The sequence below is a fragment of the Pseudomonas sp. NBRC 111143 genome (genome assembly GCF_001320965.1).
Lineage (GTDB): Bacteria > Pseudomonadota > Gammaproteobacteria > Pseudomonadales > Pseudomonadaceae > Aquipseudomonas > Aquipseudomonas machongensis.
The window spans coordinates 1-57,671 of sequence record NZ_BCBT01000014.1; the positions used below are offsets into that span (position 1 = coordinate 1).

Genomic DNA, 57,671 nt, shown 5'->3' on the forward strand with positions numbered 1-57,671 from the left:
TTGGCTGTCAAGCGTTTATTTTGAAGTTTTTCGCGAGAAACTCGTTTAGCTTCAAACACTTGACTCGCTGCGATCTCTCGTAGCGGGAGGCGAATCATACAGCACTCGAAGATGCTGTCAACTGCCTTTTTCACCGCTGCCGATCAGGTGACCGAAGCCCTTCACACCTCACCGAACTCGCTTAACTTGTTGATTAACAAGAAGTTTTGCGTTCCGTTTGCTGCGGAAGTGGGGCGCATTATAAGGGGATCTGAGAGGGCGTCAACCTTTTATTTCAAAAAAACGATAAGAATGAAAAGCTTAAGCGCGCCGGCCTATCAGACGGGGCACCCGCCGCCATACCGGTGGGACCCGCATCACCATCAGCAGCGCACCTACACCGGCATAGATAGCCCACTCCTGCAGGTCCGAACGCACAATCCACAGGAAATGCAGCAAGCCCAGGCCAAGGATCACATAGACCAGCTTGTGCAGCTTTTTCCAGCGCGCACCGAGCCGCCTCTGGCTATACCGGTTGGAGGTCACCGCTAAGGCCAGCAGCCCCAGGAAGGCGATAACCCCGACGATGATATAAGGCCGCTTGCGCAACTCGACGCCAAGCTGCCCCCAGTCGAGCCCAAGGATGAAGACCATATAGGCCGTCATGTGCAGGACGATATAGGCAAAACACCACAATCCGAGCTGTCGCCGCGCGACGATCCAACCACCCCACCCCGTCAGACGCTGCAGAGGACTCATGCCCAAGGTCACCAGCAGGAACACCAGCGCACCGAGCCCCAGCCTGTCTACCAGGATTTTCCCCGGATCCGGCCCAAGCAGGTTCGTAGCCGCCTGATACAACCACCAGGCCGGAAACAGACAGCCAACGATGAAAATCGCCAAGCGAAACCAGGGATAACGCATCAGTAGTTCTTCCGAAGGTCGAGACCGCTATAAAGAGAGGCAACCTCCTCCTCATAGCCATTGAACATCTGAGTGGTACGCACATTGGGGCTGAACAGGCCGCTGGGCAGCCGCCGCTCACGCGCCTGGCTCCAACGCGGGTGATCGACCTGCGGATTGACGTTGGCATAGAAGCCATACTCGTTCGGCGCCAGCCCCTGCCAAGTGGTCTTCGGTTGCTCGGCCACCAGACTGATGCGCACGATCGACTTGATGCTCTTGAACCCGTACTTCCATGGCACCACCAGACGCAGTGGTGCACCATTCTGGTTGGGCAGTTCGCGCCCATACATGCCAACCGCCAGGATCGCGAGCGGGTTCATTGCCTCATCCAGGCGCAACCCTTCCACGTAAGGCCAGTCGATCAGGGCAAAGCCCGAGCGCTGGCCCGGCATGCTCTTGGGGTCCTGCAGCGTTTCGAAACGCACATAGCGAGCCTTGGAAGTTGGCTCGACCTGCTTGAGCACCTCGGACAGCGGAAAGCCCAACCAGGGGATGACCATCGACCAGGCCTCGACGCAACGCAGCCTATAGATGCGCTCTTCAAGCTGCAGGGGTTTGACGAAATCCTCCAGCGCGTAACGCCCAGGCTTGCCGACCTCGCCATCGACAACCACGCTCCAGGGTTCGGTCTTGAGGCTACCGGCATTGGCCGCCGGATCGCCCTTGTCGGGCCCGAACTCATAGAAGTTGTTGTAGTGGGTAGCATCCTTGAACGGCGTGATTGTCTCATCCTTGACCGTCACGGCCTGCCAGCACGTCGCACCGAGCTTGTCCTTGAACCAGCCAGGTGTCGAACCCGCGTCCACGTCAGCATAGCGTGAAGCCTCGGCGGCCTGGCCGAGCACGGGCAAAGCGCCCAACGCAAACCCGGCTAGAGAGGCACCCAATACAGAGCGGCGAGAGAGATAGACACTTTCAGGGGTAACGTCCGATTCGTTGCAATCGGACGACTTGGGAAGCTTGATGAGCATGGCGGCTCCACAGCACTGGTGGCGGATGTACCAGTAAGACTATGGAGCCGGAGAGTTATTCCAGCATTAAATCTTTTTTCAGACTTTGCGACGACGACCGCGCAGCAAGTACTGCACTGGGCCTGAAACCGCATAGCCGAGGAAGATCAGCAGCAGAATCCGTGGTGGATCGCTGAACACCACGGCGAACACCAGCACCACGGCCAGGATCGCAACAAAGGGTACGCGCCCCTTGAGATCCAGCTCCTTGAAGCTGTTGTACTTGATATTGCTGACCATCAGCATGCCTGCAGCCGCCACCAGCAGCGCCACCAGGAACGACAGTTTCGAGCCCTGGATACCGTAGTCGCTGAAGGCCCAGACGGTACCCGCCACCACACCTGCGGCAGCCGGGCTGGCCAGACCGATGAAGTAGCGTTTGTCGGCGGTGCCGACCTGGGTGTTGAAACGCGCCAGACGCAACGCTGCGCCGGCCACATAGATGAAGGCGACCATCCAGCCGACCTTGCCCATGTCACCCAATGCCCAACCAAAGGCCAGCAGTGCCGGCGCCACACCGAAGGCAACCATGTCCGACAACGAGTCGTACTCGGCACCGAAGGCGCTCTGCGTGTTGGTCATCCGCGCCACACGGCCGTCGAGGCTGTCCAGGACCATGGCGACGAAGATGGCGATAGCGGCGAAGGCGAAGTACTTGCTCGCCTCTCGCGGGTCGCCTGCGCTCAGGGCGCTCTGCGCACTGATGGAGTTGATGATCGAGTAGAAACCGGCGAACAGGTTGGCGGTGGTGAAGAGGTTGGGCAACAAGTAGATGCCGCGATGCCGGACCTTGCGCCCTTCGGCGTCGTGACCTTCCTCAACATGCTCATCGACAGGTAGCAGGCTTTCGGCGTCGGAGGGCTTGTTCGGCTCTTCGGGACGTTCGCTCATGAAATGCACCTTGCAACTGGGTGGAATAAGTTCGACAGAGGCCGGCGAAACAGGTTCTAACGGCAGGCCTCTGGTCGCTTTATACCAGAAGCTGGCTGCCTAAACGAAAAAACGCGGCCGAAGCCGCGTTTTTAATCTATCGAGGCAAGACTCAGTTCTTGGTCTTGTCGACGATCTTGTTGGCCGAGATCCAAGGCATCATCGAGCGCAGTTGCTCGCCGATGATTTCGATGCCGTGGGCGGCGTTGTTACGACGCTTGGCGGTCATCGAAGGGTAGTTGGTCGCACCTTCGCTGATGAACATCTTCGCGTATTCGCCGTCCTGGATGCGCTTCAGAGCGTTGCGCATGGCCTTGCGGGATTCTTCGTTGATGACCTCAGGGCCGGTGACGTACTCACCGTACTCGGCGTTGTTGGAGATCGAGTAGTTCATGTTGGCGATACCGCCTTCGTACATGAGGTCAACGATCAGCTTCAGCTCGTGCAGGCACTCGAAGTAGGCCATTTCAGGCGCATAGCCTGCTTCGACCAGGGTTTCGAAACCGGCCTTGACCAGCTCGACGGTACCGCCGCACAGAACGGCCTGCTCACCGAACAGGTCGGTTTCGGTCTCGTCCTTGAAGGTGGTTTCGATGATGCCGGTACGGCCACCACCGACGCCAGCGGCGTACGACAGTGCGACGTTCTTGGCGTTGCCCGAAGCGTCCTGGTAGACCGCGATCAGGTCAGGAATACCGCCGCCCTTGACGAACTCGGAGCGCACGGTGTGGCCCGGAGCCTTCGGCGCGATCATGATCACGTCGAGGTCGCCACGTGGAACGACTTGGTTGTAGTGGATCGAGAAGCCGTGGGAGAAGGCCAGGGTCGCGCCTTTCTTGATGTTCGGTTCGATCTCGTTCTTGTACAGGGTGCCCTGGAATTCGTCCGGGGTCAGGATCATGACCAGGTCGGCAGCAGCGACGGCGGTGGCGACGTCAGCGACTTTCAGGCCGTGGGCTTCTGCCTTGGCAACGGTAGCCGAACCTTTACGCAGACCGACGGTAACGTCTACACCGGAGTCTTTCAGGTTGCACGCCTGGGCGTGACCCTGGGAACCGTAACCGATGATGGCGACTTTCTTGCCCTGGATGATGGAGAGGTCGCAGTCTTTGTCGTAGAACACTTTCATGGAAATACCCCTGGTTATATCTCGGCCCCGCAGGACCATCGCTAATTGGTGAAGTTAGATGCTGAGTACTTTGTCGCCACGGGCAATGCCGGTGACGCCGCTGCGCACGGTTTCGAGAATCGAAGCGGTGCCGATCGCCTGGATGAAGCTGTCCAGCTTATCGCTGGTGCCGCTCAGTTGCACGGTATACACACTGGCGGTGACATCGACGATCTGCCCACGGAAAATATCCGTGGTGCGCTTGATTTCGGCGCGCTGGGCGCCAGTAGCCTTGACCTTTACCAGCATCAGTTCGCGCTCGATATGAGCGCTCTCCGACAGGTCGACCAGCTTGACCACCTCTACCAGCTTGTTCAGGTTCTTGGTGATCTGCTCGATCACTTCGTCATGACCCACGGTGGTGAGGGTGAGACGCGACAGGGTCGGGTCCTCGGTCGGTGCAACCGTCAGGCTTTCGATGTTGTAGTTGCGCTGGGAGAACAGACCGACCACGCGCGACAAGGCACCAGGTTCGTTTTCCAGCAGCAGGGAAATGATGTGCCGCATATCAGGTACGCTCCGTCTTGCTCAGCCACATGTCACGCATCGAGCCGTCCTTGATCTGCATCGGGTAGACGTGCTCGGTCCGGTCGACCGCGATGTCGATGAACACCAGGCGGTCCTTCATCGCAAAGGCCTCTTCCAGTTTCGGCTTGAGGTCTTTGAGGCTGGTGATGCGGATACCCACATGGCCATAGGCCTCGGCCAGCTTGATGAAGTCAGGCAGCGACTCGACGTAGGAATGCGAGTGACGACCGTTGTAGGACATGTCCTGCCATTGGCGAACCATGCCCAGCACCCCGTTGTTCAGGTTGACGATCTTCACCGGCAGGCCGTACTGCATGCAGGTGGACAGCTCCTGGATGTTCATCTGGATGCTGCCTTCGCCAGTGACACAGGCCACGTCCTGGTCCGGGAAGTTGAGCTTGACGCCCATGGCTGCCGGGAAACCGAAGCCCATGGTGCCCAGGCCGCCGGAGTTGATCCAGCGGTTGGGTTTGTTGAAGCGGTAGTACTGCGCCGCGAACATCTGGTGCTGACCTACGTCGGAGGTGACGAAGGCATCGCCATGGGTCACTTCGCACAGCGTCTCGATGACCTGCTGAGGCTTGATGACACTGCCGTCGCCCTTGTCGTAAGGGAACAGGCCGCGGTCACCGCGCCACTCATCAATCTGCTTCCACCAGGCATCGAGGGCCGCCTTTTCAGGCTTCTCGCCGATTTCCTTGAGGATGGCCAGCATCTCGCTGAGCACGCTCTCGACCGGCCCCACGATCGGCACGTCGGCCTTGATCATCTTCGAGATCGACGCAGGGTCGATGTCGATGTGGATGATCTTGGCGTTCGGGCAGAACTTGGCCGGGCCGTTGACCACACGGTCATCGAAGCGCGCACCCACGGCGAGGATCACGTCGGCATTGTGCATCGCCAGGTTAGCGGTGTAGCTGCCGTGCATGCCCAGCATGCCGAGGAACTGGCGATCGGTACCCGGGAAGCCACCCAGCCCCATCAGGGTGTTGGTGACCGGCAGATTCAGGGACTTGGCGATTTCGGTCAGGGCTTCGGAGCCGCCACCGAGAATCACGCCGCCGCCGGAATAGACGATCGGACGCTTGGCGGCCAGGAGCATCTCGGCGGCCTTGCGGATTTGGCCGGAGTGGCCACGGACCGCAGGGCTGTAGGAGCGCAGCTTGACCTTTTTCGGGTAGACGTATTCGAACTTCTCGGCCGGGTTGGTCATGTCTTTTGGAATGTCGACCACGACCGGACCTGGGCGACCGGATTGCGCCAGGTAGAACGCTTTTTTCAGAACTTCCGGAATCTCGATGGGGTTCTTGATCATGAAGCTGTGCTTCACGATCGGCCGGGAGATCCCGATCATGTCGGTTTCCTGGAAGGCATCGGTGCCGACCATGGTGCTGGGCACCTGGCCAGACAGGATGACCATCGGGATGGAATCCATGTAGGCGGTGGCGATACCGGTAATAGCGTTGGTCGCACCGGGACCGGAGGTCACCAGGACCACGCCAGCCTTGCCGGTGGCACGGGCGTAACCGTCTGCCATGTGAGTGGCAGCCTGCTCATGACGCACCAGGATGTGCTGGACTTCCGGTTCCTTGAACAGGGCATCGTAAACATGAAGGAGAGCACCGCCAGGGTACCCGTAGATGTGCTTAACGCCTTCGTCACGCAAGAAGCGGACGACCATCTCAGCGCCAGATAAAAGCTCCACGTTGTTCACCTCTAAAACGCCAGAATACCGCCCCATCCGGGCGGGTCTTAATAGGTTTACTGCCAAGCAGAGCATGAGCGAACGTCAGCACTGACTGAGCAAGTATTGGGATCGCCCCAGAGTGTTGCGGGGTTTTCCCACCCAGCGCGAGGTAACGCGTTGCGGGGTGTAGCGAGTCGGCGCGGGTGTGCGCCTCATGATCTGCCTAGCGGGTCTGCTTCTGGCAGTCCCCCTACAGCGGAAACTGGATTCTTCTGATTCGCCGCCCTCAAGTCAAGAAAAATTATTGCCAATTTTTCCCTGAGATGAATTCCCACCACCACGAAAAAGGACACCAGCAGCAGGAAAGTAAAGATTTCCATAAAAAAGGGCCACAATCTGCGGCCCTTGAAGGAAAAAGAGAAGAAATCAGGCTCAAGCGGCGATCAATCGATCGAATGCTGCCAGCAGGCGGCGAAGTTCGCGGCTTTCTTCCGGACGGTCGGTGAAGACCGTCTCGGCCATGATCAGGATCCCAGATGCACTGGGCAGAGGATGGCCATGCTCAAGAATAAGCTTCATCCGCGGCAGGAAAATCCACTGCAGCCACTGCTCGAACGCCAGCGTGTCGACTGCGAACGGTACGGTGCTGGCCAGGGCGCTTTCGCCAGGAGACACCTCGTCCCACCAGCCACGGACCTGAAGCTCGCGCTCGATCAGCAGCAGGTGGTCGGCTATATCGAGAATGCGCTGTTCCATCACGAAGCGGTCCGCGCCTTCTGCCGTGCCAGGGCGGCGCCGGCACTGTCACCCTGCTTCTCGCGAACCTGGGCGATGATGTTCCACAGCTCGGCCTGCAGATCAGGACGACCGTTGGCATACGTCAGTGCCCGGCGAGCGAGTTGCTCGGATTGTGCAGCGTCACCTTGCGACAGACGCACCTGAGCCAGGCGGAACAGCACCTGAGGCTCACGCGGTGCGATGCGCTGGGCACGCTCCAGGCTGGACGAAGCACCGTTGAGGTCTCCGCTGCCCTGCTGCTGTTGGGCGGTTGTCAGCAATGCCAGTACTGGACCGTCCAGCTGCTCATCGGCGGACAACCCGCCCCCATTGCTGCGCGGAATACCGGTAGGCGCACGAGTGGCAGCGGCCGGGGCGCTGTTCATCGACGCGATGTCGAAAGGTTCGTCACCTGCCGGATTAGGGTTGGTGGTGATCGGCCCGCCACTGACCGGTCCCGGGGTGATCGGGCCGGTGCTCAGCGGTGCAGAGCCGGTCTGGGCCGGGAAGGTCTGGATCGGCGATGCGCCCGCGCCCTGCGGGATCATCACCGTGACCCCGGAATCCTCAGGCAGGGACTGGGCCTGGGACGTACCATTGCTGCCGGAGGAGACCGGCGCGCCACGGTTGGCCGAGACACGCTCGCTGTTCGAGACCCGCGTACTCGAATCGACCACCGGAATGGCGCCACGCGGGACGCTGGCGCAGCCGTGCAGCACGGCCAGCGCCGTCAAGGCAGGAAACCACCACTTGTTCACTTCACACCCTCTTCAATACAGGCCGCTCAATTCATCCAGCCCTTGACCCAGTCCATGACCGACTCGGCAGGATTCTGTTCGCCACCGCAAGTCGTACCGGCAGGTGGTTCGCTCCCACGAATATACGGCATCTGCACCGCTCCCGGACAGCTACCGTCGGAGCCCTGGGCGCTGTGCGGATCGATCCAGGCCTTCACCACGTTATCCGGCTGCGGCATGTCCAGCGGCAGCGGGTCGGCCTTGCGCATGAAGCTGGTCCAGACCTGCAACGCGCCGGTGGCGCCGGTGAACGGGGTCTTGCCATTGTCGTCGCGGCCAAGCCAGACCACTGCCAGCAGGTCCTGGCTGAAGCCTGAGAACCAGCTGTCGCGCGAGTCGTTGCTGGTACCGGTCTTGCCCGCCAGCGTCAGATTGTTCGGCAGCACGTTGTACACCGAGCGGCCGGTACCCTCGCGCATCACCCGCTGCATGGCGTTCTGCACCAGGTAGATCGCACCCGGATCGAAGGTCTGCTGGATCTGGAACGGGTAGCGCTTGAGCGGCTCGCCTTCGGCGGTCAGCACGCTGCGAATCCCGCGCATCGGTGTATTGAAGCCGCCGTTGGCGATGGTCTGGTACATGGTCGCGACCTGCATCGGCGACATGCCGCCAGCGCCCAGCAGCATCGACGGGAACGCCGGCCAGTCGACCTTGACACCCAGTCGGCCGATGGTCTTGATGACGTTGGGCACGCCCACCTCAAGGCCCAGCTTGGCGGTGGACAGGTTGTAGGAGTTGGCCAGCCCCTGATACAGGTAGATAGTGCCGTGGGAGCGTCGGTCGTAGTTCTGCGGGCGCCATACCTGGCCATCGGCGCCCTTGACCGAAAACGGTTCGTCCTGCACCCAGCTGGTCAGGGTGTACTTGCTCGGCTGCTCCAGCGCAGTCAGATAGACCGCTGGCTTGACCAGCGAACCGATCGGCCTGACCGCGTCGATGGCGCGGTTGAAGCCGGCGAAGCCCGACTGACGGCTGCCGATCAGCGCCTGCACTTCGCCGGTTTCCGGGTTGGTCACCACCATCGCCGACTCGACCTCGTCGGCGCCTTTGCGGCCGGCCAGGCGCTTGAAGGTTTCACTCATCGCGGTTTCGGCCTTCATCTGCAGGATCGGGTCGAAACTGGTGAAGATACGCAAGCCTTCTTCGGTCAGGTCTTCGTCGCGATAGTCCTGGCGTAGCTGACGCTTGACCAGGTCGAGGAAAGCCGGGAAAGAACTATCGGCCAGGCTGCCGCGCTTGGTCACGCCCAGCGGCATCTTCTTCGCCGCATCGACCACTTCCTGGCTGGCCACGCCCTGCTCGGCGAGCAGGTCGAGCACCAGGTTACGCCGTTGCAGAGCGCGCTCAGGGTAGCGACGCGGGTTGTAGTAGGACGGCCCCTTGACCATACCTACCAGCAGGGCAATCTGGTGCAGCTTGAGCTCCGACAGCGGCTGGCTGAAGAAGAACTGGCTGGCCAGGCCGAAACCGTGCACCGCGCGCTGGCCGTCCTGACCGACGAACACCTCGTTCAGGTAGGCTTCGAGGATCTCGCGCTTGTCGTAGTGCATTTCGAGCAGCACGGCCATCATCGCCTCGGTCAGCTTGCGGCTGAGGCTGCGTTCGTTGGTCAGGAAGAAGTTCTTCACCAACTGCTGCGTGAGCGTGCTGCCGCCCTGGCGCATGGCCCCGGACGAGGTGTTGACCCACACCGCCCGCGCGATCGACTTGGGCGAAACACCGAAGTGGCTGTAGAAGTCGCGGTCTTCGGTGGCGATCAAGGTCTCGAGCAGATATGGCGGCACCTGGTCGATATTGATCAGGATGCGGTCTTCGAGATTCTTCGGGTAGATACCACCGATCATCAACGGTTCCAGGCGCACCACGTCGAGCTTGCCACCGTTGGCCCCTGCCAGCCCCGCGACATAGTCGCCGGAGAAACGTACACGCACGAACTGCGCAGGCTCCATGCCCTCGTAGAACTGGAAGCCTCGGGTATTGAGATCGACGTTGCCGCCGTTGACCGAGGCCTCGCCGGGGCCATTGGCCGTTGCCTCGCGGCGGTAACCCAGGGCATCGAGTTCGGTGAGGAAGTCGTCCTTGCTCAGCTTCTGGCCGACGAACAGCTCCAGCGGCCGGGCATACACCTTGGCCGGGATGGTCCAGCGCTTGCCGGAGAACTTCTCCTGGACGACGGCATCGAGGTAGACCGCAAAGCCGGCGATCACCACCAGGCCGACCAGGCTGAGCTTGAGAGCCCAGCCCAGCCAGGCGCGGGAGCGGCTGGGCGGAAGTTTCTTGGGGGTTCGGGAATTTCGGGTACGAGTCATGGCGGCGGATTATACGCACTTTGCAAAGGCAGGGGACGCCCTCCAGCGGTAGGCAGGGGCGGCTCCATTGACCATAATGTCGCCTTCGAATTCCCTGACCCCGGAAGGATCTCCGTGAGCCAAGCCCTGATCAGCGCGCTGCAGAACCCCGCCCTCTACCCCCACGCCGTAGAAGGCTTCCAGCTCATCGAGACGCACATCTCCTGGGTTCTACTCACTGGCGAATACGCCTACAAGATCAAGAAGCCGATGAACTTCGGCTTCCTCGATTTCACCGGCCTGGACCAGCGCCAGCATTTCTGTAACGAAGAATTGCGCCTGAACCAGCGCCTGACCGAAGGCCTGTACCTGGAAGTGCTGCCGATCACCGGCAGCGCCGAAGCACCGCAGCTCGGCGGCGAAGGTGAGCCGATCGAGTTCGCCCTGAAGATGCGCCAGTTCCCCCAGGGTCAGATGCTCAGCACCCTGCAAGCCAACGGCGAGCTGAACGCCGGCCACATTGACCAGATGGCCCGGCAGATCGCCGAATTCCACCTGCAAGCGCCGAAAGTGCCGGTCGATCACCCGCTGGGCACGCCGGAAGCAGTAATGGCGCCGGTCGAGCAGAACTTCGAGCAGATCCGCCCGTTCCTTACTGACAAGGCCGACCTGCAGCAACTCGACGCCCTGCAAGCCTGGGCCCGCAGCAGCTTCGAACGCCTGCATGGCCTGCTCGAGGCGCGCAAGGCCAATGGTTTCATCCGCGAGTGCCACGGCGACATCCACCTGGGTAACGCCACCCTGATCGACGGCAAGGTGGTGATCTTCGACTGCATCGAATTCAACGAGCCGTTCCGCCTGACCGATGTGTACGCCGACACCGCTTTCCTGGCCATGGACCTGGAAGACCGCGGCCTGAAATGCCTGGCCCGGCGCTTCGTCAGCCAGTACCTGGAACTGACCGGCGACTACGAAGGCCTGGAACTGCTGAATTTCTACAAGGCCTACCGTGCCCTGGTACGCGCCAAGGTCGCTCTGTTCAGCCTGTCGCCCGATGCCGATGGCGTGCAGCGCGCCACGACCCTGCGCACCTATCGCAACTACGCCAACCTGGCAGAGAGCTACAGCGCCATCCCTTCGCGCCTGCTGGCCATCACCCATGGCGTATCCGCCGTCGGCAAGAGCCATGTGGCGATGCGCCTGGTCGAGTCGCTGGGGGCGATCCGCGTACGTTCGGATGTCGAGCGCAAGCGTCTTTACGGCGAGCAGCAGGCGCAGAACTCCGGCCAACTGCAAGCAGGCATCTATGACCAGGATGCCAGCATCGGCACCTACCAGCGCCTGAATGAGTTGGCCGCGACCATCCTGCGCGCCGGCTTCCCGGTCGTGCTCGATGCCACCTACCTCAAGCGCGAGCAGCGCAAGGCGGCAGCTGAAGTTGCCAACAGCACCGGCGTCCCTTTCCTGATCCTCGACTGCCAGGCGCCCGAAGCGGTCATCACCAGTTGGCTGGAGCAGCGTCAGACAGAAAATGTCGATCCGTCCGACGCCACCCTGGAGGTGGTCAAGGCCCAGCAAGCCAGCCGCGACCCATTGGACGAAGAGGAGGCCGTGCACGGCAAGCGGGTCGACACCCATGAAAGTGCCAGCATGAACCAACTCATCGAGCAGATCCGCCAGCGCCTGCCTGGTCTCTGACCTGCAAGGCGTGAAGCAGTCCACAGTTCGCGCCTGAACTTCGGCGCCACCTCAGTGATGGCATTACAATATCATCACAACCCTGAGGAGGCGCCGTCATGAACCAGCCCCGGCAACTGGACAACGCCCTGTACACTCTGGTGCGCGAGGAACAGATCGCCACCTTCAACCGCGAGAAGCCTGACGACGGCCCCATCGATTTTCGCGGTGGTGATTTCCGAGGCCTTGACCTGCGCAACCTCGACGTACGCGGTATCGATTTCACCGACGCCTACTTCCATGCAGCCGACCTGCGCGGGCTGGATCTGCGCGAAACGGGCATGGAAGGTGCCAGCATTTCCCACGCGCAGATCTCCGGGACCTACTTCCCGGGCGACCTGAGCGCCGATGAAATCCTCATGTCCCTGAAGTTCGGTACGCGCATGCGTTATCGTCCGAAGGGCTGAGCCTGACATTTCTGAACACAGCATCCCGTCGCCCTCACATGGCAAAAGGCCGCGTATTCGCCCAGCCCCGCTACACTCCTCTCTGACCTGCTCGCGATTTATCCACAGACCCGTTCGGCCATCGCAAGGAGGCTCGATGAACGATGAGTTGCAGCATCTGAAGAATCTAGGCAAGACCTCTGCGCAATGGTTGCATGCCGCCGGTATCCACAGCGCTTCGGATTTGCGCCGCCTGGGCGCGGTCGGCGCTTACCAGGCCGTGAAAACACGGGGCTTCCGTGCCTCGAAAGTGTTGTTGTACGCCATTGAGGGCGCACTGCTGGATATGCATTGGAACGATCTGCCCGCCGAACGCAAGCAGGCACTGAACCAGCAACTGGACGCCAAGACCCCCCCGCAAAAAAAAGCAGAATAATCGAAGAAAGGGTATTGACCTCTAAATGAGAATCGTTATGATTATCACAACTGGTCGCGAGACTGGTTGGATAAACTGAAAGCCCCTGGTTCGGACTCTCAGATTATCTCCTCATCAGGCTAATCACGGTTATTGACCCGGCAATTTGCCGGGTCTTTTTTTGCCTGCAGGTTTGCAGGCAAATATCCTGAGCGGCGCGTGATGACTACCCGCCGCGCAACTGAGCACAGTAATCCTGTTCAGGCAGTGCCGCGGTGTACCACACGTAGTCCGCCATCCCTGCCTCGACCTTCTGCCCGACTTCGGCCAACAACAGCACACGGGTATCGCCTTGCGCCTGCAGATCGATCAAATGCAACGGCACACCCAAGTCCTTGCGCGCGTGGTAGGCGCCGGCCAGCAAGAGTGCAGGCTGCGGTGCCGCGAGCAGACGCTCGGCCATGTGTCGGTCCCTTTGCTGCTGGATGACCAGCATGGCCGGCAACTGGCTTTCCGGCAGCAATCCGCAATGGCCCTCGCGCACTTGCTCCAGCAAGGCAGCCTTCACCTGCGGGGCATTCGACCGCTCGCCGCTCAGCACGGGCTGTCGGCGATAGGCCCCACGCATTGCCTCGGGGCTCAGGTCGCCAGCCAACAAAACCCCAGGGCCTTTCAGGGCCTCGCGCACGATCGGCGCGTACATCTGCCAATCCCAACCCTGCTGCCAGTCCAGTGCTGCGGGCAAATCGCTCGGAAGCTGCGCCTGACGCTGCACCTTGTCGATCAGCGGCTGCTGGGCAGGCTGGAGCATCTCCAGCACCACGCTGCCTTGCGGCCTGGCGGTCTGCAAAGCCTGCAGCAGCCATCGCTGCAGCGCATGGTGATCGGGGTTGTCGTGTTTTTCCCCGACCAGTATTCGCGGCACATCGCTCAATGCCTGAACCAGCTCATCGGGCGTCAGGACACGCCCACTGGGCAATGCCTGTATCTGACCGAGCGCTGGCTCTTCCAGCCCTTGGCTACTCTGCCAGGCTGGCAACTCTGGCAATGCAGGTCGATGTACCTGGCAACCCGAAATCGTCAAGAACACGCTCATCGACAGGCCGAACAGCAAGGCATAGCGCATCGAGGGCTCCTAGCGGGTGATGATCAGCGGGTGGCCACGCTCCGGATGGGGCTGCACGAGCACATCGATACCGAAGACCGCCTTGAGCGCCTGCGGAGTCAGCACCCGGGCCGGTGTATCGAGCGCGTGGCTGCGCCCCTGTTCCAGCAGCAGAATAGCGTCACAGTAGCGCGCGGCAAGGTTCAGGTCGTGCAGGATCACCAGCACTGCCGCACCGCGGTCGGCAAAACTGCGCACCGCCTGCAACGTGGTGTGCTGGTGCAACGGATCGAGGGCCGAGGTCGGCTCATCCAGCAGCAGCGTCGCCCCCTCCTCCCCTGGCCACAGCTGCGCCAGCACCCGGGCCAGGTGAACACGCTGACGCTCGCCGCCGGACAACGCGAGGTAACTGCGTTCGACCAGGTGCCAGGCATCGGCCGCCTTAAGTGCCGCCTCAACGATCTCCCGGTCGCGCTGTTGGCCACTACCGTGGGGCAACCGGCCCAGGCCCACCACTTCTTCGACATTGAAGGCAAAACCCAGGCTGGACACCTGCGGCAACACCGCCAGACGTCGCGCGCGCTCCTGCCCCGGCCAGTGTGCCAACGCCCGCCCTTGCAGCAGGACTTGCCCCTGGCTCGGCGCCAGCTCGCCACACAATGCCCCCAGCAAGCTGCTCTTGCCCGCCCCGTTGGGGCCGAGCACACCCAGGACCTGCCCAGGTCTGAGATGCAGGTCGATACCGTGCAGCACCTCGGTGCTGCCGCGTTTGAGCGACAAGCCTTTGACTTCGAGCATCAGCGCCCCCTCCTGACCAGCAGGAACAGGAAGAACGGAGCACCAATGAAGGCCGTCACGATCCCGATCGGCAGCTCCGCGGGTGCCAACGCCAAGCGTGCCACCAGATCAGCGAACAGCAGCAGAGTGCCCCCCGCCAGCAACGACGCGGGCAACAGCACGCGATGATCAGGCCCCGCAACCAGACGCACCAGGTGCGGAACCACCAGGCCAATGAAGCCGATCAGGCCCGCTGCCGCCACTGCCGCGCCAACACCCAGGGCAGTGCAGAACACCAGTTCGCGCTTGAGCCCTTCTACATCGATGCCCAGGTGACGCGCCTCGGACTCACCTAGCAACAACGCGTTCAACGCCTGCGCCCGCCGCGGCAGCCACAAGGTTACCCCCAGAGCCACCAGCAGCAGTGGCCACAGGCGCTGATAGCTGGCGCCGTTGAGGCTGCCCAGGTTCCAGAACGTCAGAGTGCGCAAGGTGGCGTCGTCGGCCAGGTAGGTGAACAACCCGACCGCCGAGCCGCCGAGGGCGGTCATGGCGATACCGGCCAGCAGCATGGTAGCCACGTCGGTTTGCCCATTGCGCCGCCCCAGGCGATAGACCAATGCCGTAACACCAAGCCCGCCGATGAAGGCACAAAGCGACAGCAGGTAGGGTGCGAACCACTCCGGTATGCCCCCCAGCCAGGCACCGCCGACAATGGCCACGGCGGCGCCGAGCGCCGCGCCGCTGGCAACCCCAACCAGGCCAGGATCGGCCAGCGGGTTGCGAAACAGCCCTTGCATGGCCACCCCGGACAGCGCCAGCACCGCACCGACGGCCAGCCCCAGGAGCGTGCGCGGCAAGCGAATCTGCCCGAGAATCAGCTCAGCTTGCTCAAGACCCTCTCGCTCGACGGGCATCCCCAGCAGCCGCAATCCGGCGCGCAGGATATCGCCCAGCGGCAGGCTGACCGGCCCCAGCGCCAGCGACAGCCACACCGCCAGCAGGCACAGGAATGTCAGACCGATGAACAGCGTACGCGGCTGGACCCGCTGCTTCATTGGCTGAGGCTGGCCTTGGCTGCGGGATAGAAGGCACCAGCCAGCTCATGCAAGGTAGCCGGCAGCCGCGGGCCGAGGCCACCGACCAACAGCGTCGGATCGAGTGACACCAGGCGCTTGTCGCGCACCGCACGCGAAGCGGCCAACGCCGGGTTTTCCTTGAGCAGGGCCTTGAGCGCCTGCTCGCCGTCCAGTGCCCGATCGGAAAACACCACGACATCCGGGTCCAACGCTGCCAGCGCTTCGACGGAGAAGTTCTTGTAACCCCGGTGATCCGCCAGGTTGCGCGCACCAGCCTGGCGCAACAGCCAGTCGCCTGAAGTGCCCTGCCCCGCGATCAACGGCTTGGCCCCGGCATGTCCGACCAGCAGCAACACGCCTGGAGCCTTCTGACCGGCCTGGGCCTGCTTGATCTTTGCCTGCAGCGCATCGAGCTGCTGGTGGTAGCGGGTGCTCAACTCACTGGCTTTGCGCTGCGCACCGAGCAGCTCGCCCAGGTGCTTGAGATTCTCGTCCACTGCCGCCAAGTCAGCCTCGCTGGAGAACAACTCGACACGCACACCAGCCCCGCGCACCTGCGCCAGCACCGGCGGCGGCCCCATCTCCTCGGTGCCGACCAGCACATCCGGACGCAGGCTGAGGATACCCTCGGCCGACAGTTGACGTTGGTAGCCGATGCTCGGCAGGGCCTTGAGCGACTGCGGATGCTGGCTGGTTGTGTCGACGCCGACCAGACGCGCCTCGCCGCCCAGGGCGCTGATCCATTCGCTCAGCGCGCCCCCGGCGCTGACCCAGCGCTGCGGTAAGTCGGCGGCCAGCAACGGGGAAGAAAGGACAAGACCAGCGCACAAAGCGATCAGGGCAACAGGACGGCGCATCATCGGGTTCCTTTGCAGAAGGCGGCCAGACACCTTGTGGCACCTGACGGAACTGCGCACCATGGACGGGCTGGCGCAGTGGATGCGGGCAATTTGATAATTATTCGCATTGAAGCGTCAAGCCACCATTGGTTTCAAGAGTCTTATCTGCAATGCATTTCCTCTGCTCCTCCCAAGCCCTCGCCGAAGGCGGTAGCCGCGCCTTCAGCGTAGCCGGTGAAACGCTGTTCGGCGTGCGCCGCCAGGGCCAGGTGTACCTGTACCGCAACTACTGCCCACACCGCGGCATCACCTTGAACTGGGCGCCGGACGGTTTTCTCGATGACAGCGCCAGCCTGATTCATTGCGCCCACCATGGCGCGCTGTTCCTGATCGAGTCCGGCGAATGCGTGTCGGGCCCCTGCGAGGGCGAATCGTTGCAGGCCCTGGACTGCCACGAAGACAGCCAGGGCATCTGGCTCAAGGATTGAGCAATACCGGCAGGCGGCGATCGATGACGATCTGCTCGGCGTCAAGGCGTGCCCCATAGGCCAGCACCTCGACACCATCGGCCACCGCATCGCGCAGTGCCTGGGCATAGCCGGGGTCGATCTCTTCGGCCGGACGTACCGCCTCGATGCCGGTGAGGTTGACGCAGTACAACTGCACGGCGCGAACACCCTGGCGGGCCAGTGCGGCGAGCTCGCGCAGGTGCTTGGCGCCGCGTTGGGTCACCGCGTCAGGAAAGGCCGCCACCGCCGTATCGGGATAGCCCAGGGTCACACTCTTGACCTCGACATAAGCCGGGCCATCGGCGAACTCCAGGCGAAAATCCACGCGACTGCGCTCTTCGCCATAGGCCACCTCACGCTTGAGCGCGGTGAACCCGGCCAACTCGGTGATCACGCCCGCGCGCAGGGCTTCCTCGACCAAGGCATTGGCCCTGCCGGTATTGACGCAGGCCATGCGCCCCTGGGGCGTTTCGCTGATCTCCCAGGTGCCCGGCAGCTTGCGCTTGGGGTCGTTGGAACGACTGAACCAGACCTGCCCGCCGTCGCGCATGCAATTGAGCATCGAGCCGGTATTCGGGCAGTGGATGGTCATCTGTTCGCCATTGGCCAGCTCGATGTCGGCCAGGAAGCGCTTGTAGCGGCGCAGCAGACGCGCCTGTTCGAGTTCGGGAAAAAACAGCATCAGGGTTGCCAGCTCCGCAGGCCACGGGCGATGCGCTGCACCGCTTCTTCCAGGCGCGCCAGGCTCTGGGTGTAGGCAAAGCGTACGTGATGCCCAGCCTGGTGACGGCCGAAGTCCAGCCCTGGCGTAAAGGCCAGGTGCTCGGTTTCCAGGAAATGGCGGCAGAAGGCGAAGGCATCGCCGCCGAAAGCACTGATGTCGGCATATAGATAGAAGGCGCCCTGCGGCTCCACGGCGATGCCGAAACCGAGCTCGCGCAAGGCGGGCAGCAGGTAGTCGCGGCGCCGGGCGAACTCGGCGCGGCGTTCTTCGAAAATGGCCAGGGTGCCGGGCTCGAAGCACGCCAGCGCAGCATGCTGGGCCATGCTCGGCGCGCTGATGTAGAGGTTCTGCGCCAGCTTTTCCAGATCAGCCACGGCCGAAGGCGGCGCCACCAGCCAGCCGAGACGCCAGCCGGTCATGCCGAAATACTTGGAAAAACTATTCAGGACGAAGGCGTCGTCATCCACCTCCAGTACGCTCGGCGCGTCCATGCCGTAGGTCAGGCCATGGTAGATCTCGTCCACCACCAGGTGCCCATGATGCTCACGGGTGGCCCGGGACAAGCTGGCCAGGGCCTCACGGTCGAGCACGGTGCCGGTCGGGTTGGCGGGCGAAGCCACCAGCGCACCCACGGTATCCTTGTCCCAGTGCCGCTCGACCAGGTCGGCGGTGAGCTGGTAATTCACCTCCGGCCCCACCGGCACCAGTTGCGCGCCACCTTCGACCAGGCGCAGGAAATGGCGGTTGCACGGGTAGCCTGGGTCGGCCAGCAGCCAGTGCTTGCCCGGATCCACCAGCAGGCTGCTGGCCAGCAGCAGCGCGCCGGAACCTCCAGGCGTCACGAGGATTCGCTCGGGATCCACCGCCAGGCCATAACGCTGGCCGTAGAAACCTGCGATCGCCTCGCGCAACGCAGGCAGGCCACGGGCGGCAGTGTAGCGGGTGTGCCCTGCCGCGAGCGCGGCCTGCCCGGCTTCGACGATCGGCGCGGCCGTGGTGAAGTCCGGCTCGCCGATCTCCAGGTGGATCACATCATGGCCAGCCGCCTGCAGCTCGTTGGCACGCGCCAGCAGCGCCATGACATGGAAGGGTTCGATGGCGCGGCTGCGCGCACTGTAGGAGTGGGCCATGACCTTCTCTCAATTGAGTCTAAACTGGTGATTCTACTGTCGAGAAACACCGAACGGGCGACGCGGGCTGCTGTCAATACCTCGGATCGGGCGGGGTAGCGCACCCCCGATCTATCTGGTAAGTTCGGCGGCTCGCAGTCGCAGGGCCGGCGGTCGCCGGAGATGGAGCATCCTGCGCATTGGATCAGATGAGTGAGAGGCGGTCTATTCATGTCCACCGTAGAAAAGCAGAAAACCAATCAGACCATGTACGGTGTCGAGCCCTATAAGGAAACCAAGGGTGAAGAGTACATGGGCGAACCCATGCGCAAGCACTTCACCAAGCTACTGGGCGCATGGAAGCTCGAGCTGATGACCAGTGTCGATCAGACCGTGACCCATATGAAGGACGAAGCCGCCAACTTCCCGGACCCTGCGGACCGCGCGAGCCAGGAAGAAGAGTTCGCTCTGGAGCTGCGTAACCGCGACCGTGAACGCAAGCTGATCAAGAAGATCGACAAGACCTTGCAGAAGATCCAGGACGAAGAATACGGCTGGTGCGACTCCTGTGGCATCGAGATCGGCCTGCGCCGACTGGAAGCCCGTCCCACCGCAGACCTGTGCTTCGACTGCAAGGAAATTGCCGAGAAAAAGGAAAAGACGGTCGGCAAAGGCTGATCCTTCTTCCCTTCGAACGGGGCGCATCGAGCGCCCCGTTTCATTTATATGCCCAGCACATCCATGAACGACTCCCGCTATATCGGGCGATTCGCCCCCACCCCCAGTGGCTTCCTGCATTTCGGCTCGCTGGTCGCCGCCCTCGCCTCCTGGCTCGATGCCCGCGCCGTCGACGGGCGCTGGCTGCTGCGCATGGAGGACACCGATCCGCCCCGGGAAATGCCCGGTGCCCGTGACGCCATCCTGCAGACCCTCGAACGCTACGGCCTGGAGTGGGATGGCGAAGTGGTGTTCCAGAGCCAGCGTCATGAGGCCTACGCCACGGTGGTCGATCGCCTGTTCAGCATGGGCCTGGCCTACGCCTGCACCTGTTCGCGCAAGCAGTTGGAAGGGTATGGCGGCATCTATCCCGGTTTCTGCCGCAACGCTGGCCATGCCCGCGAAAATGCCGCCATCCGAATTCGGGTGCCCGAACTGCTCTACCGCTTCAACGACCGCGTACAGGGGGAATACCAGCAGCACCTTGGACGCGAGGTGGGGGATTTCGTCATCCAGCGCCGCGACGGGCTGTATGCCTATCAACTGGCAGTGGTGCTGGACGATGCCTGGCAAGGCGTGACCGACATCGTGCGCGGCGCCGATCTGCTCGACAACACCCCGCGCCAGCTGTACCTGCAGGAACTACTGGGGTTCTCGCAACCGCGCTACCTGCACATTCCGCTGATCGTGCAGCCTGATGGACACAAGCTGGGCAAATCGTACCGTTCACCACCGCTGCAGGCGGACCAGGCCACACCGTTGCTGCTGCGCGCGTTACGGGCACTGGGGCAGGCGAGTGACCCGGCGCTGGAAGGCGCCAGTGCGGCAGAGGTACTGGCGGTGGCGCGCAGGCAGTGGAAACCTGAGGCGATTGCGCGGCGATTGACGGTGCCGGAAGCAGATCTGCGCTGACGCGGCCGGCCCTCTCGCGAGGCAAACTCTGCACGATTCAAAACCCCAAGAAATTCAAACTCTTGGCGAACACCCCAGAATCCCGCTAGCATCGCCCCGGCCATTTGCGCCAATAATAAGAAGCTCAAATCCGCAGCGCCCTGCCATCGAGGCCCGCATGTATATCTATCGCTTGGTCCTGCTTCTGGTCGTGGGGATCTATCTGTTCTCCCCGGCCATCATGGACTGGTGGATCGAACCGACCGGAGCCTGGTACCGCCCGTATCTGCTCTGGCTGATCCTGATCGTCGTCACCTTCATCCTGCAGAGCCAACGAGATGCCGATGAGCTTTAGCCTGACCCAGATGATCCTGATCAGCGCCGCCTACCTGCTGGTGCTGTTCGGCGTGGCCTGGGTCAGCGAACGCGGGTTGATCCCGCGCTCGGTCATCCGCCACCCCCTGACCTACACCCTGTCGCTGGGCGTCTATGCCAGTGCCTGGGCGTTCTATGGTTCGGTAGGCCTGGCCTACCAGTACGGCTACGGCTTCCTCGCCTGTTACCTGGGCGTGTCCGGCGCCTTCCTGCTGGCACCGGTACTGCTCTACCCGATTCTCAAGATCACCCGCACCTACCAGCTCTCCTCACTGGCCGACCTGCTGGCGTTCCGTTTCCGCAGCACCTGGGCCGGTGCCCTGACCACGGTGATCATGCTGATCGGCGTATTGCCGTTGCTGGCCCTGCAGATCCAGGCGGTGGCCGATTCCATCAGCATCCTGACCGGCGAGCCGGTCAAGGCGCGCGTGGCCTTCGCCTTCTGCGTACTGATCATCCTCTTCACCATTTTCTTCGGCTCACGCCATATCGCCACCCGCGAGAAGCACGAAGGCCTTGTGTTCGCCATCGCCTTCGAGTCGGTGATCAAGCTGCTGGCCCTGGGCGGCATCGGCCTGTACGCCTTGTACGGGGTGTTCGGTGGTCCGCACGAGCTGGAAGTCTGGCTGCTGCAGAACCAGACGGCACTGGCCGCGCTGCACACGCCGTTGCAGGAGGGACCATGGCGCACGCTGCTGCTGGTGTTCTTCGCCTCGGCGATTGTCATGCCGCACATGTACCACATGGCCTTCACCGAGAACCTCAGCCCGCGCTCGCTGGTCAGTGCCAGCTGGGGCCTGCCGCTGTTCCTGCTGCTGATGAGCCTGGCGGTGCCGCTGGTGCTATGGGCTGGCCTGCGCCTGGGTGCGAGCACCAACCCGGAATACTTCACCCTGGGCCTGGGCATCGCCGCCAACAACGAGGCCCTGGCCTTGCTCGCCTATGTCGGCGGTCTGTCAGCGGCCAGCGGCCTGATCATCGTCACCACCCTGGCACTCTCGGGCATGGCCCTCAACCACCTGGTGCTGCCGCTCTACCAGCCCCCTGCCGAGGGCAACATCTACCGCTGGCTGAAATGGACGCGCCGCGCGCTGATCGTCGCGATCATCACTGCAGGCTTCGTCTTCTACCTAACCCAGAATACCCACCAGAGCCTGGCCAACCTGGGCATCGTCGCCTTCGTCGCCACGCTGCAGTTCCTGCCGGGCGTACTTTCGGTACTGTACTGGCCAACCGCCAATCGACGCGGCTTCATCGCCGGCCTGCTGGCCGGCACACTGGTGTGGATGGTCACCATGCTCCTGCCGCTGCTGGGCAATGTGCAGGGCTTCTACATCCCGCTGCTGAACATGATCTACGTACTGGACGACACCAGCTGGCACATGGCGGCCATCGCCTCGCTGGCGGCCAACGTGCTGCTGTTCACCCTGATCTCGCTGTTCACCAACGCCAGCAGCGAGGAGGTCAGCGCCGCCGAGGCCTGCGCAGTGGACAATGTGCGCCGCCCGCAACGTCGCGAACTGCATGCGGCCTCCCCCCAGGAGTTCGCTACCCAACTGGCCAAGCCACTGGGCGCCAAGGCCGCGCAAAAAGAAGTCGAGCAGGCCCTGCGTGACCTCTACCTGCCCTTCGACGAACGCCGCCCCTACGCCCTGCGTCGCCTGCGTGACCGCATCGAGGCCAACCTCTCGGGACTGATGGGTCCCAGCGTAGCCCAGGACATGGTCGAAACTTTCCTGCCCTACAAGTCCGGTAACGAGAACTACGTCACCGAAGACATTCACTTCATCGAAAGTCGTCTCGAGGACTACCACTCGCGCCTGACCGGCCTTGCCGCCGAGCTCGATGCCCTGCGCCGCTACCACCGGCAGACATTGCAGGAACTGCCCATGGGTGTCTGCTCGCTGGCCAAGGACCAGGAAATCCTGATGTGGAACAGGGCCATGGAGGAGCTGACCGGCATCGCCGCCAAGCACGTGGTCGGTTCGCGTCTGGTGACCATCGCCGAACCTTGGCGCGGGTTGCTGCAAGGCTTCATCGACCTTCCCGACGAGCACCTGCACAAGCAACGCCTGGCCCTCGATGGCCAGCCGCGCTGGCTCAACCTGCACAAGGCGGCCATCGACGAGCCGCTGGCCCCGGGTAACAGCGGCCTGGTGCTGCTTGTCGAAGACCTCACCGAGACCCAGGCCCTGGAAGAGAAGCTGGTGCACTCCGAGCGTCTGGCCAGTATCGGCCGCCTGGCTGCGGGCGTGGCCCACGAGATCGGCAACCCGATCACGGGCATCGCTTGCCTGGCGCAGAACCTGCGCGAGGAACGCGAAGGCGACGGCGAGATCATCGAACTGTCGAGCCAGATCCTCGAACAGACCAAGCGTGTCTCGCGCATCGTCCAGTCGCTGATGAGCTTCGCCCACGCAGGTGGCAGCCACCAGAATACCGAAGAGCCCGTGTCGCTGGCCGAGGTCGCGCAGGATGCCATCGGTCTGCTGGCGTTGAATCGGCGCAATTTCGAAGTACAGTTCTTCAATCTTTGCGACCCGGACCACTGGGCCGAAGGTGACCCGCAACGCCTGGCCCAGGTGCTGATCAACCTGCTGTCCAACGCCCGCGACGCCTCGCCACCCGGCAGCGCCGTGCGTGTGCGCAGCGAAGCGAGCGAGCATACCGTCGACCTTATCGTCGAAGACGAGGGCAGCGGTATTCCGAAGAACATCATGGATCGCCTGTTCGAGCCCTTCTTCACCACCAAGGACCCTGGCGAGGGAACCGGACTGGGGCTCGCTCTGGTCTATTCCATCGTGGAAGAGCATTATGGGCAAATCACCATCGACAGCCCGGCCGATCTCGATCGGCAACGTGGCACACGGATCCGCGTGACCCTGCCCCGGCATGTCGTAGCGACGTCCCCTGAAATTCGAGACCGTCGAGAGAATTGAATCAATGCCGCACATTCTGATCGTCGAAGACGAAACCATCATCCGTTCGGCCCTGCGTCGTCTGCTCGAGCGAAACCAGTACCAGGTCAGCGAAGCCGGCTCGGTGCAGGAAGCCCAGGAACGCTTCAGCATTGCCACCTTCGACCTGATCGTCAGTGACCTGCGCCTGCCCGGGGCACCGGGCACCGAGCTGATCAAGCTCGGCCAGGGCACGCCGGTGCTGATCATGACCAGCTACGCCAGCCTGCGCTCGGCGGTCGACTCGATGAAAATGGGTGCGGTGGACTACATCGCCAAGCCTTTCGACCATGACGAGATGCTCCAGGCTGTCGCGCGCATCCTGCGCGACCGGCAGAATGCCCCGGTCGCCACTGCGGCCACGGCCGACGTGCGCAGCAACGGCAAAGCACCAGGGGCTGAAAAGCAGACCGGCGCCTCGGCCAACGGCGAGATCGGCATCATCGGTTCCTGCCCCCCTATGCAGGACCTGTACAGCAAGATCCGCAAGGTCGCCCCTACCGACTCCAATGTCCTGATCCAGGGCGAGTCCGGTACCGGCAAGGAGCTGGTCGCCCGTGCCCTGCATAACCTCTCGCGACGCGCCAAGGCACCGATGATCTCGGTGAACTGCGCGGCCATCCCGGAAACGCTGATCGAATCCGAGCTGTTCGGCCATGAGAAAGGCGCCTTCACCGGCGCCAGCGCTGGCCGTGCCGGCCTGGTCGAGGCAGCGGACGGCGGCACCCTGTTCCTGGACGAGATCGGTGAACTGCCGCTGGAGGCCCAGGCTCGACTGCTGCGTGTACTGCAGGAAGGCGAGATCCGCCGAGTCGGCTCGGTACAGTCGCAAAAGGTCGATGTGCGCCTGATTGCCGCGACCCACCGTGACCTGAAGAACCTGGCCAAGTCCGGCCAGTTCCGCGAAGACCTTTATTACCGCCTGCACGTCATCGCCCTGAAACTGCCCGCCTTGCGCGAGCGCGGCAGCGACGTCAACGAGATTGCCAATGCCTTCCTCGCCCGACAGAGCGCACGCATCGGCCGTGACGACCTGCATTTCTCCAGCGATGCCGAGCAAGCCATCCGCCATTACAGCTGGCCGGGTAACGTCCGTGAGCTGGAGAATGCCGTCGAGCGCGCGGTCATTCTCAGCGAAAGCCCGGAAATATCCGCCGACCTGCTGGGCATCGACATCGAACTGAGCGGCCTGGAAGACGACGACCTGCTCGACAGCCTGCCGGTGGTCGCCGGTGTCGGTGGTAACAACGCCAGCCACGAGCCGACAGAAGACCTGTCGCTGGAGGATTACTTCCAGCACTTCGTCCTCGAACACCAGGACCACATGACCGAGACGGAGCTGGCCCGCAAGCTGGGTGTGAGCCGCAAGTGCCTGTGGGAGCGTCGCCAGCGCCTGGGGATTCCGCGGCGAAAGAGCAACGTCGCCAGCGAAAACTGATACCTCCACAGCTCTATAGCGCCGACCCTGGGTCGGCGCTTTGCATTCAGGGGCCAGCCCCCGATGACACCTGCCCCCTCATCAGGCGGTAACACCGGTTACCATGAAAAATCTGTTACCTCAGCCGCCCGCGACGTAACAAACCGAGGCATACGGTAACGAAATTTCTACATTCCCCCGCCTTTCGGACTGAACGAAATTCCGCAAACCCTTGATTTCATTGGATTTGAAAAAGTTGGCACGCCACCTGCTATATCTTTCGTACAAGAACAATAACAAGCACTGCTACTCAGAATAAGAACAAGACGAAACGGCTCACGCATAACAAGAACAAGACGGCGGAGGCGCAGCTAACTGATTCTTTTGGAGAGGAGTTGTGTTTGGGGCTTGCCCCACAACCAGGCAGAGAACAACAAAAACTGCACTAAAGCAGCGCCTGAACTGGTTGGATCGATTGATCAGCATAGCATCAGCGACCAAAGCAATCCGTTTGCTCTTCACCCCTGGATTTGGGGTCGTCCACACGCTTCAAGCTGTGTGGACAGGGCACTCAACAAAAACAAGAAGCCCGATAAAAAAACAATAAGAGCACGCAACGACTTGATGGGGAGCTTAGGCTCCCCATGTCGTTTCTCCCCGCCTTAATCGCCTTTCGGCACCGCCTACACCATTCCGCCAGTAAATGCTAGAATCCCCCGCCATCATGCGGCCATTCTCCTAGTCTTGGCCGAACATTCCTTCAAACAGTGCATCCCATGCTGAAGAAGCTGTTCCAGTCGTTCCGTCCTCCCATCAGTGGTCAGCACCACAGGCGCACCACGCCTGAAGTGATCAACAAGAGCCAGCACTCGCTGCAGCGCAGCCAGTTCAGCCGCCACGCCGTGAGCATCGTCGAGCGCCTGCAGGGCGCCGGCTACCAGGCCTACCTGGTCGGCGGCTGCGTGCGCGACCTCCTGCTGGGCATCACCCCCAAGGATTTTGACGTCGCCACCAGCGCCACGCCCGAACAGGTGCGTGCCGAATTTCGCAATGCCAGGATCATTGGCCGGCGCTTCAAGCTGGTCCACATCCATTTCGGCCGCGAAATCATCGAAGTCGCCACCTTCCGCGCCCACCACAGCGAAGATGACCAGGGTAACAGCCACCGTTCGTCGCACAACGCCAGCGGGCGAATCCTGCGCGACAACGTCTACGGCACCCTCGAAGACGACGCCCAGCGTCGCGACTTCACCATCAACGCCCTGTACTACGATCCGGTCAGCGAGCGCATCCTGGACTATGCCAATGGCGTCCACGACATTCGCAATCGCCTGCTGCGCCTGATCGGCAACCCGACCCACCGCTACCAGGAAGACCCGGTGCGCATGCTGCGCGCGGTGCGTTTCGCCGCCAAGCTCGACTTCGGCATCGAGAAACATACCGTCCAGCCAATCCGCGAACTGGCCAAGCTGCTGCGCGAAATCCCGCCGGCCCGCCTGTTCGAGGAAGTGCTCAAGCTGTTCCTGTCGGGCCAGGGGGCAATCGCCTTCGAGATGCTGGTCGACCTGGACCTGTTCGAGCCCCTGTTCCCGGCCAGCGCCCATGCCCTGGATGAACGCCCGACCTACACACACACCCTGATCAGCCAGGCTCTGGCCAACACCGACCTGCGCGTCAAGCAGGGCAAACCGGTGACCCCGGCCTTCCTGTTCGCCGCACTGCTGTGGCCTGCCCTGCCGGCACGCGCCCTGTACCTGCAAAGCCAGGGCGTACCGCCGATCCCGGCGATGAACGAAGCCGCCCACGACCTGATCGCCGAACAGTGCCAGCGCATTGCTATTCCCAAGCGCTTTACCCTGCCGATCCGCGAAATCTGGGACATGCAGGAACGCCTGCCACGGCGCAGCGGCAAACGTGCCGACATGCTGCTGGACAACCCGCGCTTCCGCGCCGGCTACGACTTCCTGCTGCTGCGCGAAAGTGCCGGCGAAGAAACCGATGATCTGGGCCAATGGTGGACCGACTACCAGGACGCCCACGACAGCGAACGCCGCGACATGATCCGCGAGCTGGGTAGCCGTGACGAAGGCTCGGGGCCAGCCCCGCGCAAACGCAAGCGCAGCAACAGCAAGCGCAAGAGCGGCGGTGGCGACGAGGCCTTCGACTGAATATGCCGGTACGCGCCTATATTGGCCTGGGCAGCAATCTCGACGCCCCCGCCGAGCAACTGCGCAGCGCCCTCCAGGCGCTGGATCAGATCGCCGGGACGCGCCTGGTGGCCACTTCGGCGTTGTACACCAGTGACTCCCTGCTGCCCGGCCAGCCGCGCTACACCAATGCGGTCGCTGCCCTCGACACCGACCTGGCACCGTTGGCGTTGCTCGATGCCCTGCAGGGTATCGAGAACGACCAGGGTCGGGTGCGCAAGGAGCGCTGGGGCCCGCGCACACTCGACCTGGATGTACTGCTGTTCGGCGATCAGCTCATCGATGTGCCACGCCTGAAAGTGCCGCATTACCACCTGCATGCCCGCCCCTTCGTGCTTTATCCACTGGCCGAACTGGTCTCTGACGACTTCCATCTGGCAGACGGCCGCAGCCTCGCGCAACTGCTCCAGGACTGCCCGTTCGTCGGGCTGGAACGCTTGTAATCCGGGCGTTTCAGCCATCGGTAACGCCAGTAACACCCTGATCGTAACAATGCGGTAACAGGGTGATTGACTTCCCCCCCATCGCTCACGACTATAGGCGTCCCGCGGCGCCCATATGCCGCATCACACCCATTTAGGCCCGGACAGCCCTGTGACCGAACATCACGCACGATGATGTGCCGCTCCGGAAGATGAATACACGCGTTGTACGCAGTCGTTTTTCACAGCGCCTGAACGAGGATTTCGCTACATGCCTGAAGTAACCCTGACCACCCTGCATGGCCTGAAGGCCAAGGGTGAGAAAATCACCATGCTGACCTGCTACGACGCTACCTTCGCCAAGGCCGCCAGCCAGGCCGGCGTCGAGGTGCTGCTGGTTGGCGATTCGCTCGGCATGGTCCTGCAGGGCCATGACAGCACCCTGCCCGTCACCACCGACGACATGGCCTACCACACCGCCTGCGTCAAACGCGGCAACGACGGTGCGCTGATCCTGGCCGACCTGCCCTTCATGGCCCATGCCACGCTCGAGCAGTCGTTCGCCAACTGCGCCAAGCTGATGCGCGCCGGTGCGCACATGATCAAGGTCGAAGGTGCCGCCTGGCTGGCCGAAACCATCCGTCTGCTGGCCGACCGCGGCGTGCCGGTGTGCGCGCACATGGGCCTGACCCCGCAGACCGTCAACGTGCTCGGTGGTTACAAGGTCCAGGGGCGCCAGGAAGGCCAGGCGCAACAGATGCGCGCCGATGCCATCGCCCTCGAGCAGGCTGGCGCCGCCATGCTGCTGCTCGAATGCGTGCCCGGCGAGCTGGCCACGGAGATTTCCCAGGCGGTGAGCATTCCAGTAATCGGTATCGGTGCCGGCAGTGGTACCGACGGTCAGGTACTGGTGCTGCACGACATGCTGGGCCTGTCGCTCAGCGGTCGCGTGCCGAAATTCGTGAAGAACTTCATGGCTGGCCAGCCCGATATCCAGAGCGCCCTGGCGGCCTACGTCAAGCAGGTCAAGGACGTGAGTTTCCCAGCACCTGAGCACGGGTTCAGCGCATGAATACCGTCAAGACTGTCCGCGAACTGCGCGCCGCCGTAGCGCGCGCCCGCGGCGAAGGCAAGCGTATCGCCTTCGTCCCGACCATGGGCAACCTGCACAGCGGCCATGCCGCGCTGGTGACCAAGGCCGCCCAGCGCGCCGACTTCGTGGTGGCCAGCATTTTCGTCAACCCGCTGCAGTTCGGCGCAGGCGAAGACCTCGACAAATACCCACGCACCCTCGCCGCCGACCAGGAAACCCTGTTGCAGGCCGGTTGCCATCTGCTGTTCGCGCCCACGGTCGAAGAGATGTACCCCGACGGCATGACCGTGCAGACGCGGGTGAGCGTGCCACAACTGTCCGAAGGCCTGTGCGGCGCCAGCCGCCCCGGGCACTTCGAGGGTGTGGCGACGGTGGTCAGCAAGCTGTTCAACATGGTCCAGCCGGATCTGGCCGTGTTTGGCGAGAAAGACTACCAGCAGTTGGCGGTAATCCGCGCCATGGTGCGTGACCTGAACATGCCAATCCAGATCATCGGTGAGCCGACCGTGCGGGCTGAAGACGGATTGGCGCTGTCTTCGCGCAACGGTTATCTCAACGCTGAGCAACGCGCTGCGGCACCTGCGCTGTACCAGGCGCTGGGCCAACTGGCCGAAGGTATTCGTCGCGGGCGACGCGACTTCGCGGCATTGCTCGACGAGGGCCAGGCCAAACTGGTGGCGGCCGGGTTCCGCCCGGACTACCTGGAAGTGCGTCATGCACTGACCCTGAAGCCTGCGCAGCCGGACGATCGCGACCTGGTGATTCTGGGGGCGGCGTATCAGGGGAGCACGCGGTTGATCGACAACCTCTACCTGCATCTGGACGAGCCTTCGGCGTAATCCAGACCGGCCTCTTCGCAGCACTACGTGCGAGGAGGCCGCAACTGCCCTACCCTGTCCCGAAACCCCGCAAAAATTTCATCCTCCTCCTGCCACTGCCCATTCCCGCCGCCTGACCAATGCCTATAATGGGCCTCTCCTGCAACTGGCAATGACTGCCAGTGTCAAAGCCTGACCATGCCCGAAGGAAACCATCCGCAATGGCGTATTACCGCACTCCCCACGATGTGACGGCCCTGCCCGCCTGGCAGGCGCTCCAGCAGCACCGCGATGCCATGCAGGGGTTCAGCATGCGCGACGCCTTCGCAGCCGACCCCAAGCGCTTCGAGCAATTCTCGCTCAGCAGCTGCGGCCTTTTTCTCGATTACTCGAAGAACCTGATCAACGAAAAAACTCGCGAACTGCTGGTCGACCTGGCCCAGGAAGTTGGCCTGGCTGATGCGATCAAGTCGATGTTCAGCGGCGAGATCATCAACGGCTCCGAAGGCCGTCCGGTACTGCACACCGCCCTGCGCCGCCCGGTTGGCGACAAGCTCAGCGTGGGCGGCGTCAACGTGATGCCCGAAGTGCACAAGGTTCTCAACCAGATCACCGAACTGGTCGGCCGCATCCATGACGGCCTATGGCGCGGCTACAGCGAAAAGCCGATCACCGACGTGGTCAACATCGGCATCGGCGGCTCCTTCCTCGGCCCCGAACTGGTTTCCGAGGCCCTGCTGCCCTACGCCCAGCGCGGCGTGCGCTGCCACTACCTGGCCAACATCGACGGCAGCGAGTTCCACGAACTGTCAGCCAACCTGCGCGCCGAAACCACCCTGTTCATCGTTTCGTCGAAGTCGTTCAACACCCTCGAAACCCTGAAGAATGCCATGGCGGCACGTACCTGGTACCTGGCCCAGGGCGGCTCTGAAGCCGAGCTCTATCGCCACTTCATCGCAGTCTCCAGCAACAAGGCCGCCGCCGTGGCCTTCGGCATTCGTGAAGAAAACATCTTCCCGATGTGGGATTGGGTGGGCGGGCGCTATTCGCTGTGGTCGGCCATTGGCCTGCCGATCGCCCTGGCCATTGGTACTGCCAACTTCAAGGAGCTGCTCTCCGGCGCCTACACCATGGACCAGCATTTCCAGACCGCCCCGTTCGAGAAGAACATGCCGGTCCTGCTGGCCCTGCTCGGCGTTTGGTACGGCAACTTCTGGAATGCCAGCAGCCACGCGATCCTGCCGTATGACCACTACCTGCGTAACATCACCAAGCACCTGCAACAGCTGGACATGGAGTCCAACGGCAAGAGCGTTTTGACCGACGGTTCCCCGGTGAAAACCGAGACCGGCCCGGTGATCTGGGGTGGCGTTGGCTGCAACGGTCAGCACGCCTATCACCAGTTGTTGCATCAAGGCACCCAGATGATTCCGGCCGACTTCATCGTGCCGGTGGTGAGCTTCAACCCGGTGGCCGACCATCACCAGTGGCTGTATGCCAACTGCCTGTCGCAGAGCCAGGCGCTGATGCTCGGCAAGACTCGCGAGGAAGCCGAGACCGAGCTGCGCGCCAAAGGTCTGAACGAAGCAGATATCGAAAAGCTGGCACCGCACAAGGTGATTCCGGGCAACCGTCCGAGCAACACCCTGGTGGTCGAGCGCATCAGCCCACGCCGCCTCGGCGCGCTGGTGGCGATGTACGAGCACAAGGTCTTCGTGCAGAGCGTGGTCTGGGGCATCAACGCCTTCGACCAGTGGGGCGTGGAGCTGGGCAAGGAGCTGGGCAAGGGCGTCTACCAGCGTCTGGTCGGCAGCCTGGAAGACAGCGCCGAAGATGGCTCGACCCAAGGGCTGATCAACTACTTCCGCGGACGTCATCGCGGTTGACCTGAACGCTGAATTCGCGGGCGAGCCCGCTCCTACAGGCCCTTGTAGGAGCGGGCTCGCCCGCGAAGAGGCCAGCACAGGTTGAACAACAGTTCCAGCTACACTGTCCATCGAATAGCCGTTGAAGTCCCTCCGACAAGAGCAGGACCACCCGCCATGTTCGATATCCGCGACTACCCCCAGGCCCTGTCTGTCAGCCAGGCCGCCGAACTCTCCGACGCAGATTACCGCCGCCTCTACCGCCAGTCGGTGGACGATCCCGATACCTTCTGGGCCGAGCAGGCCAAACGCCTGGACTGGATCAAGCCCTGGTCGAGCGTGCAACAGTGCGACCTCAAGACCGGCACCGCACGCTGGTTCGATGGCGCCCAGCTCAACGTCAGTTACAACTGCATCGACCGCCATCTCGACAAACGTGGCGACCAGACCGCCCTGCTCTGGGAAGGCGACGACCCGAAAGACGCCAGACCGATCACCTACCGCGAACTGCATCGCCAGGTCTGCCGCCTGGCCAACGCCCTGAAAGCCCGTGGCGTGAAGAAAGGCGACCGGGTCTGCATCTACATGCCGATGATCCCCGAGGCCGCCTACGCCATGCTCGCCTGCACGCGGATCGGCGCCATTCACTCGGTGGTGTTCGGCGGTTTCTCCCCCGATGCCCTGCGCGACCGCATCCTCGATGCCGACTGCCGCACGGTGATCACCGCCGACGAGGGCGTGCGCGGCGGCAAGCGTATCCCGCTCAAGCAGAACGTCGACAAAGCCCTGGCCAATTGCCCGGATGTCAGCAGTGTGCTGGTGGTCAAGCGCACCGGGGGCAATGTGGCCTGGAGCGAAGGACGCGACCTCTGGTACCACGAAGCCACCGAGCACGCCGGCGACGACTGCGCCCCCGAACCGATGGCCGCCGAAGACCCGTTGTTCATCCTCTACACCTCAGGCAGCACTGGCAAACCCAAGGGCGTGCTGCACAGCACGGCGGGCTACCTGTTGCAGGCAACGATGACGTTCAAGGTGGTGTTCGACTACCGCCACGGCGAAGTCTTCTGGTGCACCGCCGACGTCGGCTGGGTCACTGGCCACAGCTACATCGTCTATGGCCCGCTGGCCAACGGTGCCATCTCGCTGATGTTCGAAGGCGTGCCCAACTACCCGGATATCTCGCGTTTCTGGCAGGTGGTCGACAAGCATCAGGTGAACATCTTCTACACCGCGCCCACAGCCCTGCGCGCCTTGATGCGCGAAGGCAACGCACCGTTGCAGGGTACCTCGCGCAAGAGCCTGCGCCTGCTCGGCAGCGTCGGCGAGCCGATCAACCCTGAAGCCTGGGAATGGTATTTCGAAGCCGTGGGGCAAAAGCGCTGCCCCATCGTCGACACCTGGTGGCAAACCGAGACCGGCGGCATCATGCTCACCCCTCTGCCTGGCACACCACGCCTGAAGCCCGGCTGTGCCACGCAACCGATGTTCGGTGTACAACCGGTGCTGCTGGACGAAAAAGGCAAACCGATCGAAGGCCCTGGTGCCGGCCTGCTGGCGATCAAGGCCAGTTGGCCAGGGCAGATCCGTAGCGTCTATGGTGATCACCAGCGTATGGTCGATACCTACTTCAAACCCATGCCCGGCTACTACTTCACCGGCGATGGCGCACGCCGCGATGCTGACGGCGACTACTGGATCACCGGGCGTATCGACGATGTGATCAACGTATCCGGCCATCGCATCGGCACCGCCGAGGTGGAGAGTGCGCTAGTCCTGCACGACAAGGTCGCCGAAGCTGCGGTGGTCGGCTACCCCCACGACCTCAAGGGCCAGGGCGTGTATGCCTTCGTCACCACGATGAATGGCATCACCGCGGACGATGCGCTCAAGGCCGAGCTGCTGGCGCTGGTCAGCAAGGAGATCGGCAGCTTCGCCAAACCCGAGCTGATCCAGTGGGCACCGGCCTTGCCCAAGACCCGCTCGGGCAAGATCATGCGGCGTATACTGCGCAAGATCGCCTGCAACGAGCTGGACAACCTCGGCGATACCTCGACCCTCGCAGACCCGAGCGTGGTCCAGGGTCTCATCGACACACGCCTCAACCACTAGACGGCCGCCAGGCGGCCAGTACAGGTCGCCATGGAAGCCTTACGTCGCCGCATCGAAACCCAGGTCATGAGCCTCACCGGGCTGGCCCTCGGCCAGCTCGACCTGGAGTCCCCAAAGGGTGACCCAGGCCTGTTCGGCCCGCAAAGCGTCAGCTGGCAAGTACATGGTGATTTCCCCAGCATGCTGATCGGCGGCATCAGCGCATTGATGCTGCAACTGCTGCATCCACTGGCACTGGCCGGGGTCTGGGATCACTCGAATTTTCGCGAAGACCTGCTCGGCCGGCTGCGCCGCACCAGTCAGTTCATCTCCGGTACGACCTTCGGCTCGACGCGAGATGCCGAATGGTTGATCGACAAGGTCCGGAGCATCCACCTCAAGGTGGTTGGCACCGCTCCCGACGGGCGCCATTACGCTGCCAGCGACCCGGACCTGCTGACCTGGGTGCACGTGGCCGAGGTCAGCAGTTTTCTCGCCGCCCACCTGCGCTACTGCAACCCACGGCTGTCAGTGGCTGACCAGGATGCCTACTACGACGAGATCGCCTTGATCGCCGAGCGCCTGGGCGCTCGCGACGTCCCGCGTTCATGTCGCCAGGTGGACGACTACCTGCAGCACATGCGCCCACAACTGCAGTGCGATGCCCGCAGCCTGGAAGTGGTCGGCATACTGCTCGAAGCCCCGGCGCCCAGCCGGCTGGCAGAGCCCGTGGGCAAGCTGATGCTGCACGCGGGCATCGACTTGCTGCCCGATCGGGCCAGCGCCCTGCTCGGTCTGCACCAAGGCCCCCTGCAGCGTCGCATGGTGCGCCTGGGCGTGGAGCGTACAGCGCCCGTGTTGCGCTGGGCCATGCGCGACGGTTCGGCGCATCGCGCCCGGCGGCGGATGGGCTTGCTCTAAGAGTTCTCCGATGTATCGGAACTGATTTGACGTGCCATACTCCAAGCACCTCCGCTCGAGACAGACGACGCCGCACATGCCCAAAGGATTGAATCGCGCCATTGGCGCCTTGCTGGCCATCGTGGCCCTGTACAGCCTGCTTGGCTTCTTCATTCTTCCCGGTGTGGGCCTGCGCATCGCCAACCAGCAACTGGCGCAGTACGCCACCGTGCCGGCGCACCTGCAGCGTATCGAGTTCAACCCGTTCAGCCTTGAGCTGACGTTGTGGGGCCTGCAGATCGGCGAGCCGGGCAAGGAGCAGGTGGCCTTCGAACGCCTCTACGCCAACCTCTCCCTCGACAGCCTGTGGAGCGGCGCCCTGCACCTGGACGCGGTAGAGCTGGACAAGCCGCGCACCGAGCTGCTGTTCGCCAAGGACGGCAGCCTCAACCTCAGTCAGCTGTTCAAGCTGCCGCCGAGCGAGCCGAAACCGGACGAGCCGCCGAGCGATCCGTTCCCGCTGCGGATCGCCAGCATCAAGCTCAACGAAGGCTACCTGCACTTCCAGGACCTGCGCCCGAGCGAACCCATCGAGTTCCTCTACGACTCGATGAACCTCGAACTGAAGAACCTCAGCACCTTGCCGGACGACAGCGCCGACATGACGCTGGTCGCCAACGGCCCCAATGGCGGGCGTATCGACTGGAGCGGCAACCTGAGCCTGTCCCCCATCACCTCCGAAGGCACGCTGAAGATCACCGACAGCAAGATGAAGCTGTTCTGGCCCTACGTACGTGATGCCGTACCGCTGGTGCTGGAAGACGGCGTGCTCAGCCTCGATACCCACTACAAACTGAACCTGTCCAAGGAAACCGAGCTGCTGCTCGATAACGCCTCCGTGCGCGTCGCGCCCTTCGCCATCAAGGCGCCCGATGGCCGCCCGCTGGCGCGCCTGGCCAGCCTTGAGGTCAGCGAAACCTCCATCGACCTGGCCAAGCAGCTGGTGACCGTCGGCAAGATCCGTAGCGAAAAACTCGAAACCTGGGCGGCCCTTGAACGTGACGGCCAGCTCGACTGGCAGAAACTCTTCGCCAGTCAGCCCGCCAAAGCCACCCCCAAGGAAAAGGCCGAGCCCGCCACCGCAGCGCCGCCCCCCGAGGAAAACGCCGCCAAGCAGCCCAGCAAACCCTGGCAGGTTCTGCTCAAGGATGTTCAGGCACGCAACTACATGATTCACCTGGCCGACCGCAGCCAGAAAGAGCCCGTGGCACTCGATGTCGGGCCGCTCAACCTGGACATGCAAGGCTTTGACAGCCTCAACAAGTCGCCCTTCACGCTCAAGCTCGACACCGGCGTGGGCCGCCAAGGCAAGCTGCAGGCTGCCGGCCAGGTCAACCTGGCACCGGTCACCGCCAAGCTGGACGTCAGTACCCGCGACATCGACCTGCGCGTAGCCCAGGCCTACATCAGCCCGTTCATTCGCCTCGAGCTGCGCAGCGGCATGCTCGCCAGCGATCTCAAGGTCGACCTCAAGGGCACCGAGCCACTGGCCTTCAGCGTGGCGGGCAAGGCCCAGGTCAACCAGTTGCACACCCTCGACACGATCAAGGGGCGCGACTTCGTGAAATGGCAGCAGGTGAACGTCGATGGGCTGTCCTATGTGCACGGCGATGCCCTGTCGATCGACAAGGTCACCCTGTTGCAGCCCTACGCGCGCTTCATCATCAACGAAGACCGCACCACCAGTGTCGACGACCTTCTCATCCCGCAACCTGCTGACGCACCAACCGCCAGTCAAGCGAAACCGGCCACAGCCAGCAATGAAAAGCCGCTGGGCATCCGAATCGGCCAGATCGATATCAACGATGGCTCGGCCAACTTCGCCGACCTGACACTGACGCCCAACTTCGCCACCGCCGTGCAGCAGTTGAACGGCCAGATCGGCACCATCAACAACCGCAAGCCGCTCCCGGCGAAAGTGGACGTCAAAGGCAAGGTCGATCGCTACGCGCCGGTGACCATCAAGGGCGCATTGAATCCGTTCGACCCGATGGCCAGCCTCGACATCGCCACCAGCTTCAAGCGCGTCGAACTGACCACCCTGACGCCCTACTCCGGCAAGTTCGCCGGGTTCCGCATCCGCAAGGGACGCCTGAATCTCGACCTGCACTATGTGATCACCAAAGGCCAGCTCAAGGCCGAGAACAAGGTCGTGGTCGAGCAACTGCAACTGGGTGAAAAAGTCGACAGCCCCGATGCCGTCGACCTGCCTATTCGCCTCGCTGTCGCGTTACTCAAGGATACCGAGGGCAAGATCTCCATCGAGCTGCCTGTCACGGGCGATCTCAACAACCCGCAGTTCAGCGTCATGCCGATCGTCTGGCAGACTCTGCGCAACCTGGTCCTGCGTGCGGCGCAGGCGCCGTTCAAGTTCATTGGCGGATTGATTGCCGGTGGCGGTTCGGAGGACCTGGGCAACGTATCCTTCGCTCCCGGCTCCAGCGATCTCAGCAGCGAGGCTCAGTCGGCCCTGGACAAGCTGGCCTCGGCCCTGCAACAGCGGCCAGAACTGCGCCTGGAGATCGAAGGTACCAGCGCACAGAGCAGCGACGGCCCATTGCTCGCCCAACAGCGTCTGGAGCGCGAATACCAGGCGACCTGGTACAAGATCCTGCAGCGGCGCGGTGACAAGGTACCGGCCAATGCTTCGATGCTGGTGGTCGACGACAGCGACAAGCCGGCCATGCTCGAGGGCATCTACCGCACCCGTCTCAAGCAGCAGCCACCTGCAGAATGGGAAAAGCTCAGCCGCGAAGAGCGCACCACCAAGCTGCGCGAGGCGGTGATCAAATCCTGGGCAGAAAGCGCGGCCTTGCTGCGCAGCCTGGGCCAGGACCGGGCGAGCAGCATCAAGGACTACCTGGTAGACAAGGGCAAGCTGGAGGATGACCGGGTGTACTTCATCGACACTACCTTGGGTCAGGCCGAGAGCGACGGGCGAGTGATCACCCCGATGCATCTGGACGCAGAGTAATCCCTGAACACTTTCAGACGCGCAAAGAGAAAGCCCCGGCAGATGCCGGGGCTTTCTCTTTGGGTGGCCAGATCCTTCTGACCGGCGGGACAATCCTTATTCGGTTTTCAGCGCTTCAGCAGTTACGTCTTTCACGCCTTTGATCTTCTTGGTGATGTTCACCGCGGTTTCTTTCTGCGATGGGGTGACCTTGGTGTCCGAAGACAGGGAGACAACACCGTGGCTGGTTTCAACTTTGATATCGCTGCCTGGGATGCCTTTTTCGGTCAGCAGATCAGCCTTGACCTTGGTGGTGATCCAGGTGTCCGAGGTTTCTTGCTTGGCGTCGGCCACCGGTTGGTTGGAAGCCAGCATCACTGGAGCCTGGGTAGCCTCTGCGGCGAATGCGCCGTTAGCCATCGACAGAGTCAGAGCGGTAGCAGTAGCGGCAGCAATGGCAAACTTCTTCATGTGGGTCACTCCTGTTTATTCGAAAGATCTGCGCCGAGGTTCCTGGCTGCAGGTATGAAGGTAGTTGCAGGGGCTGTGCCAGTTTTTCCGCTTCGCTTGATTCCTTTAAAAACAAAGACTTACTGAATTTCACTTATTAGTGGAGTCGTGCAATTTGCAAGCCCGGCGAAAAACCTGCATGCAAGATGCAAGTCCAACAGGTTTTTCTGCGCGCATAAAAAAAGGACCTTCGAGGAGGTCCTTTTTCAGTCATTGCCGATAAGGCTTAGACACCCGATGCCTTGGCAGCGGCGACGTCCTTGATCGACAGCTTGATACGGCCGCGGTTGTCAACGTCCAGTACCAGTACTTCGACTTCCTGGCCTTCTTTCAGCACGTCGGTGACTTTCTCTACACGCGCATCGCTGAGCATGGAGATGTGCACCAGACCGTCCTTGCCAGGCAGGATGTTGACGAAGGCGCCGAAGTCGACGATACGCTCGACCTTGCCGACGTAGATCTTGCCGATCTCGGCTTCTGCGGTGATACCCAGGATGCGCTGCTTGGCAGCATCTGCCGCTTCCTTGGTTTCGCCGAAGATCTTGATCGAGCCGTCGTCTTCGATGTCGATCGAAGCCTTGGTCTCTTCACAGATGGCGCGGATGGTGGCGCCGCCTTTACCGATGACGTCACGGATCTTGTCGGTGTCGATCTTCATCGCGATCATGGTCGGGGCGTTGGCCGACAGCTCGGTACGCGACTGACCGATGATCTGGTTCATCTGGCCGAGGATGTTCAGGCGAGCTTCCAGGGCCTGGCCCAGGGCGATCTCCATGATCTCTTCGGTGATGCCGTTGATCTTGATGTCCATCTGCAGCGCGGTGACACCTTTGGCGGTACCGGCAACCTTGAAGTCCATGTCGCCCAGGTGGTCTTCGTCACCCAGGATGTCAGTCAGGATCGCGAACTTCTCGCCTTCCTTGACCAGGCCCATGGCGATACCGGCAACCGGCGCTTTCATCGGAACGCCAGCGTCCATCAGGGCCAGGGAAGCACCGCAGACCGAAGCCATGGAGCTCGAACCGTTGGATTCGGTAATTTCCGAAACCACACGGATGGTGTATGGGAACACGTCAGCGGCAGGCAGCATGGCCTGGACCGAACGACGAGCCAGACGGCCGTGACCGATCTCGCGACGGCCAGCACCGCCCATGCGACCACATTCGCCTACCGAGAACGGCGGGAAGTTGTAGTGCAGCATGAAGGGGTCTTTCTTCTCGCCTTCGAGGGTGTCCAGCAGCTGGGCGTCACGGGCGGTGCCGAGGGTGGCAACGACCAGGGCCTGGGTTTCACCACGGGTGAACAGCGCCGAACCGTGGGTCTTGGGCAGAACACCGACTTCGATGTTCAGCGGACGTACGGTCTTGGTGTCACGACCATCGATACGCGGCTTGCCGTTGACGATGTTTTCGCGAACGGTGCGATACTCGATTTCGCCGAAGATGTCTTTGACTTCGCTCGCCGATGGCTGGCCTTCTTCACCGGAGAACTTGGCGATGGCCTGGTCACGCAGCTCGCCCAGACGCGCGTAGCGGTCGGCCTTGACGGTGATGGTGTAGCCCTGGGATACGGCTTCACCGAACTCGGCGCGAATAGCGTCGAACAGTGCGGTGTTGGCAACTGCAGGTTTCCAGTCCCAGGTTGGCTTGCCGGCTTCGGCGGCCAGTTCCTTGACGGCCTGGATCACAGCCTGGAATTCGTCGTGGGCGAACAGCACGGCGCCCAGCATCTGGTCTTCGGTCAGCTCCTGGGCTTCCGATTCGACCATCAGTACGGCGTCGGAAGTACCGGCAACGACCATGTCCAGGCTCGAGGCAGCCAGTTGTTCGTAGGTCGGGTTCAGCAGGTAGCCGGTGCTTTCGTGGAAGGCAACGCGGGCGGCGCCGATCGGGCCTTCGAATGGAATGCCGGAGATGGCCAGGGCAGCCGAGGTGCCGATCATCGCAGCGATGTCCGGATCGGTCTTCTTGCTGGTGGAAACCACGGTGCAGACGACCTGCACTTCGTTCATGAAGCCTTCAGGGAAGAGCGGGCGGATCGGACGGTCGATCAGACGCGAGGTCAGGGTTTCTTTCTCGGAAGGACGGCCTTCACGCTTGAAGAAACCGCCAGGGATCTTGCCAGCGGCGTAGGTCTTTTCCTGATAGTGCACGGACAGCGGGAAGAAGCCCTTGCCTGGATCGGCTTGCTTGGCACCGACCACGGTCACCAGCACGGTGACATCGTTGTCGACGGTGACCAGCACGGCGCCGGTGGCCTGACGGGCAATGCGGCCCGTTTCGAGAGTGACGGTCGATTGACCGAACTGGAACGTCTTGATTACCGGGTTCACGGTTTCCTACCTTTTCAGTGGCTCTTGGGGGAACTGGGAAAACTGGGATCTTGCGAATTCTTGGGCGGAAGGGAGTGTCGACTCCGTCGACCGTCCAGATACAACACGAGGCTGGGAGCCTGGGCGTCTTGCGAAAAATTCGCTCGACGGCATCAGGCTGCCAACCTCGGAGATACGCGTGGCGTGTCCAAGGGTAGCGCTGACAAGCAGCCCTCCCCAAGCATGCGACACGCCATGCACACCACTGGCCAGTCCGCTATTAGCGACGCAGGCCCAGGCGACCGATCAGGGCGCTGTAACGAGTGGTGTCTTTGCCCTTCAGGTAATCCAGCAGCTTACGACGCTGGTTGACCATACGGATCAGACCACGACGGGAGTGGTGGTCTTTTTCGTTGGCCTTGAAGTGGCCTTGCAGCTTGTTGATGTTGGCGGTCAGCAGAGCAACCTGCACTTCCGGGCTACCGGTATCGCCGGCGGCTTGCTGGTAATCGGCAACGATCTGAGCTTTTTCTTCGACGCTGAGGGCCATTTGGCTTCTCCTGATAAACGGATCCCGCAAGCGGGGTCCAATAGGCCAGGGACTTGAATCCCTGTATTAATAAAAAGAGGTATGACCGTGCCTACTGACAGCCATCCTCGGTTCCCCAGCGCACGACCGAAGCCTTGCCCTGTGGTTTCGGTCATTCCGACCGAATCAGTCGACGCGGCGCAATGCGCCCGTCTTCGCTCACTTCACCGATACCGATGAAGCGACCATTGTGATCCTGTACCCGGACCATGCCGAACTGCGGCGCGTCCGGTGCTCGCACTGCCTGACCGTGCAGCCAGTAGAACGCGCTGTGCTCGGACAACAGCACCAGCGGCCAGTCCTGCAGCCCGCTGTCGGACGGCATGAGGAAGCGATCGAGTGCTTCGTTGCCGCCTTCGGCATGCGCCTGCTCGAGCTCCTCGAGCGTTACGGTCTGTGCCAGGGCGAAAGGCCCGGCCTGGGTGCGACGCAATTCTGCGACATAGGCACCACAGCCCAGCACCTCACCGATATCCTCGACCAACGTGCGGATATAGGTGCCTTTGCTGCAGCCGACCGAGAGGCGCGCACGGGTGCCTTCGCACTCGAGCAACTCCAAGTGGTTAATAGTAACAGAACGCGCCTCGCGCTCCACTACCTCTCCTGCACGCGCCAACTTGTAAAGCGGCTGGCCGTCACGCTTGAGCGCCGAGTACATCGGCGGCACCTGGCGGATTTCACCTCGAAAACGCGGGATCGCGGCTTCGATATCGGCGCGACCAACGGTCACCTCACGGGTCTGCAGCACCTCGCCTTCGGCGTCCGCGGTGCTGGTAGTCTGCCCCAGCTGCATGACGGTTTCGTAGCCCTTGTCGGAATCGAGCAGGTACTGCGAAAACTTGGTCGCCTCACCAAAGCACAGCGGCAAAACACCAGTGGCCAGTGGGTCGAGGCTGCCGGTATGGCCGGCCTTTTCTGCATTGAGCAGCCAGCGGACCTTCTGCAACGCTGCATTGGAGGTGAACCCCAAGGGCTTGTCGAGCAGGATGATACCGCTGACGTTACGACGGATACGTTTGACCTGGGCCACCGCTTACTCCTTGGTGTCCAGCTCGTCGGCATCCTTGTGCAGGCGATCTTCAGCCACCGCACGCTCGATCAGTGCCGAGAGGTGAACACCCCGGCTGACACTTTCATCGAAGTGGAAATGCAGTTGTGGAACGCTGCGCAGTTGCATCGCCCGCCCGAGGTGCAGACGCAGGAAACTGGCGGCACTGTTGAGCGCCTTGAGGGTCTGGGGTACGGCGTCGGCGTCATCCTGGCCCATCACGGTGATGAAGACCTTGGCGTGACCGAGATCACGACTGACGTCGACCGCGGTGATGGTCACCAGGCCCACACGTGGATCTTTGACTTCACGGCGGATCAGCTCGGCCAGCTCACGCTGCATCTGGTCGCCGATGCGTTGGGTACGGCTATATTCTTTTGCCATTTTTGCTACCTGTATCTTAAAGCGGCAAACGCCCGGTCAGGCGGGTGTGCCTGACCGGGCGTTACCTTCAGAGGCCCAGCCAGCCGCCTTGCGACGGGGCCTGGGCCGCGCCCATCCCTTACAGGGTACGGGCAACCTGGACTTTCTCGAAGACTTCGATCTTGTCGCCGACCTTGACGTCGTTGTAGCTCTTGACGCCGATACCGCATTCCATGCCGTTACGCACTTCGGCGGCGTCGTCCTTGAAGCGACGCAGCGATTCCAGCTCGCCTTCGAAGATCACAACGTCCTCGCGCAGTACGCGGATCGGACGGTTGCGGTACACGGTACCTTCGATGACCATACAGCCAGCGATGGCGCCGAACTTCGGCGAACGGAACACATCACGCACTTCGGCGACACCCAGGATGTTCTCGCGAACATCGCTGCCGAGCATGCCGGTCAGTGCTTTCTTGACGTCTTCGATGATGTCGTAGATCACGTTGTAGTAACGCATATCCAGACCTTCCTGCTCGACGATCTTGCGCGCGCCGGCATCGGCACGCACGTTGAAGCCGAACAGTACTGCATTCGAAGCCAGCGCCAGGTTAGCGTCGCTCTCGGTGATACCACCGACGCCGCCACCGATGACGCGCACCTGAACTTCGTCGTTGCCCAGGCTGCCGAGCGAGCCCTGGAGTGCTTCCAGAGAGCCGCGCACGTCGGTCTTGAGGACGATGTTGAGGGTCTTCTTCTCTTCCTGACCCATGGTCTCGAAGATGTTTTCCAGCTTGCCGGCGTGAGCACGGGCCAGCTTGACCTCGCGGTACTTGCCTTGACGGAACAGAGCGACTTCACGTGCCTTCTTCTCGTCAGCGACTACGGACAGCTCGTCACCGGCTTCCGGTGTGCCATCCAGGCCGAGGATCTCGACCGGGATCGACGGGCCGGCTTCCTTCACAGGCTTGCCGTTCTCGTCGAGCATGGCACGTACGCGGCCATAGTTGGAGCCAACCAGAACCATGTCGCCCTGACGCAGCGTACCGTCCTGAACCAGGATGGTGGCTACCGGACCGCGGCCCTTGTCCAGACGCGACTCGACGACAACGCCACGACCAGGTGCGGTCGGGGTGGCGGTCAGCTCGAGAATCTCTGCTTGCAGCAGGACGGCTTCGAGCAGTTCGTCGACACCGGTACCCATCTTCGCCGAAACCTTGACGAACGGAGTGTCACCACCCCAGTCCTCGGAGGTCACGCCTTCGACGGCCAGTTCGTTGCGGATGCGATCGAGGTCGGCACCCGGCTTGTCGATCTTGTTCACCGCGACCACCAGCGGAACACCAGCAGCTTTCGCATGCTGAACGGCCTCACGGGTCTGTGGCATCACGCCGTCGTCCGCCGCCACCACCAGGATGACGATGTCGGTCGCCTTGGCACCGCGGGCACGCATTTGGGTAAACGCAGCGTGGCCCGGAGTATCGAGGAAGGTGACCATGCCGCGGTCGGTTTCCACGTGGTAGGCACCGATGTGCTGGGTGATACCACCAGCTTCGCCAGCGGCGACCTTGGCACGACGGATGTAGTCGAGCAGCGAGGTCTTGCCGTGGTCGACGTGGCCCATGACGGTCACGACCGGCGCACGGGACTCGACTTCACCTTCGAACTTCAGCGATTCGGCCAGGGAGTCTTCCAGGGCGGTATCGCTGACCAGGGTGACCTTGTGGCCCAGCTCTTCGGCGACCAGCTGAGCGGTCTCCTGGTCAAGCACCTGGTTGATGGTGACCGGGGTACCCAGCTTGAACATGAACTTGACGACTTCGGCAGCCTTGACCGACATCTGCTGAGCCAGCTCGGAGACGGTGATGGTCTCGCCGATGCTGACATCACGGATGACCGGACCAGTCGGGCTCTGGAAGCCGTGCTGGTTGCGCTTCTTCAGCTTGCTCTTGCCGCCACGGCCACGACGCGCGCCATCGCTCTCTTCGTCAGTGGTGCGCGGTGCAGCGCGCGGAGTCGGAGCTTTTTCCTTCTCCTTGACCTTGACCTTGATCGACACGCGAGGGGCTTCGCCACGACGTTCGCCACCAGCGCCACGACGGTCGTCGTCACGGGTGCGGTTTTCGTTGCGACGGTTCTCGTCCTTCTTGCGCTCGGCGGCACGTGCGGCGGCGTCATCGGACACCGGGGCATCGGCCACTACAGGCTCGGCAGCAGCCGGAGCCGGCTCGGTACGTGGCGCAGGCGCCGCAACCGGAGCTTCGGCGGCCTGACGGCGAGCCTGCTCTTCGTTACGCTGGCGAGTCTCGGCCTCGACCTTCTCACGCGCAGCGTTCTCAGCGGCACGGCGCTCTTCAGCCTCACGCTTCTGCTCGGCCTGGATCTCTTCCGGGCTGCGCTGCACGAATACTTTCTTCTTGCGTACTTCTACGCTGATGCTCTTGCTACCGGCGACACGCAGGGTGCTGGTGGTCTTGCGCTGCAAGGTAATCTTGCGTGGCTCTTCCGCCTTGCTCTTGTGGCTGCTCTTCAGATGAGTCAGCAGAACCTGCTTCTCATTGTCGGTCACTACCTGACCGGCGTCGGTGTGCGGCAGACCTGCCTCACGCATCTGCTGCAGCAGGCGCTCTACCGGTGCCTCGACCTCTTGGGCCAGTTCTTTCACCGTGACTTGCGTCATGCACTTCTCTCCTCAGGCCGCGCCTAATTACTCGAACCAGTGGGCTCGGGCGGCCATGATCAACTTGCCGGCACGCTCTTCGTCGATGCCGTCGATGTCGAGCAGGTCGTCGATCGACTGCTCGGCCAGGTCTTCGCGGTTAACCACGCCGCGCACCGCCAGTTCCGCCGCCAGGTCCTTGTCCATGCCCTCGAGGGAGAGCAGGTCTTCGGCCGGATGGGCGTCTGCCAGTTTTTCTTCGGTAGCGATGGCTTTGGTCAACAAACGGTCCTTGGCACGAGCACGCAGCTCGTTGACGATTTCCTCGTCGAAGCCATCGATGTTGAGCATTTCTTCCAACGGTACGTAAGCAATTTCTTCGAGGCTGGTGAAGCCTTCGTCGACCAGCACCTGTGCCAGCTCTTCGTCGACTTCCAGTTCCTCGATGAAGTTACGCAGGATGTCACCTGTTTCAGCTTGCTGCTTGGCCTGGATATCCTTCTCGGTCATCACGTTCAGGGTCCAGCCAGTCAGCTGACTGGCCAGGCGAACGTTCTGACCGCCGCGGCCGATAGCCTGCGCCAGGTTGTCCTCGGCAACGGCGATGTCCATTGCGTGGGCATCCTCGTCAACGATGATCGCCGCGACTTCGGCCGGCGACATGGCGTTGATGACGAACTGCGCCGGGTTCTCGTCCCACAGGACGATATCCACACGCTCACCACCCAACTCACCGGAGACTGCCTGGACGCGCGAACCCCGCATGCCGATGCAGGCGCCTTGAGGATCGATACGCTTGTCCTTGGAGCGCACGGCGATCTTGGCGCGCGAACCCGGATCACGGGATGCTGCCATCACCTCGATCAGGCCCTCGGCGATTTCCGGCACTTCGATGCGGAACAGCTCGATCAGCATCTGCGGTGCGGTACGCGACAGGATCAACTGCGGGCCACGGTTCTCGGTGCGAATTTCCTTGAGCAGTGCACGCAGGCGCACACCGACGCGGAAAGTCTCACGCGGGATGATGTCTTCGCGAGCCAGCAGCGCCTCGGCATTGTTGCCCAGGTCGACGATGACGTTGTCGCGAGTGACCTTCTTGACGGTGCCGGAGATGATCTCGCCGACACGCTCGCGGTAGGCGTCGACCACCTGGGCGCGCTCGGCCTCGCGAACCTTCTGCACGATGACCTGCTTCGCGGTCTGGGCGGCGATACGGCCGAACTCGATGGACTCGATCTTCTCCTCGATCACGTCGCCAATCTTGGCGTCCGGATGAGAGTCCTTGATCTTGTCCAGCCAGGTTTCGATCGCCGGATCGTCCAGGTCGTTTTCGTCGACCACGGTCCAGCGACGGAAGGTCTCGTAGCTACCGGTGTGGCGGTTGATTTCCACACGCAGATCGACTTCGTCTTCAAAACGTTTTTTGGTTGCAGTAGCCAGGGCCACTTCCAGCGCTTCGAAAATGACGCCGGGTGGTACACCCTTTTCGTTGGATACCGATTCAACAACCAGCAGTACTTCTTTGCTCATCGTACGCCTCGCCTTGCGCAAGCCATTAGGCCCGGAATGTCCGCCGGGCCCGGCACGTCTCAGTCAAAACTGGGAATAATATTGGCCTTGTCGATCGAGTCGATCGGCAGCAGGAATTCGTTGGTATCCACCTGGATCACCACGTCCTGATCCTCCACACCGCGGAGAAGGCCCTGGAAGTTACGACGACCCTCGAAGGGCGTACGCAGCTTGATCTTCACTTGCTCGCCCGCATGCGAAGCAAACTGTTCCAGTGTGAACAGCGGGCGATCCATGCCTGGAGAGGACACCTCAAGGGTGTATTCACTGCTGATCGGATCTTCCACATCAAGAATGGCGCTGGCCTGACGGCTGACCGCTTCGCAGTCGTCCACCAGGATGCCGTCTTCCTTGTCGATATAGATGCGTAGTACCGAATGCTTACCCTGGGAAACGTATTCGATCCCCCAGCACTGATAGCCCAGACCCTCGACAACCGGGGCCAACAAGGCCTGCAACTGTTCTAGCTTGCTCGACACCTGAACCCCCTCGTGCATGCTGTGCAAATAAAAAATGGGCGAAGCGCCCATCCCTGAAAGCGCCGTTGAACAACGACGCGAAGAACTGTTCAGCTAGCAAAAAGCCCCTGAAAAGGGGCTCCGCTGAAGCTGGTTGCGGGGGCTGGATTTGAACCAACGACCTTCGGGTTATGAGCCCGACGAGCTACCAAGCTGCTCCACCCCGCGACAAAGCTGGGGCGAAAGTATAAGACCGAACCCTGTGCAGGGTCAATCCGACCTCCACCTGCAAGAAAGCCCGCTAAAGCGGGCTCTCATGCTTCAATTGGTACCGAGAAGGGGACTCGAACCCCTACACCCTATGGGCACAACCACCTCAAGGTTGCGTGTCTACCAATTCCACCACCTCGGCAATATTACATCTTGAAACCCGTTACTTCTGCTCTTCGGTAGGAGGAGGGACGTCACCTTTTGGGGCGGCTTCACTCTTCTGCTCCTGGAGCACCGGTACATCATCATTTACTGCCGGCTTTTGCTCTTTAACTTCCAGCACTGCTGGATCTGGCAAACCGGCTTGAGTCAGCTGGTGTGCCTGCTGCTTGGCGAAGTATCCTAACCCAAGTGCAGTCAAAAAGAAAGTGGCAGCAAGTATAGCAGTAAATTTACTCAGGAAGGTAGCAGAACCTTGGCTTCCGAACACAGTATTTGAAGCACCTGCGCCGAAAGATGCACCTGCTTCCGCACCTTTACCCTGTTGCATCAGAACCAGCGCTACCAGCGCCAGTGCAGCCAACAGATGAAAAACAACTACGACTGTTTCCAGCATATGTTCAGTTTCCTGCGGCGCGACAAATTGCACCGAATTCGTCTGCGTTCAGGGATGCTCCACCAATGAGCCCCCCATCAATATCCGGCATGCCGAACAGTTCGGCCGCATTGGCCGCCTTCACGCTACCGCCGTAGAGAAGTTGCACATTCGCTGCAACTTCGGCGTCCTGCGCCTTCAGCTGCGCACGGATGGCAGCATGCACATCCTGGGCTTGCTGAGGCGAGGCCGTCAAACCAGTGCCAATGGCCCATACAGGCTCATAGGCAATTACTGCATTGGCAAAAGCCTTGATACCGAATGCACCGATAACACTGCTTAGTTGACGCCCGACAACTTCGAGCGTCTTGCCAGCCTCGCGCTCCTCGAGAGTTTCCCCTACGCAGAGCACCGGCTTCAAACCACTTGCCTGTGCGGCTGCAAACTTGCGATTCAGCACTTCGTCCGTTTCACCAATAATCTGGCGACGCTCCGAATGGCCAATCAACACCAACTTGCAACCGACTTCAGCCAACTGACTAGGTGCAACTTCACCTGTCAGCGCACCCTGTTCGGGCTGTACTGCAGAATTCTGTGCGCCAACGATGATCCCCTTGCCGCTCAACTCATCAATGACTTGATTGATGAACAGCGACGGCGGAAACACCGCAACTTCGACACCACCAGGAAGAACCAGATTACTCAGGCTCAGGCTCAGCTCAGCGACGCTGGCGCGGGTACCGTGCATCTTCCAGTTACCAGCTACCATGGGGCGACGCATGCTCTACCTCGTCGGTCAAAGTGGGCGCAGATCTTACCCAACCAGAATCGCGCTGGCAAGCGTCTTTCAGGCACAAACTTCTGCAACGACCTTGGCCAAGGCTTCGGCGTGGCCGCGCACCTGACTTTCGTCGTCGCCCTCGACCATCACCCGCAGCAGCGGCTCGGTCCCGGACTTGCGCAGCAGCACACGGCCACGGCCAGCCATCGCCTCGGTGACCTTGGCACTGGCTTCCTGCACGGCAGGATTTTCCAGCGGATCGGCACTACCGGCGGCATAACGGACATTGATCAGTACCTGCGGGCATTTGCGAATCGCCTGACGGGCCTGGGCAAGGTTTTCACCACGACGCTTGAGCGCCATCAACACCTGCAGTGCCGCAATGATCGCGTCGCCTGTGGTGGTGTGGTTGCAGCACACCACATGGCCGGAATTCTCACCACCGAGCAGCCATTCGCGTTCAAGCAGCTCGGCCATGACATAGCGGTCACCGACCTTGGCGCGTGCGAACGGAATGTCGAGGTCCTTGAGCGCCAGCTCCAGGCCCAGGTTACTCATGAGCGTGCCAACTACCCCGCCCTGCAGCTTGCCTCGCTCCTGCAGGTCGCGGGCAATGATGAACAGCAACTCGTCACCGTCGACGATCGCTCCCGTATGATCGACCATCAGCACCCGGTCGCCATCGCCATCGAAGGCAATACCCAGATCGGCATGCCCCACCAGCACGGCCGCCTGCAACGACTCGATATGCGTGGAACCACAGCCCTCGTTGATGTTCAAGCCATCAGGCTGGGCATGCAGCACAGTGACATCGGCACCCAACTCGCGGAACACGCTGGGAGCGACCTTGTAGGTGGCACCATGGGCGCAATCGACGACCAACTTGAGGCCGGCGAAATCAGTGCTGCTGGGCACGCTGCTCTTGCAGAACTCGATGTAGCGACCGGCAGCGTCGTTGATGCGAGAAACCTTGCCCAGTTTGCTCGACTCGACCACATTCATCGGCTGATCGAGCAACTCCTCGATCATCAGCTCGACCTCGTCTGGCAGCTTGGTACCGTTGCCCGAGAAGAACTTGATGCCGTTGTCATCATGCGGATTGTGCGAAGCACTGATGACGATACCCGCTTCAGCATGGAAGGTACGGGTCAGGTAGGCGATGGCCGGGGTCGGCATCGGCCCGAGGAGCATCACGTCAGCGCCGGCAGCCGAGAGGCCGGCCTCCAGAGCCGACTCGAACATGTAGCCGGAGATACGGGTATCCTTGCCCACCAGAACGCGGCAGTTGCCCTGCTTGCGGAAGGCCATTCCTGCCGCCCAGCCGAGCTTCAGCATGAAGTCGGGAGTAATTGGATATTCGCCAACGCGGCCACGGATACCATCGGTACCAAAGTATTTTCTGCTCATAGAAACTCCAAACGTTCTTATTCGGCGCTCTGTACCGCAGCGATCATGCGCACCACGTCGACAGTCTCGGCCACATCATGCACGCGCAGGATGCTCGTCCCCATGGTCATGGCCAATGCCGCCAGTGCGAGGCTGCCGTACAGCCGCTCGCCGACCGGACGATCCAGCGCCTGGCCGATCATGCTCTTGCGCGAGACGCCCACCAGCAGCGGCCGTCCCAAGCGATAGAGTGCTTCCATATGCTTGAACAGGCTCAGGTTGTGCGCCAGGTTTTTGGCGAACCCGAAGCCCGGATCAAGAATGATTCGTTCCGCGCCGATGCCGACTGCCGCGCAGGCAGCCATACGCCGCTCCAGATAGCTAGCCACCTCTTGGGTGACGTCGTCATACCGCGGATTGTCCTGCATGTTACCCGGCTCACCGCGCATGTGCATCAGGCATACCGGCAGGCCGGTGTCGGCCGCAGCATCCAGCGCACCATCGCGCTCCAGGGCACGCACATCATTGATCAGCCCGGCACCAAGCCGAGCCGTCTCGCGCATTACCGCGGGCGTAGAGGTATCGACGGAGATGATGACATCAAGGCGACTGCTGATCGCCTCGACGATCGGAGCGACCCGCTCAAGCTCCTCGACGGGCGACACTGCGCGAGCGCCGGGACGAGTAGACTCGCCACCTACATCGATAAGCGTGGCACCCGCCGCGACCATGGCCTCGGCATGGCGCAAGGCCTCGTCACGGCGGCTGAAGCGACCGCCGTCGGAAAATGAATCAGGGGTGACATTGAGAATACCCATGACATGGGTACGAGACAAATCAAGAACCCGGTTGCCGCAAGGCAACCGGGTCGGGTACTGCTGAGAGGTCATATGAACCCTTAGTGTTGAGCCGCCGGACCACCGATCGGCGACTCTGGACGATCGCCCTGGGACGCCTGGTTGCCGGAGGTACCGGCATCGTTGTCCCAGTCGCGCGGCTCGCGCGGCGTACGACCTGCCATGATGTCGTCGATCTGGTCGGCATCGATGGTTTCGTACTTCATCAGGGCCTCGGCCATCGCGTCAAGCTTGTCGCGGTTGTCGGTGAGGATCTGCTTGGCGGTGGCATAGCACTGATCGATGATGCTGCGAACTTCGGAATCGATCAGCTTGGCGGTCTCGCCGGAGACGCTGGCGTGCTGGCTGCCAGCACTGCGCCCCAGGAACACCTCGCCCTCTTCTTCGGCGTACATCAACGGACCGAGCTTCTCGGACAAGCCCCACTTGGTGACCATGTTCCGGGCGATCTGGCTGGCACGCATGATGTCGTTGGACGCACCCGTGGTGACGCCATCGAAGCCCAGGGTCATCTCCTCGGCGATACGGCCGCCGTACAGTGAACAGATCTGGCTGATCAGCGCACGCTTGGAGAGGCTGTACCGGTCTTCCTCGGGCAGGAACATGGTCACACCGAGCGCACGACCGCGCGGAATGATCGAGACCTTGTACACCGGGTCATGCTCAGGCACGACACGACCAACGATGGCGTGACCGGCCTCGTGATAAGCCGTGTTCTGCTTCTCTTTCTCGGACATGACCATGGTCTTGCGCTCGGCGCCCATCATGATCTTGTCCTTGGCCAGCTCGAACTCCTTCATCTCGACCAGGCGCTTGCTGGAGCGAGCGGCGAACAGCGACGCCTCGTTGACCAGGTTGGCAAGATCGGCACCGGAGAAGCCGGGGGTACCACGGGCAATGACGGCGGCGTTGACGTTCTCGCCGACCGGCACCTTGCGCATGTGCACCTTGAGAATCTGCTCGCGACCACGGATATCCGGCAGGCCCACCACCACCTGGCGGTCGAAGCGACCAGGACGCAGCAGCGCCGGGTCGAGCACATCAGGTCGGTTGGTCGCAGCGATGACGATGATGCCATCGTTCATCTCGAAGCCATCCATCTCGACCAGCAACTGGTTCAGTGTCTGCTCGCGCTCGTCGTGACCGCCACCCATGCCGGCGCCACGGTGGCGACCGACAGCGTCGATCTCGTCGATGAAGATGATGCACGGCGCGTGTTTCTTCGCCTGCTCGAACATGTCACGAACACGGCTGGCACCGACACCGACGAACATTTCGACGAAATCGGAACCGGAAATGGTGAAGAACGGCACTTTCGCCTCACCGGCGATGGCCTTGGCCAGCAAGGTCTTACCGGTACCGGGCGGGCCGACCATCAGCACGCCACGTGGGATACGACCGCCCAGGCGCTGGAATTTGCCTGGATCACGCAGAAACTCGACCAGTTCGCCGACTTCTTCCTTGGCTTCGTCGCAACCCGCGACATCGGCCAGGGTGGTTTTCACCTGGTCTTCGGAGAGCAGGCGCGCCTTGCTCTTGCCGAAGCTCATCGGCCCGCCCTTGCCGCCCGCACCGCCTTGCATCTGGCGCATGAAGAACATGAACACGGCGATGATCACGAGGATCGGGAAGCTGGCGACCAGCAGCTGGGTCCAGATGCTCTGCTGTTCGGGTTGCTTGCCTTCGATCACGACATGATTGTCGACCAGGTCGCCGATCAGGCCGTTGTCGGCGATGGCCGGACGAACGGTCTTGAAGTTGTCGCCATCGGTACGCTTGCCGGTGATGACGGCGCCGTCGACGGTCACACGCTCGACCTTACCGTCCTTGACCTGCTGGATGAAGTCGGAATAGTTGAGGGTCTGCGGCTCGTTAGGGCTGGAGAAGTTGTTCATCACCGTCACGAGGACAGCCGCGATGATCAACCACAGGATCAGATTCTTTGCCATGTCGTTCAATTAGCTACCCTCTGAGGTCGGCGCACGACGCAGCCGTGCCTCGCATGATATTCACCGCCCTAACTTACTACATTACCTGCGCATCCGCAGGCACCGTCTGTAACCCTTTGTGAAACCTAGACTACACGAAGTTCGGACGATCCTGAGGCCGCGGCCGATTGGAAATAACTATCGGCCAGCCCGCAAGCGCCCGCTCACTCGCCCTTGTACCCCCTGGCCAGCAAGTACTGTTCACGGGACCGATCCCGAGAGGACGACGGCTTGCGCATCTGTACCTTGTCGAACTTGCTGCGCACGTCCTTGAGGTACACATCGAAGCCTTCTCCCTGGAAAATCTTGATCAGGAAGTCACCACCGGGCTTGAGCACACGGGTTGCCAGATCCAGGGCGAGTTCGCAAAGGAACATGGCTCGCGGCATGTCCACAGCGGGCGTACCACTCATATTGGGGGCCATATCGGAAATCACAAGGTCCACATGCGAATCGCCGACCGCCTGGAGAATCTGCTCGAGTACCGAATCCTGGGTGAAATCGCCCTGGATGAAGGTCACGTCAGGGATCGAGTCCATTTCCAGGATGTCGGAGGCAATCAGACGTCCTTGACCACCAATCAGACGACTGGTCACCTGCGACCAGCCGCCCGGTGCCGCTCCAAGGTCGATAACGCTCATGCCGGGGCGGATGAGGCGGTCCTTTTCCTGGATCTCCAGCAGTTTGTAGCTCGCACGCGAGCGGTAGCCGTCCTTCTGCGCCTGCTTGACGAAGGGATCGTTGAAATGCTCTCTCAGCCAGTTATGGCTGCTTTTGGAACGCTGCGCCACGGGGCACCTCGATGATTAGCGTCGTGATTGACTGGGCGGAGCCAGTGGCCCTCGGGTAAAATGGCCACCAATTTTACAGAATCAGACGAAAAGGGTCAGATTATGCCGCTCAATAACGAGCAGAAGAAACAGTACAAGTCTATTGGTCACGACCTGAAACCGGTCCTGATCGTTGCCGGTAACGGCTTGAATGAAGGCGTAATCGCCGAACTGGAGCGTGCGCTGGCCGATCACGAGCTGATCAAGGTCGAAATTCGCTCGGAAGATCGCGAAGAGCGCGCCGCCGCTATTGCCGAACTGTGCAAGGCAGGCCGTGCCGAGCTGGTACAGACCATTGGCAAGAAGGCACTGATCTATCGCAAGAACCCACAGCCGAACAAGCAGCTGTCCAACATCCACCGCTACAAGTAAGGGTGGCGCCGGTCAGTGGCGCGCCTTGCGCACCCTGACCGGGACCGGCTGGGCCACCAGCACGATGCCAGAAAAGCCCAGCACCAGGAAACAGAACATCTGCCAGCGCTCCCCTACGGAAATCCCGTAGCGCAGCGTGTAGTAGCCGACACAGGCACCAAAGCCGAGCAACAGCATCTGGCCGCGGAACTGCCGCCACCAAGCCGCCAGGCCATCCACCCTCGCCAGCACTGCCAACTGGGTCAACAGCCCGAGCAGCGCCACGCCGATCAACCAGCGATCGATCTGCCCGGCGATGTCCTGCACCAATAATGGCGCAAGGCCGCTGACCTTCAGCGCCGGCACCAGCCCCACATGAAACACCCACAGGCCACCGACCCAGAATACCTGGGCCAGTTGCCAGAGGATGCCCTCGAGGGACGGCGCGCGCTGGCGCCGATCAGATGTGCTTGACTTCGACAATCTCGTACTCGACGGTGCCGCTCGGCGTCTTGACCACGACCGTATCACCCTCTTCCTTGCCAATGATGGCACGGGCGATAGGCGCGCTCGCCGAGAGCTTGCCTTTCTTGATGTCCGCTTCATCCTCGCCAACGATCTGGTAGGTCACCTGATCGCCGGTCTCGGTATTCTCCAGATCCACGGTGGTCCCGAAAATCACCTTGCCGGTATGGGCGATGGTGGTGACATCGATCACCACCGAGTTCTGCAGACGCCCTTCGATGTCGCGGATACGCGCCTCGACCATGCCCTGCTCCTCACGGGCGGCGTGGTACTCGGCATTTTCCTTGAGATCGCCGAGCTCACGAGCCTCGCCGATCGCCTGGCTCAGACGTGGACGCTCGGTCTTGCTCAGGAACAAATGCTCTTCTTCCAGGGCGCGAGCGCCCTGGACGGTCATCGGGTACTTGGTAATGCTCATGCTTTGAGTCCTGCATGCAGATCCTGCAGGCGACGAACGGTCTTCTCGGGACCGAATTTCAGCGCCTCGCAGATGGCTTCACCTGCCGCAATGGTGGTCGTGCAGTAGATCTTGTGCTGCAGCGCATTGCGACGAATCGAGTAGGAATCGGCGATCGACTGGCGGCCTTCGGTGGTGTTGATGATCAGCGACACTTCGTCGTTCTTGATCATGTCGACCACGTGCGGACGACCTTCGGTCACCTTGTTCACACGGCGCACTTTCAGGCCAGCCGCTTCGATAACCTTGGCGGTGCCGGCAGTAGCAACCACTTCGAAGCCCAGGGCGATCAGGTCGCGGGCAACGCCAGCCACTTGTGGCTTGTCGTCGTCACGCACGCTGATGAACGCGGTACCGCCGGTCGGCAGCACTTCGCTGGCACCCATCTGGGCCTTGGCGAAGGCTTCACCGAAGCTGTCACCGACACCCATGACTTCACCGGTCGATTTCATCTCAGGGCCGAGGATCGGGTCAACCCCTGGGAACTTGGCGAACGGGAAGACGGCTTCCTTGACGCTGTAGAAGTTCGGGATGATTTCCTGGGTGAAGCCCAGCTCCTTGAGAGTTTTACCAGCCATGACGCGGGCCGCGATCATCGCCAGCGAGGTGCCGATGCACTTGGACACGAACGGTACGGTACGCGAGGCGCGCGGGTTGACTTCGATCACGTAGATCTTGTCGCCCTGCAGAGCCAGCTGCACGTTCATCAGGCCGACAACGCCCAGTTCCAGGGCCATTTTCTTGACCTGTTCGCGGACTTCGTCCTGCACTTGCTGGCTCAGCGAGTAAGGTGGCAGCGAGCACGCCGAGTCACCGGAGTGAACGCCAGCCTGTTCGATGTGCTGCATGATCGCGCCGATCACCACGTCGGTGCCGTCGCAGACAGCGTCCACGTCCATCTCGATGGCGCAGTTGAGGAAGTGGTCGAGCAGCACTGGGCTGTCGTTGGACACCTGGACCGCTTCGCGCAGGTAGCGCTTGAGCTCGTCCAGCTCGTAGACGATCTCCATGGCGCGACCACCCAGGACGTACGACGGGCGCACGACCAGTGGGTAGCCGATGCCACCAGCAGCGTTGATGGCTTCTTCTTCGCTGCGCACGGTGGCGTTTGGCGGCTGCAGCAGGTTCAGGCGCTGCACCATCTGCTGGAAGCGCTCGCGGTCTTCGGCGCGGTCGATGGCGTCCGGGCTGGTACCGATGATCGGCACACCGGCTTCTTCCAGGGCACGGGCCAGTTTCAGCGGGGTCTGGCCGCCGTAATGGACGATCACGCCCTTCGGCTTCTCGACGCGGCAGACTTCCAGCACGTCTTCCAGGGTCAGCGGCTCGAAGTACAGGCGATCGGAGGTGTCGTAGTCGGTGGAGACGGTTTCCGGGTTGCAGTTGACCATGATGGTCTCGTAACCGTCTTCACGCAGGGCAAGGGCTGCGTGTACGCAGCAGTAGTCGAACTCGATACCTTGGCCGATACGGTTCGGGCCACCACCCAGGATCATGATCTTGTCGCGGGTCGACGGGTTGGCCTCGCACTCTTCCTCGTAGGTGGAGTACAGGTAGGCGGTGTCGGTGGCGAACTCGGCCGCGCAGGTGTCGACGCGCTTGTAGACCGGGAACACTTCCAGCTTGTGGCGGTGACGACGCAGGTTCTTGTCAGTGATGCCGAGCAGCTTGGCCAGGCGCTGATCCGAGAAGCCCTTGCGCTTGAGGCGCAGCATGTAGTCCTTGTCGATGGCCGACAGGGCCAGGGTCTTGACCTTCTCTTCTTCCTTGATCAGATCTTCCATCTGCACCAGGAACCACAGGTCGATACCGGTCAGCTCGAAGATTGCTTCGATAGTCATGCCCGAGCGGATGGCGTCAGCCACGTACCAGATACGCTCGGCGCCCGGTACGGTCAGTTCGCGTTTGAGCATGCTGGCAGCATCGGCGCTGGCCAGGTCGACTTTCGGGTCCAGGCCGCAGGCGCCAACTTCCAGGCCGCGCAGGGCTTTCTGCAGGGACTCCTGGAAGGTACGGCCAATGGCCATGACTTCACCGACCGACTTCATCTGGGTGGTCAGGCGGGCGTCGGCTTTCGGGAATTTCTCGAAGGCGAAGCGTGGCAGTTTGGTAACGACGTAGTCGATGGACGGCTCGAAGGACGCCGGGGTACGACCACCGGTGATGTCATTCTGCAGTTCGTCCAGGGTGTAGCCGATGGCCAGCTTGGCGGCGATCTTGGCGATCGGGAAGCCAGTCGCTTTCGAAGCCAGGGCGGACGAGCGCGAAACCCGCGGGTTCATCTCGATCACGACCATGCGGCCGGTGTTCGGGCAGATACCGAACTGCACGTTGGAACCGCCGGTTTCGACGCCGATCTCACGCAGCACCGCCAGCGAGGCGTTGCGCATGATCTGGTATTCCTTGTCGGTCAGGGTCTGTGCGGGAGCAACGGTGATGGAGTCACCGGTGTGCACGCCCATCGGGTCGAAGTTCTCGATGGAGCACACGATGATGCAGTTGTCCTTCTTGTCGCGGACCACCTCCATCTCGTATTCCTTCCAGCCGATCAGCGACTCGTCGATCAGCAGTTCCTTGGTCGGCGACAGGTCCAGGCCACGGGTGCAGATTT

The 57,671-nt window shown here is 61.9% G+C and carries 50 protein-coding genes and 2 tRNA genes (1 of these 52 running past the window's edge); 18 read left to right on the plus strand and 34 right to left on the minus strand.

Annotated features, from left to right (window positions below; genetic code table 11):
• Positions 1-300: 300 nt before the first annotated feature.
• From msrQ to mrcB, 9 genes are all read right to left on the minus strand, one after another.
• Positions 301-903: a protein-methionine-sulfoxide reductase heme-binding subunit MsrQ gene (msrQ, locus tag APH44_RS10205; RefSeq protein ID WP_054892578.1), complete on the minus strand. Its 603-nt coding sequence runs from the start codon at positions 901-903 to the stop codon at positions 301-303.
• Positions 903-1,916, minus strand: coding sequence for a protein-methionine-sulfoxide reductase catalytic subunit MsrP (gene msrP, locus APH44_RS10210; RefSeq protein WP_054892579.1), 1,014 nt, complete (start codon positions 1,914-1,916; stop codon positions 903-905). The genes msrQ and msrP overlap by 1 nt, the downstream gene beginning before the upstream one ends.
• A 78-nt stretch (positions 1,917-1,994) precedes the next feature.
• Positions 1,995-2,846: a CDP-diacylglycerol--serine O-phosphatidyltransferase gene (pssA, locus tag APH44_RS10215; RefSeq protein ID WP_054892580.1), complete on the minus strand. Its 852-nt coding sequence runs from the start codon at positions 2,844-2,846 to the stop codon at positions 1,995-1,997.
• 151 nt (positions 2,847-2,997) lie between these two features.
• Entirely contained in the window at positions 2,998-4,014 is a 1,017-nt protein-coding gene (gene ilvC, locus APH44_RS10220; protein ID WP_054892581.1) for a ketol-acid reductoisomerase, read from the minus strand.
• 54 nt (positions 4,015-4,068) lie between these two features.
• The gene (ilvN, locus tag APH44_RS10225) at positions 4,069-4,560 is read right to left on the minus strand and encodes an acetolactate synthase small subunit (protein WP_003250040.1); all 492 of its coding nucleotides are present in this window, start codon (positions 4,558-4,560) and stop codon (positions 4,069-4,071) included.
• Between the two features lies 1 nt (position 4,561).
• Complete coding sequence (locus APH44_RS10230; protein ID WP_054892672.1) at positions 4,562-6,286, minus strand: acetolactate synthase 3 large subunit; 1,725 nt, start codon at positions 6,284-6,286, stop codon at positions 4,562-4,564.
• A gap of 414 nt (positions 6,287-6,700) precedes the next feature.
• The gene (locus tag APH44_RS10235; protein ID WP_054892582.1) at positions 6,701-7,027 is read right to left on the minus strand and encodes a YqcC family protein; all 327 of its coding nucleotides are present in this window, start codon (positions 7,025-7,027) and stop codon (positions 6,701-6,703) included.
• Entirely contained in the window at positions 7,024-7,803 is a 780-nt protein-coding gene (locus APH44_RS10240; protein WP_054892583.1) for a M48 family metallopeptidase, read from the minus strand. Before APH44_RS10240 ends, APH44_RS10235 begins: the two co-directional genes overlap by 4 nt.
• A 26-nt stretch (positions 7,804-7,829) precedes the next feature.
• Positions 7,830-10,151: a penicillin-binding protein 1B gene (gene mrcB / locus APH44_RS10245; RefSeq protein ID WP_054892584.1), complete on the minus strand. Its 2,322-nt coding sequence runs from the start codon at positions 10,149-10,151 to the stop codon at positions 7,830-7,832.
• Positions 10,152-10,265: 114 nt separating this feature from the next.
• Here mrcB and APH44_RS10250 point away from each other — a divergent pair, with 114 nt between their 5' ends.
• From APH44_RS10250 to APH44_RS10260, 3 genes are all read left to right on the plus strand, one after another.
• A complete protein-coding gene (locus APH44_RS10250) occupies positions 10,266-11,828 on the plus strand; it encodes a bifunctional aminoglycoside phosphotransferase/ATP-binding protein (protein ID WP_054892585.1) in 1,563 nt (520 codons plus the stop codon).
• A 98-nt stretch (positions 11,829-11,926) separates the two neighbouring features.
• Entirely contained in the window at positions 11,927-12,274 is a 348-nt protein-coding gene (locus APH44_RS10255) for a pentapeptide repeat-containing protein (RefSeq protein WP_054892586.1), read from the plus strand.
• Positions 12,275-12,410: 136 nt separating this feature from the next.
• Entirely contained in the window at positions 12,411-12,689 is a 279-nt protein-coding gene (locus tag APH44_RS10260; RefSeq protein WP_054892587.1) for a TfoX/Sxy family protein, read from the plus strand.
• A gap of 205 nt (positions 12,690-12,894) precedes the next feature.
• Here APH44_RS10260 and APH44_RS10265 read toward each other — a convergent pair whose 3' ends face one another.
• Genes APH44_RS10265 through APH44_RS10280 form a run of 4 tightly spaced genes read right to left on the minus strand, consistent with a single transcriptional unit; the run spans position 12,895 to position 16,489 of the window.
• Complete coding sequence (locus APH44_RS10265; RefSeq protein ID WP_054892588.1) at positions 12,895-13,794, minus strand: ChaN family lipoprotein; 900 nt, start codon at positions 13,792-13,794, stop codon at positions 12,895-12,897.
• Between the two features lie 9 nt (positions 13,795-13,803).
• Positions 13,804-14,571: a heme ABC transporter ATP-binding protein gene (locus APH44_RS10270; protein WP_054892589.1), complete on the minus strand. Its 768-nt coding sequence runs from the start codon at positions 14,569-14,571 to the stop codon at positions 13,804-13,806.
• The gene (locus tag APH44_RS10275; RefSeq protein WP_172964835.1) at positions 14,571-15,554 is read right to left on the minus strand and encodes an iron ABC transporter permease; all 984 of its coding nucleotides are present in this window, start codon (positions 15,552-15,554) and stop codon (positions 14,571-14,573) included. Before APH44_RS10275 ends, APH44_RS10270 begins: the two co-directional genes overlap by 1 nt.
• Before the next feature lie 50 nt (positions 15,555-15,604).
• Positions 15,605-16,489, minus strand: a complete 885-nt coding sequence (locus tag APH44_RS10280) for a hemin ABC transporter substrate-binding protein (protein ID WP_054892591.1) — start codon at positions 16,487-16,489, stop codon at positions 15,605-15,607.
• 149 nt (positions 16,490-16,638) lie between these two features.
• On the opposite strand from APH44_RS10280, the gene APH44_RS10285 reads away from it, so the two are divergent.
• Complete coding sequence (locus tag APH44_RS10285) at positions 16,639-16,956, plus strand: Rieske (2Fe-2S) protein (protein WP_054892592.1); 318 nt, start codon at positions 16,639-16,641, stop codon at positions 16,954-16,956.
• On the opposite strand, the gene sfsA is transcribed toward APH44_RS10285, so the two are convergent.
• Together sfsA and APH44_RS10295 are read right to left on the minus strand one after the other, a co-directional pair.
• Positions 16,946-17,659 carry a DNA/RNA nuclease SfsA gene (sfsA, locus tag APH44_RS10290; RefSeq protein WP_054892593.1) on the minus strand — a complete coding sequence of 238 codons (714 nt, stop codon included), beginning with the start codon at positions 17,657-17,659 and terminating at the stop codon, positions 16,946-16,948. The genes APH44_RS10285 and sfsA overlap by 11 nt on opposite strands.
• Positions 17,659-18,831 carry a pyridoxal phosphate-dependent aminotransferase gene (locus APH44_RS10295; protein ID WP_054892594.1) on the minus strand — a complete coding sequence of 391 codons (1,173 nt, stop codon included), beginning with the start codon at positions 18,829-18,831 and terminating at the stop codon, positions 17,659-17,661. Before APH44_RS10295 ends, sfsA begins: the two co-directional genes overlap by 1 nt.
• A 210-nt stretch (positions 18,832-19,041) precedes the next feature.
• On the opposite strand from APH44_RS10295, the gene dksA reads away from it, so the two are divergent.
• The 13 genes from dksA (at position 19,042) to APH44_RS10360 (ending at position 37,597) form a co-directional block, all read left to right on the plus strand.
• Positions 19,042-19,488: an RNA polymerase-binding protein DksA gene (gene dksA / locus APH44_RS10300; protein ID WP_054892595.1), complete on the plus strand. Its 447-nt coding sequence runs from the start codon at positions 19,042-19,044 to the stop codon at positions 19,486-19,488.
• A 63-nt stretch (positions 19,489-19,551) separates the two neighbouring features.
• Complete coding sequence (gluQRS, locus tag APH44_RS10305; RefSeq protein WP_054892596.1) at positions 19,552-20,439, plus strand: tRNA glutamyl-Q(34) synthetase GluQRS; 888 nt, start codon at positions 19,552-19,554, stop codon at positions 20,437-20,439.
• 157 nt (positions 20,440-20,596) lie between these two features.
• Positions 20,597-20,773 (plus strand): hypothetical protein, encoded by a 177-nt coding sequence (locus tag APH44_RS29705; protein ID WP_003250005.1) that lies wholly within the window; start codon positions 20,597-20,599, stop codon positions 20,771-20,773.
• On the plus strand, positions 20,757-23,732 hold the full coding sequence (locus APH44_RS10315; protein ID WP_162714346.1) for a sensor histidine kinase: 2,976 nt from the start codon (positions 20,757-20,759) through the stop codon (positions 23,730-23,732). Before APH44_RS29705 ends, APH44_RS10315 begins: the two co-directional genes overlap by 17 nt.
• Before the next feature lie 4 nt (positions 23,733-23,736).
• Positions 23,737-25,188 (plus strand): sigma-54 dependent transcriptional regulator, encoded by a 1,452-nt coding sequence (locus tag APH44_RS10320; protein WP_054892598.1) that lies wholly within the window; start codon positions 23,737-23,739, stop codon positions 25,186-25,188.
• Between the two features lie 755 nt (positions 25,189-25,943).
• Positions 25,944-27,335, plus strand: a complete 1,392-nt coding sequence (locus tag APH44_RS10325; RefSeq protein ID WP_054892599.1) for a polynucleotide adenylyltransferase PcnB — start codon at positions 25,944-25,946, stop codon at positions 27,333-27,335.
• Positions 27,336-27,337: 2 nt separating this feature from the next.
• Positions 27,338-27,817 (plus strand): 2-amino-4-hydroxy-6-hydroxymethyldihydropteridine diphosphokinase, encoded by a 480-nt coding sequence (gene folK, locus APH44_RS10330; RefSeq protein WP_054892600.1) that lies wholly within the window; start codon positions 27,338-27,340, stop codon positions 27,815-27,817.
• Positions 27,818-28,067: 250 nt separating this feature from the next.
• A complete protein-coding gene (gene panB, locus APH44_RS10335; RefSeq protein WP_054892601.1) occupies positions 28,068-28,868 on the plus strand; it encodes a 3-methyl-2-oxobutanoate hydroxymethyltransferase in 801 nt (266 codons plus the stop codon).
• The gene (gene panC, locus APH44_RS10340) at positions 28,865-29,728 is read left to right on the plus strand and encodes a pantoate--beta-alanine ligase (RefSeq protein ID WP_054892602.1); all 864 of its coding nucleotides are present in this window, start codon (positions 28,865-28,867) and stop codon (positions 29,726-29,728) included. The genes panB and panC overlap by 4 nt, the downstream gene beginning before the upstream one ends.
• Before the next feature lie 200 nt (positions 29,729-29,928).
• Positions 29,929-31,593 carry a glucose-6-phosphate isomerase gene (gene pgi / locus APH44_RS10345; RefSeq protein WP_054892603.1) on the plus strand — a complete coding sequence of 555 codons (1,665 nt, stop codon included), beginning with the start codon at positions 29,929-29,931 and terminating at the stop codon, positions 31,591-31,593.
• A 156-nt stretch (positions 31,594-31,749) separates the two neighbouring features.
• Positions 31,750-33,684: an acetate--CoA ligase gene (gene acs / locus APH44_RS10350; protein ID WP_054892604.1), complete on the plus strand. Its 1,935-nt coding sequence runs from the start codon at positions 31,750-31,752 to the stop codon at positions 33,682-33,684.
• Between the two features lie 30 nt (positions 33,685-33,714).
• On the plus strand, positions 33,715-34,584 hold the full coding sequence (locus APH44_RS10355; protein WP_054892605.1) for an oxygenase MpaB family protein: 870 nt from the start codon (positions 33,715-33,717) through the stop codon (positions 34,582-34,584).
• A gap of 76 nt (positions 34,585-34,660) precedes the next feature.
• On the plus strand, positions 34,661-37,597 hold the full coding sequence (locus tag APH44_RS10360; protein WP_054892606.1) for a DUF748 domain-containing protein: 2,937 nt from the start codon (positions 34,661-34,663) through the stop codon (positions 37,595-37,597).
• Positions 37,598-37,693: 96 nt separating this feature from the next.
• Here the strand turns inward: APH44_RS10360 and APH44_RS10365 are convergent, their stop codons facing one another.
• The 16 genes from APH44_RS10365 to rlmE all read right to left on the minus strand — a co-directional run bounded on the left by APH44_RS10365 (position 37,694) and on the right by rlmE (position 53,688).
• Entirely contained in the window at positions 37,694-38,047 is a 354-nt protein-coding gene (locus tag APH44_RS10365) for a BON domain-containing protein (RefSeq protein ID WP_054892607.1), read from the minus strand.
• Between the two features lie 265 nt (positions 38,048-38,312).
• Positions 38,313-40,418 (minus strand): polyribonucleotide nucleotidyltransferase, encoded by a 2,106-nt coding sequence (gene pnp / locus APH44_RS10370; protein WP_054892608.1) that lies wholly within the window; start codon positions 40,416-40,418, stop codon positions 38,313-38,315.
• 259 nt (positions 40,419-40,677) lie between these two features.
• A complete protein-coding gene (rpsO, locus tag APH44_RS10375; protein ID WP_029613930.1) occupies positions 40,678-40,947 on the minus strand; it encodes a 30S ribosomal protein S15 in 270 nt (89 codons plus the stop codon).
• Positions 40,948-41,098: 151 nt separating this feature from the next.
• Entirely contained in the window at positions 41,099-42,016 is a 918-nt protein-coding gene (gene truB, locus APH44_RS10380; RefSeq protein WP_054892609.1) for a tRNA pseudouridine(55) synthase TruB, read from the minus strand.
• 3 nt (positions 42,017-42,019) lie between these two features.
• A complete protein-coding gene (rbfA, locus tag APH44_RS10385) occupies positions 42,020-42,418 on the minus strand; it encodes a 30S ribosome-binding factor RbfA (RefSeq protein ID WP_054892610.1) in 399 nt (132 codons plus the stop codon).
• 118 nt (positions 42,419-42,536) lie between these two features.
• Positions 42,537-45,074, minus strand: coding sequence for a translation initiation factor IF-2 (gene infB / locus APH44_RS10390; RefSeq protein ID WP_054892611.1), 2,538 nt, complete (start codon positions 45,072-45,074; stop codon positions 42,537-42,539).
• A gap of 27 nt (positions 45,075-45,101) precedes the next feature.
• On the minus strand, positions 45,102-46,583 hold the full coding sequence (nusA, locus tag APH44_RS10395) for a transcription termination factor NusA (protein WP_054892612.1): 1,482 nt from the start codon (positions 46,581-46,583) through the stop codon (positions 45,102-45,104).
• Positions 46,584-46,642: 59 nt separating this feature from the next.
• Positions 46,643-47,101: a ribosome maturation factor RimP gene (gene rimP, locus APH44_RS10400; protein WP_054892673.1), complete on the minus strand. Its 459-nt coding sequence runs from the start codon at positions 47,099-47,101 to the stop codon at positions 46,643-46,645.
• Positions 47,102-47,231: 130 nt separating this feature from the next.
• Positions 47,232-47,308: transfer RNA gene (locus tag APH44_RS10405), tRNA-Met, on the minus strand.
• A gap of 98 nt (positions 47,309-47,406) precedes the next feature.
• Positions 47,407-47,492, minus strand: a tRNA-Leu gene (locus tag APH44_RS10410).
• Between the two features lie 21 nt (positions 47,493-47,513).
• Positions 47,514-47,906, minus strand: coding sequence for a preprotein translocase subunit SecG (secG, locus tag APH44_RS10415; RefSeq protein ID WP_054892613.1), 393 nt, complete (start codon positions 47,904-47,906; stop codon positions 47,514-47,516).
• A 4-nt stretch (positions 47,907-47,910) separates the two neighbouring features.
• Entirely contained in the window at positions 47,911-48,666 is a 756-nt protein-coding gene (gene tpiA, locus APH44_RS10420) for a triose-phosphate isomerase (RefSeq protein WP_054892614.1), read from the minus strand.
• 66 nt (positions 48,667-48,732) lie between these two features.
• Positions 48,733-50,073 (minus strand): phosphoglucosamine mutase, encoded by a 1,341-nt coding sequence (gene glmM / locus APH44_RS10425; protein ID WP_054892615.1) that lies wholly within the window; start codon positions 50,071-50,073, stop codon positions 48,733-48,735.
• A gap of 17 nt (positions 50,074-50,090) precedes the next feature.
• Positions 50,091-50,942, minus strand: coding sequence for a dihydropteroate synthase (gene folP / locus APH44_RS10430; protein WP_054892616.1), 852 nt, complete (start codon positions 50,940-50,942; stop codon positions 50,091-50,093).
• A gap of 8 nt (positions 50,943-50,950) precedes the next feature.
• On the minus strand, positions 50,951-52,858 hold the full coding sequence (gene ftsH, locus APH44_RS10435) for an ATP-dependent zinc metalloprotease FtsH (RefSeq protein WP_054892617.1): 1,908 nt from the start codon (positions 52,856-52,858) through the stop codon (positions 50,951-50,953).
• 203 nt (positions 52,859-53,061) lie between these two features.
• Complete coding sequence (gene rlmE / locus APH44_RS10440; protein ID WP_054892618.1) at positions 53,062-53,688, minus strand: 23S rRNA (uridine(2552)-2'-O)-methyltransferase RlmE; 627 nt, start codon at positions 53,686-53,688, stop codon at positions 53,062-53,064.
• A gap of 102 nt (positions 53,689-53,790) precedes the next feature.
• Between rlmE and yhbY the strand changes: the two genes are divergently transcribed.
• On the plus strand, positions 53,791-54,099 hold the full coding sequence (gene yhbY / locus APH44_RS10445) for a ribosome assembly RNA-binding protein YhbY (protein WP_054892619.1): 309 nt from the start codon (positions 53,791-53,793) through the stop codon (positions 54,097-54,099).
• A 12-nt stretch (positions 54,100-54,111) separates the two neighbouring features.
• Here yhbY and APH44_RS10450 read toward each other — a convergent pair whose 3' ends face one another.
• The 3 genes in view from APH44_RS10450 to carB are tightly spaced (each overlapping or abutting the next) and all read right to left on the minus strand, a layout consistent with a single transcriptional unit that may run on beyond the window.
• On the minus strand, positions 54,112-54,561 hold the full coding sequence (locus APH44_RS10450) for an MFS transporter (RefSeq protein ID WP_081255198.1): 450 nt from the start codon (positions 54,559-54,561) through the stop codon (positions 54,112-54,114).
• The gene (greA, locus tag APH44_RS10455; RefSeq protein WP_081255197.1) at positions 54,539-55,021 is read right to left on the minus strand and encodes a transcription elongation factor GreA; all 483 of its coding nucleotides are present in this window, start codon (positions 55,019-55,021) and stop codon (positions 54,539-54,541) included. Before greA ends, APH44_RS10450 begins: the two co-directional genes overlap by 23 nt.
• Positions 55,018-57,671, minus strand: the 3' portion of a protein-coding gene (carB, locus tag APH44_RS10460; protein ID WP_054892620.1) for a carbamoyl-phosphate synthase large subunit. The gene runs 568 nt beyond the window's last position; the window shows 2,654 of its 3,222 coding nt (coding positions 569-3,222); its start codon lies off the right edge, out of view; it ends in the stop codon at positions 55,018-55,020. The genes greA and carB overlap by 4 nt, the downstream gene beginning before the upstream one ends.

Bases quoted from the DNA above. Each gene is read 5' to 3' on its own strand.
- APH44_RS10285 (WP_054892592.1), top strand. From the start codon at position 16,639: ATGCATTTCCTCTGCTCCTCCCAAGCCCTCGCCGAAGGCGGTAGCCGC.
- dksA (WP_054892595.1), top strand. From the start codon at position 19,042: ATGTCCACCGTAGAAAAGCAGAAAACCAATCAGACCATGTACGGTGTC.
- nusA (WP_054892612.1), bottom strand. From the start codon at position 46,583: ATGAGCAAAGAAGTACTGCTGGTTGTTGAATCGGTATCCAACGAAAAG.
- folK (WP_054892600.1), top strand. From the start codon at position 27,338: ATGCCGGTACGCGCCTATATTGGCCTGGGCAGCAATCTCGACGCCCCC.
- pgi (WP_054892603.1), top strand. From the start codon at position 29,929: ATGGCGTATTACCGCACTCCCCACGATGTGACGGCCCTGCCCGCCTGG.
- glmM (WP_054892615.1), bottom strand. From the start codon at position 50,073: ATGAGCAGAAAATACTTTGGTACCGATGGTATCCGTGGCCGCGTTGGC.
- ilvC (WP_054892581.1), bottom strand. From the start codon at position 4,014: ATGAAAGTGTTCTACGACAAAGACTGCGACCTCTCCATCATCCAGGGC.
- APH44_RS10265 (WP_054892588.1), bottom strand. From the start codon at position 13,794: ATGCGCTATGCCTTGCTGTTCGGCCTGTCGATGAGCGTGTTCTTGACG.
- APH44_RS10360 (WP_054892606.1), top strand. From the start codon at position 34,661: ATGCCCAAAGGATTGAATCGCGCCATTGGCGCCTTGCTGGCCATCGTG.
- folP (WP_054892616.1), bottom strand. From the start codon at position 50,942: ATGACCTCTCAGCAGTACCCGACCCGGTTGCCTTGCGGCAACCGGGTT.
- APH44_RS10260 (WP_054892587.1), top strand. From the start codon at position 12,411: ATGAACGATGAGTTGCAGCATCTGAAGAATCTAGGCAAGACCTCTGCG.
- APH44_RS10365 (WP_054892607.1), bottom strand. From the start codon at position 38,047: ATGAAGAAGTTTGCCATTGCTGCCGCTACTGCTACCGCTCTGACTCTG.
- APH44_RS10280 (WP_054892591.1), bottom strand. From the start codon at position 16,489: ATGATGCGCCGTCCTGTTGCCCTGATCGCTTTGTGCGCTGGTCTTGTC.
- tpiA (WP_054892614.1), bottom strand. From the start codon at position 48,666: ATGCGTCGCCCCATGGTAGCTGGTAACTGGAAGATGCACGGTACCCGC.
- pssA (WP_054892580.1), bottom strand. From the start codon at position 2,846: ATGAGCGAACGTCCCGAAGAGCCGAACAAGCCCTCCGACGCCGAAAGC.
- APH44_RS10320 (WP_054892598.1), top strand. From the start codon at position 23,737: ATGCCGCACATTCTGATCGTCGAAGACGAAACCATCATCCGTTCGGCC.
- panC (WP_054892602.1), top strand. From the start codon at position 28,865: ATGAATACCGTCAAGACTGTCCGCGAACTGCGCGCCGCCGTAGCGCGC.
- APH44_RS10325 (WP_054892599.1), top strand. From the start codon at position 25,944: ATGCTGAAGAAGCTGTTCCAGTCGTTCCGTCCTCCCATCAGTGGTCAG.
- sfsA (WP_054892593.1), bottom strand. From the start codon at position 17,659: ATGCTGTTTTTTCCCGAACTCGAACAGGCGCGTCTGCTGCGCCGCTAC.
- gluQRS (WP_054892596.1), top strand. From the start codon at position 19,552: ATGAACGACTCCCGCTATATCGGGCGATTCGCCCCCACCCCCAGTGGC.
- msrP (WP_054892579.1), bottom strand. From the start codon at position 1,916: ATGCTCATCAAGCTTCCCAAGTCGTCCGATTGCAACGAATCGGACGTT.
- rbfA (WP_054892610.1), bottom strand. From the start codon at position 42,418: ATGGCAAAAGAATATAGCCGTACCCAACGCATCGGCGACCAGATGCAG.
- yhbY (WP_054892619.1), top strand. From the start codon at position 53,791: ATGCCGCTCAATAACGAGCAGAAGAAACAGTACAAGTCTATTGGTCAC.
- ilvN (WP_003250040.1), bottom strand. From the start codon at position 4,560: ATGCGGCACATCATTTCCCTGCTGCTGGAAAACGAACCTGGTGCCTTG.
- APH44_RS10355 (WP_054892605.1), top strand. From the start codon at position 33,715: ATGGAAGCCTTACGTCGCCGCATCGAAACCCAGGTCATGAGCCTCACC.
- acs (WP_054892604.1), top strand. From the start codon at position 31,750: ATGTTCGATATCCGCGACTACCCCCAGGCCCTGTCTGTCAGCCAGGCC.
- greA (WP_081255197.1), bottom strand. From the start codon at position 55,021: ATGAGCATTACCAAGTACCCGATGACCGTCCAGGGCGCTCGCGCCCTG.
- secG (WP_054892613.1), bottom strand. From the start codon at position 47,906: ATGCTGGAAACAGTCGTAGTTGTTTTTCATCTGTTGGCTGCACTGGCG.
- msrQ (WP_054892578.1), bottom strand. From the start codon at position 903: ATGCGTTATCCCTGGTTTCGCTTGGCGATTTTCATCGTTGGCTGTCTG.
- rpsO (WP_029613930.1), bottom strand. From the start codon at position 40,947: ATGGCCCTCAGCGTCGAAGAAAAAGCTCAGATCGTTGCCGATTACCAG.
- APH44_RS10295 (WP_054892594.1), bottom strand. From the start codon at position 18,831: ATGGCCCACTCCTACAGTGCGCGCAGCCGCGCCATCGAACCCTTCCAT.
- APH44_RS10315 (WP_162714346.1), top strand. From the start codon at position 20,757: ATGCCGATGAGCTTTAGCCTGACCCAGATGATCCTGATCAGCGCCGCC.
- mrcB (WP_054892584.1), bottom strand. From the start codon at position 10,151: ATGACTCGTACCCGAAATTCCCGAACCCCCAAGAAACTTCCGCCCAGC.
- ftsH (WP_054892617.1), bottom strand. From the start codon at position 52,858: ATGGCAAAGAATCTGATCCTGTGGTTGATCATCGCGGCTGTCCTCGTG.
- panB (WP_054892601.1), top strand. From the start codon at position 28,068: ATGCCTGAAGTAACCCTGACCACCCTGCATGGCCTGAAGGCCAAGGGT.
- APH44_RS10270 (WP_054892589.1), bottom strand. From the start codon at position 14,571: ATGCTCGAAGTCAAAGGCTTGTCGCTCAAACGCGGCAGCACCGAGGTG.
- APH44_RS10255 (WP_054892586.1), top strand. From the start codon at position 11,927: ATGAACCAGCCCCGGCAACTGGACAACGCCCTGTACACTCTGGTGCGC.
- APH44_RS29705 (WP_003250005.1), top strand. From the start codon at position 20,597: ATGTATATCTATCGCTTGGTCCTGCTTCTGGTCGTGGGGATCTATCTG.
- infB (WP_054892611.1), bottom strand. From the start codon at position 45,074: ATGACGCAAGTCACGGTGAAAGAACTGGCCCAAGAGGTCGAGGCACCG.